The following is a 54,426-nucleotide window of genomic DNA, read 5'->3' on the forward strand; positions in this document are numbered from 1 at the left end:
AGGCTGAACGTTACCGACGACGGCAAGAGCGAATGCGCGAGATCAACCTGCGTCAGGGGCAGCTGTTAATAGCATGAGGCGTGCCGGACAGCAGTGCGCGAACGCGGGAACCCAGCTGCCTTCTTGCTCGGTGTAGCGCGCCGCACCGAGTCTGCGGAGATTTTTTGTTTCGCCCCCTCGGGCGAGTCCCTTTTGTCAAACGCCACAAAAGGAACCAAAAAGGCTTGCCCCGCATACGGGCCCGATGGAGCCGGGCTACCCTCACGAATTCCCCCGCCACGGAGGCCCGCCCCGAGGGTACGTCCCTGTAGCCCATCGGGGCTCCCGCGACATCCATGTCGCATGACCTCCTGAGCGCCGGTTTCGCTCGGCCTTCTGAAGGGGCGTTTCGGTGCGCTCGGGTGTTTCTCTGGAAGTCCAAGAGCAAACGCGCTTTTTGCTTTTCGTAGGAGCGAGCTTGCTCGCGAACCCTGAGTTCGCGTTCTCGGGAATGACGAGAGGAGGCAGGCGTTCCGGGATGACTCCGAACTCCCCGCACGCTCCGAACAGCCCCCTCTCCCTTCAGGGAGAGGGCTGGGGAGAGGGCGCTCTTGAACCCAACACCTACGTCACCGGTAACTACTGTTCGCGAGCAAGCTCGCTCCTACGAAAAGCCGCGCCCACCCAGCTACCGCCCGAACGAACGACACCACGCGCCGAACACCTGGTTTTCCGTTAGAATCGCCGCCACCCGGAGCCGCGGAGCGGTTTCAGCTCGGCTGATGTCTGCCCGCCCGGGAATTCCCGAACGCCTGGCGTTCGTTCGATTACACCGCAACGGAGGCGGATGGCCTGTGTCGCCGTCACGCCCGTGGCTGATATGCAACAGACCCTGCGAATCACCGAGATCTTCTACTCGCTGCAGGGGGAAGCGCGCACCGTCGGATTGCCGACCGTGTTCGTGCGCCTGACCGGCTGCCCCCTGCGTTGCCAGTACTGCGACTCCGCCTACGCCTTCAGTGGCGGCGAGATCCGCAGCCTGGACAGCATCCTCGAAACCGTCGCCGGCTACCGGCCGCGCTATGTCTGCGTCACCGGCGGCGAGCCGCTGGCGCAACCCAACTGCCTGCCGCTGCTGCAGCGCCTGTGCGACGCCGGTTACTCGGTATCCCTGGAAACCAGCGGCGCGCTGGACATCTCCGCCACCGACCGCCGCGTCAGCCGGGTGCTCGACCTGAAGACCCCGGGCTCCGGCGAGGTGTGCCGCAACCGCTACGAGAACATCGCCGAGCTCACCGGCAACGACCAGGTCAAGTTCGTCCTCTGCTCCCGCGAGGACTACGACTGGGCGGTGTCCAAGCTGATCGAATACCGCCTCGACGAGCGTGCCGGCGAAGTGCTGTTCTCGCCGAGCCATCACCAGCTGGCGCCGCGCGAGCTGGCCGACTGGATAGTCGCCGACAACCTGCCGGTGCGCTTCCAGATGCAACTGCACAAGATTCTCTGGAACGACGAACCGGGCCGCTGAGACGCGGACGGGAAGGGTAACCACATGACTCAGAAGAAAGCCGTCATCCTGCTCTCCGGCGGGCTCGACTCCGCCACCGTGGTAGCCATGGCCAAGGCCGAGGGCTACGCCTGCTACAGCATGAGCTTCGACTATGGCCAGCGCCACCGCGCCGAACTCCAGGCCGCCGAGCGCGTGGCCCGCCAGTTGGGCGTGGTCGAGCACAAGGTCATCGGTCTGAACCTCGACGGCATCGGCGGCTCGGCGCTGACCGACAGCAGCATCGCCGTGCCCGAGGCGCCCAGCGAGGGCATCCCGGTGACCTACGTGCCGGCGCGCAACACCGTGTTCCTTTCCCTGGCCCTGGGCTGGGCCGAGGTGCTCGGTGCGCGGGACATCTTCATCGGCGTCAACGCCGTGGACTATTCCGGCTACCCGGACTGCCGCCCCGAGTTCGTCGAGGCCTTCGAGCGCATGGCCAACCTGGCCACCAAGGCGGGAGTGGAAGGCGATGGTTTCCGCATCCAGGCGCCGCTGCAGTTCCTCTCCAAGGCGCAGATCATCCAGGCCGGCGTGGCCCGCGGCGTAGACTATGCGCTCACCGTGAGCTGCTACCAGGCGGACGACGCAGGCCGCGCCTGCGGCAAGTGCGACAGTTGCCGCCTGCGCGCCGAAGGCTTCGCCGCGGCGGGAATTTCAGACCCTACGCGATATTTCTGAAAAATTTTTCGTAAAGGTGTTGTTTTTGCGTTAGAAATCAGTATTATACGCCTCGCGTTGGGTCGTTAGCTCAGTCGGTAGAGCAGTTGGCTTTTAACCAATTGGTCGTAGGTTCGAATCCTACACGACCCACCACTTCGCAAAGCCCCTGGCCATCGGCCAGGGGCTTTTTCTTTGCCCGCGGGAAACTCAGAACGGCCGGCTGCCGCCCAGGCTGATGCGCTTCAGGCGGCGCCGCTCGCTGGCCGGGAAGGCGTTGCGGCCGTGCAGAGTGGCCTGGTTGTCCCACCAGACGATGTCGCCGACCTGCCATTTGTGGCTGTAGATCAGCTCCGGCTTCTGCAGGTGGGCGCGCAGGCGCTCGACCAGGGCCTTGCCCTGCTGCGGCTCGTGGCCGGGGATTTCCACTTCGGTGTGGACGCTGAGGTAGAGCACGCGCTTGCCGCTTTCCGGATGGGTGCGCACCAGCGGGTGTTCGGTGCCCTGGATCGGCTCGATGTCCGGGGTGCGGTAGGTGACGAAGCCGCCCGAATAGCCGTTCTTCAGACGCACGAAGGGGTTGTAGCTGATCAGCCGCAGGTCGTCGATTTCCTTGCGCGTGGCTGCGTCCAGGCTCTGGTAGGCGAGCGCCAGGTTGGTGAACAGGGTTTCGCCGCCCTGGCTCGGCACTTCCAGCGCGTAGAGGAAGGAGCCGGAGGAGGGCAGCGGCGTCCACTGGTGGTCGATGTGCGCGGGCAGGGCGAAGTTGCCCAGTTCGCCATCGCCGGTATTGGCCACCTTGACGATGTCCGGAGCCTTGCCGTCGGTGCCGGAAGACAGCACCGGCACGTCCGCCGGCGGCTGGAACACCGCGCCGAACAGGGTGGCGAAATTCAGGTACTGCCGATCGTCCAGTTGCTGGTTCCTGAAGATCAGGATGTGGTGGTCGCGGTGGGCCTGCTTGATCGCCAGGATCTGCTCGGGCGTCAGCGGCTGGCGGGCGTCCAGGCCGCGCACCTCGGCGCCCAGCGGGGCGTCGAGGGGGATGATGGTGAAGGGGGCGGGGGCGATCTTCAGGGCGGCGGATTGGCTCATGGTCTGGTGCTCCGTATGGGCTTGGGTTGCCCTCTCCCCAGCCCTCTCCCTTCAGGGAGAGGGTTAGGGAGAGGGGCTCTTGAAAGCAGGACTCAAACTTTCCTGACAGTCCGGCTCCGCTGCCCATCCACCCCCACCGGCACCTCGCCGGCCAAGGTCACGCGCCGCACGATGCGCGGCTGGGTGCCGTAGTCGTCCACCGCGTAGTGCTGGGTGGCGCGGTTGTCCCAGATGGCCACGTCGCCGGCCTGCCAGCGCCAGCGCACGGTGTTCTCCAGGCGGGTGACGTGGCTCTGCAGCACCGCGAACAGGTGCTGCGAATCGTGCTGCGACAGGCCTTTCAGGCGCTTCACGAAGTGCCCCAGCAACAGGTTGCGTTCGCCGCTGACGGGGTGCACGCGCACCACCGGGTGCTCGGTCTCGTAGACGGTGGAGGTGAAGACCTTGCGGTACTGCTCCAGGCGCGCCGGGTCGGCGTTGGGTTTGATGGCGGCGTAGTCGTATTCGTTGCTGTGCACCGCCCAGAGCTTGTCGGCCAGGGCCTTGAGTTCGTCGCTGAGGTCGTCGTAGGCGCTCGCGGTGTTGGCCCAGACGGTGTCGCCGCCGGCCTGCGGGGCCACCACGTTGCGCAGGATCGAGGCCTTCGGGTAAGCCTCGACGAAGGTCACGTCGGTGTGCCAGGAGTTGGCCCGGCGGCCTTCGGCGCCGTCCAGTTCGAGCAGGTATTCGGTGCCGTCGCGCACCGGCACCGTCGGGTGCGCCACCGGCTCGCCGAGCAGCTTGGCGAAGGCTTCCTGGCCCTGGTCGTCGAGCTGGCTCTGGCCGCGGAAGAAGATCACCTTGTGCTTCACCAGGGCGGCCTGGATGGCCTCGACCGTGGCTGCGTCCAACTGGCCGGAAAGCGTCACCCCGCGGATCTCGGCGCCGATGCGCCCGGCCACCGGGTGGATGTCGAGTTGTACGGCGGGTCGAATGGCTTGTGCTGCGTTGCTCATCTCGTGTTCCTCATTGCTGTAGGTGGTACTGCAAGGAGCCGCGCGGGGCGGCGAGTGGGATCAGAAGTCGTAGCGGACCGAGGCGCCCAGGGTGCGCGGCTGGCCCACCGAGGCGGTGTAGGAGCCGTTGATGCTGGCGAAGGCGGCCAGGTAGTAGTCCTTGTCGAAGGCGTTCTTCAGCCACACCGAGGCGTCCAGCTGGCCGTCGCCCAGGTCGTGGCGCACGCCCACGGAGAAGTTCGCCAGGCCGTAGCCGGGGATCTTCGAGAGGTCGGAATCGTCCAGCGTGCCCTCGGCCTCGGAGCGATACGAATAGCTGGCGTTGACGTAGGGCTCGAAGCGGTTGGCCAGCTGCCACTTGTATTCGCCGTTGAGGTTGGCGATCCATTTCGAGGCGCCGACCACGCGCTTGCCGGTGAGGTCGCAGCTGGCCGGGGCGCCGGACTGGGTGCTGATCTCGGCCGGGCACGGGGCGTCCTTGAACGACAGGTAGCTGACGTCGTTGTAGGAGCCGTTGAAGTTCAGCGTCAGGCCGCGCAGCGGCAGGGCGGTGGCCTCCAGCTCCAGGCCGCGGGAGCGCACGCTGCCGGCGTTGGACAGCACCTGCACCAGTTGGGTGGAGCCGGCCGGCTGGTACAGGGTGGTGGCTTGGTAGCCGTGGATGCCGGTCCAGAAGATGTTGGCGTTGAGCTGCAGGCGGCGGTCGAGCAGCGTCGACTTGATCCCCAGTTCGGCATCGTTGGCGCGTTCCGGGCCGACCAGCAGCGAGTCGGCGCCGGCGCTCGGCGCGCTGGCCACCGCCAGGTTCACCCCGCCGGACTTCTCGCCGTGGGACAGCGAGGCATAGCCCAGCAGCTCGTCGCTGAACTGGTAGCTCAGGCTGAGCAGCGCCGAGGGGGCGAAGCTGTAGACGCTGAGGTCGCCGGAATCGTAGGCGCCCAGTTGGCCGTTGCGCACCACCGCGCTGGCGCCGCTCACGGGCGCGCCGCCCACCGGCGCGTAGCGCTTCACCTTGGCGTCCTTCTCCTCGTAGGTGCCGCGCAGGCCGGCGGTGAAGTCGAGCTTGTCGGTGAGGTGCCAGGTGCCCTGGGAGAAGAGCGCGAAGCTGTCGGTCTCGATCTTGCCGTTGGCCTTGCTGGAGGTGTCGTTCAGGGCGTTGAGGTTGCTCCCCAGCAGGTAGCTGTCGGCGAAGGGGCCGTAGTCGGTGAAGGTCTTGTTGCCCAGGTTCTGGTTGAACGCGTAGGCGCCGACCACATAGTCGAAGGCGCCGCCGGTGGGCGAGGCCAGGCGGATTTCCTGGGAGAACTGGCGGTCGCGCACCGCCACCCCGGTATTGCGGATCGCCGAGACGTTCAACTGTTCGTCGTTGGCCGGGGTGAAGTTCCAGAAGCGGTAGGCGCTGATGGAGGTCAGGGTGAAGTCGTTGGCCAGCTTCCAATTGGCCTCCACCGAGCTGCCGCCCTGGTGCACGCTGACGTGCTGGCGGCTGTCGATGTTGACCTTGTGCCGGTCCGGATCGGCGATCGGCGAGGCGCCGACCAGCGCGGCGCGCTGCCAGAAGCGCGGGGCGGCGCCGTAGACCACCATGCTGCCGTTGCTGGAGTCCTCCTCGTTGTACTCGCTGATCCAGCGCAGGCTGAAGTCCTCGCTGGGCTTGTACAGCAGCTGGCCGCGGATGCCCTGGCGCTCGCCGCCGTTGAGCTTGTTGTCGTCGTGGATGTTGGTGATGTAGCCGTCGCTGCGCGTGCGGTAGGCGGAAACGCGCCCGGCCAGTTCGTCGGTGAGTGGCCCGGAGACGGTGCCGCGGCCCTGGAAGTAGCCTTCCTGGCCGCCGGAGACCTCCACCGTGCGCTCGGGGGTGAAGGTCGGCGCGCGGGTGCTGATGTTCAGCACGCCGGCGGTGGTGTTCTTGCCGAACAGCGTGCCCTGCGGGCCGCGCAGCAGCTCCAGCTGCTCGATGTCCAGCAGGTCGAACACCGCCATGCCCGGGCGGCCCAGGTAGACGTTGTCCAGGTAGACCCCGGCGGAGCCCTCCAGGCCGTCGCTGGCCGGGTTGTTGCCGATGCCGCGCACGGCGATGCTCGACTGGCGGGCGTGGATGTAGGCGACGTTGACGCTGGGCAGCACCTGCTGCAGGTCCTGCACCTTGGTGATGCGCTGGTTCTCCAGGGTGGCGCCGTCGAGCACGGTGATCGGCGTGGGCACCTTCTGCGAGTCTTCCTCGCGGCGCCGGGCGGTGACCGTGACCTTGCCCAGGGCAGTGGCCTGGGTGCTGGTGCCCTTGTCGGCGCCGCTGGCGGCCTCGGGCGTGGTGCTGGCCTCGTCCTGCTCGGCGGCCTGCAGCGGCAGCGCGCCCAGGGCCAGCAGCAGGGCCAGGGCGTAGTCGGGGGCGCCGGGTCGGGTTCGGCCGGGGCGCAGCGTGAACGGGGTTTGCAGCGAAGCACTCTGGCTCATCGTCTTTTCCTTGCATCAGGCACTGCCCGGCGGATCGCGGGCAACAGGGGGCCGCGCCATGCGGGGCATGGCGAAAACGGCTCTCTTCTAATCGGTGGGCGTCGTCCGGCGACGCCGGGACTCAGCGGCTACAGCCGCGAGAGGGAAGCATTCGTGCTGGCAACAGGCGTGGGGCGAAAGGGTGCAAGGCCATTGGGGGCTCCTGGTCGAGGGGCATATTCTTATTTCTTAAAAGAATAAATTTAAGTTTTATTCTTCGTTGACGGAATAAGAGCTTGCATTTAAAACCAGCGCATCCCCGAGGGCAAATGCCTTTGTCCAATATTTTCAATGCCGGTAAAGCATCATGGATCTGCGCCAACTGCGTTACTTCATCGCCCTCACCGAACACCGCAGTTTCGTCCGCGCGGCCGATGCCATGGGCATCACCCAGCCGGCCTTCAGCCGCAGCATCCAGGGCCTGGAGCAGGAGCTGGGCTGCCAACTGGTGGACCGCGGCAGCAAGGAGCTGCGCCCCACGCCGGAAGGCCAGGTGGTGCTGCAGCACGCGCTGCGCCTGGTGCAGGGGGCGGCCAACCTGACCCAGGAAATCACCCAGTTGAACAAGCTGGATGCCGGCGAGCTGCACTTCGGCTGCGGGCCGGCGCCGGCGCAGAAACTGGTGCCCGACGCGGTGGCGCGGCTGATCCGGCGCCACCCGCGGCTGCAGATCGATTTCCAGGTGGACAACTGGGAGCGTCTGTCGCGCAGCCTGCTGCGCGACGAGATCGAGTTCTTCATCGCCGACATCCGCCACTTCGAGGCCGACCCCGGCTTCCAGACACGGCCGCTGAGCCCGCGCCGGGGCTTCTTCTTCTGCCGCACCGGGCACCCGCTGCTGGCCAAGGAGAGCCTGTCCACCAACGACCTGTTCGCCTACCCGCTGGCCTCGGCGCGGATGCCGCCGGGCATCCGCAAGTTGCTGGCCAACCTCAGCGGCAAGAGCGACCTGCAGGCGAACATCCAGTGCGAGCACCTGGGCTCGCTGGTGCGCATCGTCAGCCAGACCGACGCCATTGGCGTGGGCAGCGAGGATGGTTTACGGCATGCGCTGGCCAATGGCGAGGTGGCGCGCCTGCATCTGCGTAACCTGCCGCACAACATCGACAGCCTGCAGGCGCGCTGTGGGATCGTCAGCCGTACCGGCTACCGCCTTTCGGCGGCGGCGCGGGCGTTGATCGAGATGTTGGTGGAGTTGGATGAGGAAGAGCGGAGTGCGGTGGCGTGAAGGTTTGCGGGGAGGGGGCGGCGGATAACCGCGAACGGTTATACGCCCTACGGTGGGCTTGGCGTAGGGCGAATAACGCTCCGCGTTATCCGCCGTTTGGCCTTGGTGCCCGGCGGCGCCGGGGTTGACCTGGGCGTTATCCGCGATTGAGCTCGCAGGCTGCTGCGAGCTCAATCACCGCACCTGCGCCACCGGCTGCGCCGCAGCCAGCTTGGCGGCGGCCGCCAGGTAGTCCGGCCTGGCCCAGTCGGCGGCCTTGAAGTCGCGGCGGATCAGGCCGTACTGCCTGGCCGCCTGGATCGAGGCGTCGAGCTGGCCGAGGAAGCCGGCGTCCAGTTGCGGCGACAGGGCCTCGGCCAGCGGGCGGTCCTTGTATTCGGTCTGCAGGATGATCGGCGGGTAGCCGGCCTGGTTCGACACCAGGTCGATGAAGGCCGCGTGGTTTTCCTCGGCGCCGGCCCAGGCCAGGGCCTGCAGTTCCACCTTGAGCAGGCGCTGGGTGATTTCCGGGTGGGCGTCGACGAAGGCGCCGTTGCCTACCAGCACGGCTTGCAGGGTGCCGGCGCCGCCGAGGTCGCGGGTACTCAGGGGGATTTCCGCCAGGCCCTTCTCGCGCAGGGCGAAGAGGCCGGCCAGGCCCCAGGTGGCGTCGATCTGCTTGGCCGCCAGAGCCGCCAGGGCGGCGTTGAAGTCCAGGCTGATGACTTTCAGGTCCTTCTCGCTCAGGCCCACGCTGGCCAGGGCGTTGTCGAACGACAGTTGGCTGGCGGTGCCGCGAAAGATGCCCACGCGCTTGCCCTTGAGGTCGGTCAGGGTCTTGATCCCCGAGCCCGGCTGCACGCCCAGGTAGTGATTGACGCCGCGCCCGGTGGCGGCCAGCAGGCGGGTGTCCAGGCCGCTGGCCTTGCCGATGATGGCCGCCAGGTCGCCGAGGTAGGCGAAGTCCACCTGGCCGTTGGCGAAGGCCTCGTTGATCACCGGGCCGGCGCCCTTGAAGTAGGTCCACTTGATCTGGATGCCGTCGTTGGCGAACTCCTTCTCCAGCAGCTTGCGGGTGTAGAGCACGTCGACGAGGCCGCCGCCGGAATGGTTCTGCCCGGCGCCCACGTCGGGCACGGCGATGCGGATTTCCTTCGGCGCTTCGGCGGCGCTGGTGAACGGGGCGTAAGCGCCGAGCAGCCCGGCGAGCACCGGGGCGGCGAAGAGCGACAGCAACGGGTGGGTGAGGGCCTTCATGGCGCCTGCCTCCTGCGGGGGAATGGGAAAGGCACTAAGGCAGGTCATGGATGATTAATAAAATAATAAAAATTTATTTTTTAATAATTTGTGGAGATAAGTCAGTCCGCATCCCCGCTGCCGGGCGAATGCACGAAAGGCATAAAAAATATTCGTCGAATGCATTGGCCGCGCTGGGGAGGCTTCCCTTAAATGGGGACTCTTAGCTCATAAATGCATTGATAGATTTTTTCATATTCCAATGAAGAATATTTCTAAGGCACTCGCCTTGCCTGTGTACCCCACCGCAAGCGCTGCCGCCTCGCAGCGGCTGGCGCTGATCGCCCCGCGCTTGCTGCCCTGGCTGTTGCCGGTGGCCCTGTTCGTTCTCTGGTGGCTGGCCGCCACCCAGCACTGGATGTCCGCGCAGATACTGCCGGCGCCGTCGCTGGTCTGGCAGAGCGCCCGCGAGCTGTTCGCCGGCGAACTCTGGCAGCAGCTGTGGATCAGCCTGCAGCGGCTGTGCTGGGGCCTGCTCGCCGGCATCGCCAGCGGCGCGGCGCTGGGCGCCTGGCTGGGCTTCAGCCGCCGCGCCGAGCGCTTCGTGCTGCCGACCTTCCTGGCCCTGGCGCAGGTCCCCACGCTGGCCTGGATCCCGCTGTTCATGCTGTTCTTCGGCATCGGCGAACTGCTCAAGCTGGTGGTGCTGGTCAAGGCGGTGATAGTCCCGGTGGCGCTGCATACCCTGGTCGGCGTGCGCGATGCCCAGCCCAGGCTGCGCGAGGCCGCCGCCGTGCTGCGCCTGCCGCCGCCGCTGCTGGTGCGTCGGTTGCTGTTGCCGGCGGCGCTGCCGGCCTTCCTCACCGGCGTGCGCCTGGCCCTGGCCCAGGGTTGGACCTCGCTGCTGGCGGTGGAGCTGCTGGCCTCCAGCGAGGGCATCGGCTACCTGATGGTGCAGAGCCGCCAACTGTTCATGCTCGACGTGGTGTTCGTCTGCATCCTCGTCATCGGCCTGGTGGGCGCGGCCATGGACCAGGGCATCCAGGCTTTGGAGCGGCGCCTGGTGCACTGGCCGCAGCAGGCCGCCGGCGAGTTCCGCCGTGGCGTCCGTGGCCAGGGCTGGCAGCGCCTGCAGCCCTGGCTGCTGCCGCTGGCGCTGGTCGGCCTGTGGCAGGCGGCGAGCGTCGGCCAGTGGGTCGATCCGGCTATCCTCGCCAGCCCCGCCGCGGTGGTCGAGGCCACCTGGCGCGGCCTGCTCGATGGCAGCCTGCCGACGGCCTTGCTGGCCAGCCTGCAGCGCTCCCTGCTGGGCCTGCTGCTGGGCGGCGGCGCCGGTTTCCTGCTGGGCCTGGCGCTGGGGCTGTGGCGCCCGGCGGAGCGCCTGCTCGGCCCGTCGTTCTCGGCCCTGCGCCAGGTGGCGATCTTCGCCTGGGTGCCGCTGCTCACCGCCTGGTTCGGCCTGGGCGAGGCGGCCAAGGTGGTGTTCGTCGCCCTGGCCAGTTTCTTCCCGCTGCTGCTGGCCACCCAGCGCGGCATCGCCAGCCTGCCGGCGCAACTGGGCGAGGCCGCCCGCGTGCTGCGCCTGTCGCCCTGGCAGCGCCTGCGCCGCCTGGTCCTGCCGGGCGCGGCGCCGTCGATCTTCGCCGGCCTGCGCCTGGGCCTGATCTACGCCTGGCTGGGCACCATCGGCGCCGAGTACTTCATGCCCTCGGACGGCGGCATCGGCAGCCTGATGATCGGCGCCCAGCAGCTGTTCCGCATGGACCTGGTCAGCGCCGGGATGCTCCTGGTCGGCCTCACCGGCGCCCTGCTCGGCGCCCTCGGACAACGCATCGAAGCGCGCGCCACGCGCTGGAGACACGCATGAACGCTTTTACTTCCGCGCCGCTGGTGAGCTTCCGCCAGGTCGGCAAGAGCTTCCCGGTGGACGGCCGGCAACTGGAGGCCATCCAGCGCTTCGACCTGGACATCGCCGTGGGCGAGTTCATCGCCATCGTCGGCGCCAGCGGCTGCGGCAAGTCCACCCTGCTGCGCCTGCTGGTGGGCCTGGACCGCGAGTACCGCGGCGAGATCCGCATCGGCGACAAGGCCATCGACGGCATCGGCGGCGAGCGTGGCATCGTGTTCCAGGAGCACCGCCTGTTCCCCTGGCTGACGGTGGAGCAGAACGTCGCCCTGGGCCTGGTCAACGAGCCGCTGAGCGAGGAGGGCAGGGCGCGCAAGGTCGCCGACTACCTCGAACTGGTCGGCCTGTCCGCGTTCAACCGCGCCTACCCGCACCAGCTCTCCGGCGGCATGGCCCAGCGCGTGGCCATCGCCCGCGGTCTGGTGGCCAGCCCGCGCATCCTGCTGCTGGACGAACCCTTCGGCGCCCTCGACGCGCTGACCCGCCAGCAGTTGCAGGAAGAACTGCTGCGCATCCGCGAGCGCGAGCGCATCACCACCCTGCTGGTGACCCACGACGTGGAGGAGGCGCTGTTCCTGGCCGACCGCGTGGTGGTGATGGCGCCGCGCCCGGGGCGCATCAAGCGCATCGTCGAGGTGCCCCTGGCGCACCCGCGCGAGCGCGGCGGCTTCGACTTCCTGCGCCTGCGCGAGGAGCTGCTGCACGAGCTGACCGGCGATGGCGACTACCTCGCGCCGCAGCCCAGGCGGGTGGAGAACCTGCCGTTCGAGTTCATCGCCTGCTGAGGCGCCTCTTCTTTTTTTGTAGGAGCAAGCTCGCTCCTACAAGACCTACCCCAAACACCAACCGAGCTTCGACATGAGCAAACGCCCCAACTTCCTGGTGATAGTCGCCGACGACCTCGGCTTCTCCGACATCGGCGCCTTCGGCGGCGAGATCGCCACGCCCAACCTCGACGCCCTGGCCCACGCCGGCCTGCGCCTGACCGACTTCCACACCGCGCCGACCTGCTCGCCGACGCGCTCGATGCTGCTCACCGGCACCGACCACCATATCGCCGGCATCGGCACCATGGCCGAGGCGCTGACCCCGGAGCTGGAAGGCAAGCCCGGCTACGAGGGTTACCTCAACGACCGCGTGGTGGCGCTGCCCGAACTGCTGCGCGAGGCCGGCTACCAGACGCTGATGGCCGGCAAGTGGCACCTGGGCCTGAAGGCCGAGCAGGCGCCCCACGCGCGCGGCTTCGAGCGTTCCTTCTCGCTGCTGCCCGGCGCCGCCAACCACTACGGCTACGAACCGCCCTACGACGAAAGCACGCCGCGCATCCTCAAGGGCACGCCGGCGCTCTACATCGAGGATGACCAGTTCGTCGAGCAGTTGCCCGAGGGCTTCTATTCCTCCGACGCCTTCGGCGACAAGCTGCTGCAGTACCTCAAGGAACGCGACCAGGCGCGGCCGTTCTTCGCCTACCTGCCGTTCTCCGCGCCGCACTGGCCGTTGCAGGCGCCCAAGGAGGTGGTGGACAAGTACCGCGGCCGCTACGACGCCGGCCCCGAGGCGCTGCGCCAGGAGCGCCTGGCCCGGCTCAAGGCGCTGGGCCTGGTGGCGCACGACGTCGAGGCGCACCCGGTGCTCGCCATCAGCCGCGAGTGGGAAGCGCTGAGCGACGAGGAGCGGGCCAAGTCGGCGCGGGCCATGGAGGTCTACGCGGCCATGATCGAGCGCATGGACTGGAACATCGGCCGGGTGGTCGACTACCTGCGCCGGCAGGGCGAGCTGGACAACACCTTCGTCCTGTTCATGTCCGACAACGGCGCCGAGGGCGCGCTGCTGGAGGCCTTCCCGAAGTTCGGCCCGGACCTGCTGGGCTTCCTCGACCAGCACTACGACAACAGCCTGGAGAACATCGGCCGCGCCAACTCCTACGTCTGGTACGGCCCGCGCTGGGCCCAGGCGGCCACCGCGCCGTCGCGGCTGTTCAAGGCCTTCACCACCGAGGGCGGCATCCGCGTGCCGGCTTTCGTGCGCTATCCGCAGCTGGCGCGCCAGGGCGTGATCAGCGAGCAGTTCGCCACCGTCATGGACATCACCCCGACCCTCCTCGACCTGGCCGGCGTGCGCCACCCGGGCAAGCGCTGGCGCGGCCGCGAGGTCGCCGAGCCGCGTGGCAAGTCCTGGCTGGGCTGGCTCTCCGGCGAGACCGAACGCGCCCACGACGAGAAGACCGTGACCGGCTGGGAGCTGTTCGGCATGCGCGCCATCCGCCAGGGCGACTGGAAGGCGGTATACATCCCCGCGCCGGTGGGGCCGGCCAGTTGGCAACTGTACGACCTGGGCAAGGACCCGGGCGAGATCCACGACCTGGCCGAGGCCCAGCCGGGCAAGCTGGCGGAGTTGATCGAGCATTGGAAGCAGTACGTCAACGAGACCGGCGTGGTGGAAGGGGCTTCGCCGTTCCTGGTGAAGTGATGCGCTGAGCGACGAAAAAGCCCCGGGCAGCGATGCCCGGGGCTTTTTGTTTTTTGCAGGAAGCCCTTACCAAGGAAGCACGATCGTGTCTTGCAGGCCGCGCCGAGGTGCTCTTCGTAGGATGGGTTGAGCTTGCGATACCCATCGGGCCATGGTGATGGGTATCGCTTCGCTCAACGCCATCCTACGGGTCTTGTGTTTGCCGGGGGCGTAGGATCTTATCCGCGAATCGCGCCGGGATGCCCGGCTATCGCGGACAAGGTCCGCTACGGGGAAACGCGGCATACCCAAGGCTCTTTCGCGAAGATAAAAAAAGGCCGCTTTCCCCTGCCTGAGTTGAAGAAAGCGACCTGGAAGAACGGATGTTTCGATGGGGTATTACATGAAGATCCGCGCGGAACCTCTCAGCGCGCCGTAATCACCGATAGCTTGGTGATCCCGGCCTTTTCGATCGAGGCCATGGCCTTGGCCACCTGGCCGTAGTTCACACCCTCGTCGGCCTGCAACTGCACGCGCAGTTCAGGTTCCTTGGCCTTGGCCGCCTCCAGGCTGCCCTGCAGCAGCTCGGGCTGGATCTCGTCCTTGTTGATGAACCACTTGCCGGCGCCGTCGATGCTCACCACCAGCGGATCCTTCTGTTCCGGCGGGGCCACCGATTCGGTCTTGGGCAGGTTGATCGGGATGGCGTTGGTCAGCAGCGGCGCGGTGACGATGAACACCACCAGCAGCACCAGCATCACGTCCACCAGCGGGGTGACGTTGATCTCGGAAAGAACCTCGTCGCTGTCCTGGGTCGAGAAGGCCATGTCAGCTCGCCTCCTTCACGCTTTTGCCGCCGGCCACCGGCTTGCGGGCCGTGGCGGGGTGCACGATGACGCGGAAGGCGCTCTTCTGGGCGAGGCTGTAGAAGTCGTGGGCGAAGTCGTCGAGGTCGGCCGCGGTGAGCTTCAGGCGGCGCAGGAAGTAGTTGTAGACCAGCACCGCGGGCACGGCGACGGCGATGCCCACGCCGGTGGCGATCAGCGCCGAGCCGATCGGGCCGGCCACGGTTTCCAGGCTCGCCGAGCCTGCGGCGCTGATGCCCTTGAGCGCTTCCATGATGCCCCACACGGTGCCGAACAGGCCGATGAAGGGGGAGGTCGAGCCGATCGAGGCGAGCACCGCCAGGCCCGACTCCAGGGAACGCCGCTCGCGCTGGATCTGCTGGCGCAGGGCGCGCTCCAGGCGGTCCTGGTGGTTGATCGACTGGGCCAGGTCATGCGGGTTGCCGTCCGGCACCTGGATGGCTGCGAAGCCGGCCTGGGCCACGCGAGCGCCGGCGCCGGGTTGGCCGGCGGACTGCTCGCCGGCCGATTCGAGGCTGGTGGCGCCCCAGAACTGCTTCTGGAAGCGGCGGTCCTGGGATTTCTGCCGGCCGAACTGGATGCCCTTGACCAGGGCCAGGCTCCAGGTGAGGACGGAGAAGCCGGCCAGCAGCCAGATCACCGCGCCTTCGACGGATTCCACGGGGTTGAGGGGCAGACTCATGGGGGTTCTCTCCTGTGCGAACGGGTCGCAGATCAATTCAGTTTGAAGTCGATGGGCACGCTGACCCAGCCGTCCTGGGCCACGTCGCCGCGTTTGGCGGGTACGAACTTCCAGCGTTGCACGGCCTTGATCGCCGCCTGGTCGAGAGCCTCGCGGCCGCTGGAGGTCTGCACCTGGATTTCGCTCGGGCCGCCGCTGGCCAGCACGTGGACGCGCAGCAGCACCGTGCCTTCCCAGCCGCGGCGCTGCGCCAGGGCCGGGTATTCCGGCGCCGGGTTGTGCAGGTAGCCGGCGTGGGCCGAGGGCGGCGTGACCGGGGCCGGCGCTGGTGGAGCCGGGGGCGCGGGCGGTGCCGGCGGGGTTTCCGCCTTGGGCGGCGCGGGCGGCTGTTCCACCGGCTTGGGTTTGGTCTTGGCCACCGGTTTCGGCTTGGGCTTGGGGATCGGCTTGGGCGGCGGCGGTTTCACCGCGTTCTCGTCCACCACGGGCGGCGGCGGTTCCTCCACCACCGGCGGCGTCGGCTCGGGTGGCGGCGGTTCCACCACCGGCGGGGTGGGAGCGCTGAATTCGATGGTCATGGGCGGTACCTGCGGCGGCACCTCGGGCAGCCTGGGCGTGGGCTGCTGGCTCAGCCAGTAGGCCACGGAGCCATGCAGGGTCAGGACCAGCAGGCCGAGCAGCAGCGCTTCGCGGCGGCCCAGCACACTGTGTTTCGCCGGCACGTGGCGCACCAGCTGCAGGGGCGGGCGCAGCGGCCGGCCCAGCTCGACCATATCGCCACCGGGCGCGTGGCGCAGGAGCGGGTCCTGCGCGACGGCGGGCTGGGGGTTGGCCATGGACGATCTCCTCGGGTTTCTAGCGAAAGCGCGGCACCGTGGAGGCACCGGGTACGGGCTGGATGATTGAGGGAGCGACTTAGCTATTAAAGTAATTGTTTGCCTTATTTAAATTTCCTTAAGGAATAAGTGATTCGTGCGGATCGCTCCAGGCGGCGTGGCACTAGGGCTTGGTCGATCCGCTGGAAGCCTTCATGCCTTTGCGGCATGAAAAATATGCCCGCAGGGCTGGGCGCCGAAGCCCGTTCCAGAGCCTTCGCGACAGGGCGTCGCCAGGTGCCCCGAAACCATCGCCGTTGCCGAGTCCCACACCCAGGCCCGCGCCAGCCCGCGGCCGCCTGGCGCTTGCCTCCCGGCGGCTTTCCCCGCAAGATCGCGCGCTCGCTTTCGCGGCGATGTAAAATCGCCCCCACAGCTGGTCGTACCCCCGCAGGTGCAGTGAAGACATGACGCAGATATCCGAACGCCTCCTGGTCCAGGCCCACCTCGCCGCCAAGCAGCCCCGTGTGCTGAGCGCGCAGGAAGAGGCCGAGTACCGCGCGGTCATCGCCGCCGAGCTGAAGGCGCAGAACGCCGTGCTGGTGGCGCACTACTATTGCGACCCGGTGATCCAGGCCCTGGCCGAGGAGACCGGCGGTTGCGTCTCCGACTCCCTGGAGATGGCCCGCTTCGGCAACCAGCACCCGGCGCAGACCGTGGTGGTGGCCGGGGTGCGCTTCATGGGCGAGACGGCGAAGATCCTCAACCCCGAGAAGCGCGTGCTGATGCCGACCCTCGAGGCCACCTGCTCGCTGGACCTGGGCTGCCCGGTGGAGGAGTTTTCGGCCTTCTGCGACCAGCACCCGGAACGTACCGTGGTGGTCTACGCGAACACCTCGGCGGCAGTGAAGGCGCGCGCCGACTGGGTGGTGACCTCCAGCTGCGCGGTGGAGATCGTCGAGCACCTGATGGACAACGGCGAGCCGATCCTCTGGGCCCCCGACCAGCACCTGGGCCGCTACATCCAGCGCGAGACCGGCGCCGATATGCTGCTCTGGGACGGCGCCTGCATCGTCCACGAGGAGTTCAAGGCCAAGCAGCTGGAAGACCTCAAGGCGCTGTACCCGGACGCGGCCATCCTGGTCCACCCGGAATCGCCTGAGGCGGTGGTAGAGCTGGCTGACGCGGTGGGTTCCACCAGCCAGTTGATCAAGGCCGCGCAGACCCTGCCGAACAAGCGCTTCATCGTCGCCACCGACCGCGGCATCTTCTACAAGATGCAGCAGCTGTGCCCGGACAAGGAATTCATCGAGGCCCCCACCGCCGGCAACGGCGCGGCCTGCCGCAGCTGCGCGCACTGCCCGTGGATGGCCATGAACACCCTGGAGCGCACCCTGGCCTGCCTGAAGGAAGGCAGCGGCGAGATCTTCGTCGACCCGGCGCTGATCCCGCGGGCCATCCGCCCGCTCAAGCGCATGCTGGAGTTCACCCAGGCGGCGAGGCTGAAGGTGGCGGGCAACGCCTGAGCCTTCGCGCAGACATGGAAAAGCCCGGTATTGCAGGCTGTGTGAAAACCTCCGGATCGGTCCAGCTGGTTAAAAAACAACCTGGATTTCGCGTTTCTACGCGGATTCTGGGTTGGCTGAATAGCCAAGCCTTTTCAGATTTCACGTAGGAACGCACTCTTCGAAGAGCCGCTCGGGTTTTCACACAGCCTGATTGGCCGGGCTTTTTCGTTTGCCGGTAGGAGCGGGCCCTGCCCGCGATTCGCGCGCAGGGCGCGCTCCTACAGGGGAATGGCGCGGGTGGGGCGGCGTAGGAGCGGATCTCATCCGCGAATCGCGCCGGGACGTCCGGTTATCGCGGACAAGGTCCGCTCCTACGGGGGACGCCATGCCTCATGGTGAGTTGTAGGAGCGGGCCCTGCCCGCGATTCGCGCGCAGGGCGCGCTCCTACAGGGGAATGGCGCGGGTGGGGCGGCGTAGGAGCGGATCTTATCCGCGAATCGCGCCGGAACGTCCGGCTATCGCGGACAAGGTCCGCTCCTACGAAGAGCCCGCAATCGCTTCTACGACCGCGATCCGGTTAACCGCGCATCATCTCCTTGAGGATCTTCTCCTGCTCGCGGAACGCCTGTTGGCGCGCGTCCAGCTTGGCGGCCAGGGTGAAGTTGCCGCCGGCGCGGCGCTTGGCGAAGTCCAGTTGCTCGATGGCCGAGGGGTAGTCGCCGGTCAGCGCCAGGTACTCGGCGCGGGCCTGGTGCACGCCGATGGCGTTGCCGTCGATGGTGCGGGCGTCGGCCAGGCGGCTCCAGACGTCCGGGTCCAGCGGGCGGTCCTGGGTCAGCTTGATCAGGATCTTCTCGGCGTCGGCGGCCTTGTTCTGCTTGAGCAGGATGTCGGCCTGGGCCTGGACCAGCGGGTAGTTGCCGGGGTACTGGCCGAGCAGGCGCTGGACCCGGGCGAGAGCGTCGCCGAGCTTGTTCGAGGTGATGTCCAGGTCGACCTGGGCCAGGTTGTAGGCCACGTCGTTGGGCGCCTTGGCCAGCAGCGGCTGGAGGGTGGCGCGGGCGTCGTTGAGCTGGCCGACGCGGATCTGCGACAGCGCCAGGCCGTAGCGCGCGGCGTCGAGCTTGGGATTGTCGTCGAGCATGGCGCGGAAGCGCTTGCCGGCGATGCCCGGGGTTTCCTCGAAGAGCAGCTGTACGCGGGCGCGCATCTGCTGGTAGCGCAGCGAGTCTTCCTTGCCGCCCTGCGGGTACTGCTCGGCGCGGTTGCGGGTGTCGGCGATACGCGAGTCGGTCACCGGGTGGGTGAGCAGGAATTCCGGCGGTCTGGCGTCGTAGCGGTACTGCCGCGCCAGGCGCTCGAACATGGTCGGCATGGAGCGCGGGTCGTAGCCGGCGCGGACCATGTTGGTCACCCCGACGCGGTCGGCTTCCTGTTCGTTCTGCCGGGAGAAGCGCAACTGGTTCTGGATCGCCGCCGCCTGGGTCGAGGCGATGGCGGCGATGCCGGCATCCCCGGCGCCCGCCGCCGCGGCCACGATGCCGGCGAGCATCGCCGCCATCACCGGCAGCTGCATCTGCTTCTGCGCTTCCAGGCCGCGGGCGAAGTGGCGCTGGATCAGGTGGCCGAGTTCGTGGGCCAGCACCGCGGCGTACTCGCCTTCGGTCTGGGCGTAGAGGAACAGGCCGCCGTTGACGCCGATGACGCCGCCGGGGGCGGCGAAGGCGTTGATCTGCGGGTCCTTGATCAGGATGAAGGCCAGGCGGTGGTCCTGCAGGTCGCTGGTTTCCGCCAGACGGTAGACGCTGCTTTCGACGAAGTCCTTGAGCTGGGTGTCGTTGATCGAGTCGACCTGGTTGCGCAGCATGCTCAGCCAGGCGCGGCCGAGCTGGAACTCCTGTTCCGGCGAGACGATGGACGAGCTGGCGTCGCCCAGGGCGGGCAGGTCGTCGGCCAGGGTGGGCATGGCCAACAGGCAGGCAAGCGACAGCAGGGCGGGGCGCAGTACTTTCATGTACAGGGAGCTCGTTCCGGGAAAGGCTCTACTTTAGCCGCAGGTCGTCGCCCATGCCTAGGTCGGCGCGGCGCCCGGCGGCCGGCTGTGCGAAGGCCGTCCAACCCTTGTAGGCCGCGCGCCTGAAGGATCGCTTAAGGCCGCGTGCGCGCCGGCCCCTGGCGGCTTTTCCAACGGATTCGGTATTCTTGGGCGCCCATCTCGGAGTGCTTCGCCATGCCACCTGTCTCGTCCGCCGAAATTCCTTGTGACGCGGAACTGGACGCCAGCGGTCTCAATTGTCCCTTGCCCCTGCTCAAGGCCAAGCTGGAGCTCAACCGCCTGGCCAGTGGCCAGGTGCTCAAGGTGACGGCCACCGATGCCGGCTCGCAGCGCGATTTCCGCGCCTTCGCCCAGCTGGCCGGGCACCAGTTGCTGCATGAAGAGGTCGAAGACGGCCTGTACCGCTACTGGTTGCGCAAGAAGTAACCCGCCCCCGGACGCCCGGGACGGCGTCCTCATCGATCGCAGGAACCCCGATGCTCAAAGTTCTGCAAGGCTGGATGCAGCGCTACTTCTCCGACGAGGAAGCAGTGGTGCTGGCGGTCATCCTGGCCCTTGGCTTCACCGTCATCCTGGCCTTCGGCAGCATGCTCGCGCCGGTGCTCGCGGCCATGGTCATCGCCTTCCTGATCAAGGGCCTGCAGGGCCACCTGGAGCGCCTGCGGGTGCCGCGCCTGTTCGCCCTGTGGCTGGTCTACGCGCTGTTCCTGGGCATGCTCGCGCTGTTCCTGCTGGTGCTGGTGCCGCTGATCTGGAAGCAGCTGTTCACCCTGCTCAACGAGTTGCCGCGGATGTTCGGCGAATGGCAGTCGGTGCTGCTGATGCTGCCCGAGCGCTACCCGGCGATGGTCACCGAGGAGCAGGTGCTGCGCCTGATCGAGACCGCGCGCAACGAACTCGGCCAGCTCGGCCAGTGGGCGCTGACCTTCTCCCTGTCGGGCCTGCCGGTGCTGGTCAACGTGATGATCTACCTGGTGCTGGTGCCGATCCTGGTGTTCTTCTTCCTCAAGGACCGCCGGCGCTTCTACAACTGGTTCCGCAGCTACCTGCCGCGCGAGCGCGGGCTGATGAAGCAGGTGTGGGCGGAGATGGACAAGCAGATCGCCAACTACATCCGCGGCAAGGTGATCGAGATCATCATCACCGGCGGCGTCACCTACGTGGCCTTCGTCGCCCTGGGGCTGAACTACGCGGCGCTGCTGGCCCTGCTGGTCGGCCTGTCGGTGGTGGTGCCCTACATAGGCGCGGTGGTGGTGACCGTGCCGGTAGCGCTGATCGCGCTGTTCCAGTGGGGCTGGAGCGATCAGTTCATCTACTTGATGGCTGCCCACGCGATCATCCAGGCGCTGGATGGCAACGTGCTGGTGCCGTTGCTGTTCTCCGAGGCGGTGAACCTGCATCCGGTGGCGATCATCTGTGCGGTGCTGCTGTTCGGCGGGCTGTGGGGATTCTGGGGGGTGTTCTTCGCCATTCCCCTGGCCACCCTGGTCAAGGCGGTGCTCGATGCCTGGCCGCGGCAGCCGGAGGCGCAGCCTCAGGTTAGTCCGATGATGTGAGCGTTTGGCTGAGCGGGGGAGCCCAGGCCGCTCCCTCCCACATCGCGGACGGAGTCCGCTCCTACGGTTACAGGGAAGCGCGGGCGTAGGAGCGGACTCCGTCCGCGATTGGATTCTCCGGCCGTGCCGGCCGCCCCGGTGGCACGAACAGCTTGTGAGAGGGATTTCCTGGCAACGGGCTCAGGCCTCGGCCAGCTCCTGCGCAGCGGCAAGCACCTCGTCGACATGGCCAGGCACCTTGACACCCCGCCACTCGCGACGCAGCACGCCCTTGGCGTCGATCAGGAAGGTGCTGCGGTCCACGCCCATGTATTCCTTGCCGTAGAGCTTCTTCAGCTTGATCACGTCGAACAGCTGGCACAGCGCCTCGTCCTTGTCGCTGATCAGCTCGAAGGGGAAGCACTGCTTGGCCTTGAAGTTCTCATGGGACTTCAGGCCGTCGCGGGAGACGCCGAAGATCACGGTGTTGGCCTTGGCGAAGGCCTCGATCTTGTCGCGGAAGCCCTGGCCTTCGGTGGTGCAGCCCGGGGTGCTGTCCTTGGGGTAGAAGTACAGCACCACCTGCTGGCCCTTCAGGGCCGAGAGTTGCACCTGCTGGCCGCTGGTGGCCGGGGCCTGGAAATCGGCGACGGGTTTGTCGAGTTCGACGGCCATGGAGCTCTCCTTGGAAATATCGGCCTTGGAAATACTGGCGACTTACGGGTGCTGCGGGCGCCAGGGTTCGATCAGCGCGTCCAGGTTCAGGGCGTCGGCGAAGTCGAGGAACTGGTCGCGCAGCCAACTGATCTGGGTACCGGCCGGCAGCGTCACGGTGATGGTGGCGTTGAGCATGCTGGTGTTGGTGTGCGGCGCCTGGTAGGTGTCGCAGGTCAGGTTCTCCAGTTCGATGTTGTGGTCGATGAAGAACTGGCACAGCTCGTTGAGGATGTCCGGGCGGTACACCGCGCTGACGTAGGCCACGTAGGGCAGGGCCTGGGCTCGGGTGACATGGGCGTTGCTGCGGGTCAGGCTGAGGGTGAAGGCATGGCGCTTGGCCAGCGCCGGCAGGCCGCCCTCGAGGCGGGCCAGGGCGTCCCAGCTGCCGGACACCTGGAGCACCAGCGCGCTGAACTCGCCGTGGCGGGTCAGGCGGCTGCTGACGACCGAGCAGCGGTTGTCCACGCAGGTGCGGCAGAGCACGCTGGTCAGCTCCATGGGGTTGGGCCCCAGGGCACTGATCAGCAGGAATTGTTCACGGGGGTGTGAGGCGGACATGCAGCTTTCCTGGGATGGGCGGCCAAGAGGGCCGCGTCGACAAAGGGGGAAGGGTAGCGAAAAGCGGCCGCCAGGGGAATGTCCGGCGTGCGTCGGGCGCCGCGCTCAGCTTGTGCAAGGCAGGTGGCACCAGTACCATTACGGCTTTCTTTTTCCGGCAGGAGCGGTTGCATGATTGCGGGCAGTATGGTGGCGCTGGTCACCCCCTTCGATGCTCAGGGTCGACTGGACTGGGACAGCCTCGCCAAGCTGGTGGACTTCCACCTGCAGGAAGGCACCAACGCCATAGTCGCCGTCGGCACCACCGGTGAATCGGCGACCCTCGACGTCGCCGAGCACCTGGAAGTCATCCGCCGCGTGGTCGACCAGGTCAAGGGCCGCATCCCGGTGATCGCCGGTACCGGCGCCAACTCCACCCGCGAGGCGGTCGAACTGACCGAAGCGGCCAAGAGCGGCGGCGCCGACGCCTGCCTGCTGGTCACCCCGTACTACAACAAGCCGACCCAGGAAGGCCTGTACCAGCACTTCCGCCACATCGCCGAAGCCGTGGCCATCCCGCAGATCCTCTACAACGTCCCCGGCCGCACCGCCTGCGACATGCTGCCGGAGACCATCGAGCGCCTGTCCAAGGTGCCGAACATCATCGGCATCAAGGAAGCCACCGGCGACCTGCAGCGCGGCAAGGAAGTGCTCGAGCGCGTCGGCAAGGACTTCCTGGTCTACTCCGGCGACGACGCCACCGCCGTCGAGCTGATGCTGATGGGCGGCAAGGGCAACATCTCGGTGACCGCCAACGTCGCCCCGCGCGCCATGAGCGAGCTGTGCGCCGCCGCCATGCGCGGTGACGCCGCCGCCGCGCGCGCCATCAATGACCGCCTGATGCCGCTGCACAAGGCGCTGTTCATCGAATCCAACCCCATTCCGGTGAAATGGGCCCTGCACGAGATGGGCCTGATCCCCGAGGGCATCCGCCTGCCCCTGACCTGGCTCAGCCCGCGTTGCCACGAGCCGCTGCGTCAGGCCATGCGCCAGACCGGCGTGCTGGCCTGAGGAGCATCGCGCATGAAGCGACTGGCAGGACTGACCGCGCTCGCCCTGGTCATCGGCAACACCTCCGGCTGCGGCTGGCTGTGGGGCAAGGACGGCTACTTCCGTGACCGCGGCACCGACTATCTGGATTCCCGGCAGACCGGGCCGATGAAGGTGCCCGAAGGGCTGCAGAGCAAGCAGCTCGACCCGCTGCTGCCGATCCCCATGAACATCGCCGACAGCCACGAGAAGGCCGGCGAGTTCGAAGTACCGCGCCCGCTGCCCCTGGCCAATGCCGGCAGCTCCAGCGACTACAGCCTGCAGAAGAGCGGCGACTCGCGCTGGCTGATCGCCCAGCGTCCGCCGGCGGAAGTCTGGCCGGTGGCCCACCAGTTCTTCCAGGACAACGGCTTCTCCTTCGCCGACGAGCGTCCGCAGACCGGCGAGTTCTCCACCAACTGGCAGCCGCTGACGCAGCTCTCCGCGCCCCTGGCCCGCCGCCTGGGCAGCCGCGTCGCCGGCGTCGACCCCGGCAGCGAGGCGCGCGTGCGCGTGCGCATCGAGCCGGGCGTGCAGACCAACACCAGCGAAGTCTACGTCCTCAGCGAAACCCGTCCGGCCGGCAGCAGCGCCAGCGCCGACTGGCCGGGCAAGCCGGTGGTCCCGGCGCTGGACGCCGCGCTGCTCGACGAAATGCTCGCCAACATGTCCACCAGCGCCGAGAAGGGCGGTTCGGTGTCCCTGCTGGCCGCGCACTCCACCTACGACACCCCCGGCAGCGTGACCCTGGAGAAGGACGGCAACGGCAACCCGATGCTGACCCTCGACTCCGACTTCGACCGCGCCTGGGTCAGCGTCGGCCGCGCCCTGGAACGCGCCGACATCCGCGTCGACGACCTCAACCGCAGCCTGGGCGTTTACTACGTGAACGTCGCCGAGGGCGCGAAGAAGCTCGAGGAAGCGAAGAAGCCCGGCTTCTTCAGCCGCCTGTTCGGCGCCAGCGAAGAGAAGGCCAAGGCCGAGGAAGACGCCAAGGCGCAGCGCTACCAGGTGCGCCTGACCACCGTGAGCAACACGGTGCAGGTCACCCTCGACAAGGACATCAACACCTCCGCGCCGACCGACGTCGCGCAGAGCGTCCTGGAAAAACTTCAAGAGAGCATGCGCAATGCGTTTCGCGGTACTGGGGAGCGGAAGCCGGGGCAATTCGGCCTTGGTGAGCAGTTCTGACACCCGGGTACTGATCGATTGCGGCTTTGCGCTGCGTGAAACCATCAAGCGTCTGGCTCGCCTGGGTGTGCACCCCGGCGAGCTGGACGCCGTCCTGGTGACCCACGAGCATGCCGATCATGTCCATGGCGTCGAACTGCTGGCCCGGCACTACGGCATTCCCGTGTACCTCAGCGACGGCACCCTGCGCGGGCTGCGCAAGCCGCTGCAGCCGGCGGGCCTGCTCAAGGCCGGCCAGCGCCTGGAGCTGAAGGGCCTGGAAGTGACCGCGGTGGGCGTCGCCCACGATGCCCGCGAGCCCCTGCAATACGTGATTTCCGATGGCCGGCGGCGTTTCGGCCAGCTCACCGACCTGGGCAGCGTCACCGCCGAGGTGCTGGAATGCTATCGTGGCCTGGACGCCCTGGTAGTGGAGGCCAACCACGACAGCGAGATGCTGGCGCGCGGCCCCTATCCCTACCCGCTGAAGGTCCGCGTGGGCGGCCAGTGGGGACACCTGAACAACCGCCAGTCCGCGCAATTCGTCGCGGAACTGGGCTGGGAAGGGCTGCAGCACCTGGTGCTGGCCCACCTCAGCGAAAAGAACAACACGCCGCAGCTGGCCCGGCAATGTTTCGTCGACACCCTCGGGTGCGACCCGGACTGGCTGCAGGTAGCCGATCAGCATTCGGGGCTGGACTGGCGCGAAATCGCCTGACCCCCTACCAACCTAGCAAGCGGAGCCCATCATGGAAAAACGCGAAGAACTCTATCGCGGCAAGGCCAAATCGGTTTACACCACCGACGACCCCGACCGCCTCGTCCTGCTGTTCCGCAACGACACCTCGGCGTTCGACGGCAAGCGCATCGAACAGCTGGACCGCAAGGGCATGGTGAACAACAAGTTCAACGCCTTCATCATGCAGAAGCTGGAAGCGGCGGGCATCCCGACCCAGTTCGACAAGCTGCTGGCCGACAACGAAGTGCTGGTGAAGAAACTGGCGATGATCCCGGTCGAGTGCGTGGTGCGCAACTACGCCGCCGGCAGCCTGGTGCGCCGCCTGGGCGTGGAAGAGGGCCTGCAGCTCAACCCGCCGACCTTCGAACTGTTCCTGAAGAACGACGCCCTGGGCGACCCCTTTATCAACGAATCCCACGTCCAGGCCTTCGGCTGGGCGACCCTGGAACAACTGGCGCAGATGAAGGCCTACTCCTTCAAGGTCAACGAAGTGCTGAGCAAGCTGTTCGACGACGCCGGCCTGCTGCTGGTGGACTTCAAGCTGGAGTTCGGCGTGTTCCACGGCCAGATCGTCCTCGGCGACGAATTCAGCCCCGACGGCTGCCGCCTGTGGGACAAGGAAACCCGCAAGAAGATGGACAAGGACCGCTTCCGCCAGGGCCTGGGCGGCGTGATCGAGGCCTACGAGGAAGTGGCGCAGCGCCTGGGCGTACCGCTCTGACCTGTTCCAGGCGCGCAAGCATCTGATAGCACGCGAAAATTTCTCAAAAGAAGGCTTCGCGTTCGCCGATCAAGCTGATATGATGCGCGCCGCACGGAGAGATGCCGGAGTGGTCGAACGGGACGGATTCGAAATCCGTTGAGTCAGCAATGGCTCCTAGGGTTCAAATCCCTATCTCTCCGCCATTACAAATGGCCAAAGCCCCTGAAATGCCTAGCGTTTCGGGGGCTTTGTCTTTTCCGGTCCTGTGAATTAGGGCGGCTTCTCCCCTGAATCCCATTACCTGCGAAATCCTATCGCCCCATGGCATAGCTGCGAGCACGACAAAGCGATTTAGATGTTGTGTGACTGCGAATCCATATCGGATCTTAACGCCTTGAGCTTCCGCTGCAGCCGAACGTTCTGGCAACCCAGGGTTACGATGAGTGTGGCCGAAAAGAGAAACCACGCGTCCTGTCCGAGGTAATGGAAGAATGCCCAGGCAAGCCCGGCCGCCAGCAGGCTCGCAAGAATCAACAGGATGCGGTCCTTCACACGCAGGCTCTCCACGTCATGGCTCGGCGGACGTTCGCAGGCATGGCTCGATCGTACAGGCCGGGGTTGTTCCTGAGTACCAGGTGCACGTCGAATCTGTACACCTCGTTTCGGCTCGCCAGGGCAAGCGCATCGGCCAGGCTCGTTCCTCCAGATAGCGTCCTGCCCAATGCCACGGCCAGGCTGCCGATGACGGCGCCAATGTAGAAGCTCGCCAGCATCGAGCCCATGGTCAGCAGGCGCTCACCCCTGAGTCCGGCCCTAGCCAGCTCAGTCACCGTTACGTTTCGGCCGAACTTCTCGAACAAGGTATTCAGGGTCGAGAGTGTGGCGAGCGCGGTAGCGGCTGTGCCGTAAAGCGATTCGGGCGCGGCAGGCCCAGTGCTTCCATGTTTTCCTTGAAATAGCTGTAGAACGATGACATTCCTGCGCCTCCTCCATGAATCAACTCATGGAGGGTTCCCTTCAGCGCATGGGCGGTATGCAGGTTCCTTCCTGTTGATTTGTAGGAAAGGCATGGCTTCGATCGGTATGCGGAAGGGGTGAGCCCTGAGGCGCGCTCGCGTACTCAGGAGCTCGCTCTCAGGCAGCCCTCAATCCTGCCCCTTCCACGCCCCCGAAGTCGCCGCGGCGCGGAACTTGGCGCGGTTGGCCGGGGTGTCGGCCGGTTCCGATTCGCCGAAGATCGCTTTCATCCAGTGGCCGTCGGTGGGGTTGGGGAAGAGGATGAAGCGCTCGCCGAACTGGGCGCGGTCCTCGTCGAGCAGGGCGGCGCGTTGCCTGGCGTCGTTGACGTAGTAGCGGCGTTTGAAGTCGTTGAGGTTGTCGCCCAGCATCAGCAGCACGTCGTAGCGTTCGGCGATGGCTTTCTGCGCGGGTTCCTTGTTGGAGCTTTCGCGCAGGATGGTGACGTGTTCCTTGTCGGCGAAAGGCACTTTCAGGCTGCGCAGGTTGTTCAGGGCGTATTCGTCGGTCCTGTCGCCCTGGTCGCGGCTGGAGACGTAGAAGATTTCCACACCCCGGGACTTGGCGTAGTCGAGGAAGTCCAGCGCGCCGGGCGTCAGGGTGGGGCCGTTGGCGGCTACCCAGCGGTCCCAGAGGGCGTCGTCGAAGAAGTCCTTGCCCTGGCTGAGCAGGGCGCCCCAATAGCTGTTGCTGCTGAGGAGGGTGTCGTCGAGGTCGCTGATGATCGCCGGTGGCCTGGCGCCGGGCTTGCGTTCGGCCAGGGCCTGGTCCAGGCGCAGCTTGGCCAGGTTGAAGCCCTGGTAGTAGAGGGCGCGGTATTCGGCGGCCGTCTGCCGCCAGGCGACGGCGGCGGTCAGCAGGTTGGGCGAGGCGGTGTCGGTTTTCGCAGTGTCGGCCAGTGCTAGCTGGAGGGGCGTGGCGAGGACGAGCAGGGCGGCAGCGATTGTCGTTCCTGGATTGGGCATGGGTGACGATCCTTGTGGCTTGTGTGCCATGGCGGCGGGGGTGGAGTTCTCATACCCCAGGCGGGGGCGGGCCTCAATCGGGGCGACGCATATCCGTAAGGAGTTGGCGTGCTTGCGGAAGGATCGGACCCGGTCGCGGGGGATGGCCTACAGACTCGTTCCGCCATGGGATTGGCGCTGTGGCCGGGCGATGGCGTGGACGGGAGGTAATGTCAAATTGCCGCCAATCCGCGTAGGCGCTTTCCTGCCGATCTGCTAGCTTGCTCTATCGGATGCCTGGATCAGGATGATGTATGGGGGCTGTGGTCGGTAAGGGGTTGTCTTTCGCCAGGCGCATCTACGTGCCGCGCATGGTCGGGTTGGGCATCGGCTTCTTCTGCGTGGCGGCGGCGCTGGAGCCGTTGCAGCGGCCGGGTTGGGCCTGGGCTCTGCTGGTGGCCAACGGCTTTCTCTGGCCGCACCTGGCCTACCAGTTGGCACGCCTGTCGCGGGCGCCGTACCAGGCGGAGCGGCGCAACCTGTTGCTGGATTCGCTGTTCGGCGGCTTCTGGGCCGGGGCCATGCAGCTCAACCCGCTGCCGAGCGTGACCATCCTGTCGATGATGGCGATGGACAACATCGCCGCCGGCGGCCTGCGCTTCTTCCTGCTGGGCAGCGTGGCGCAGCTGCTGGGTGTGCTGCTGGCCTGGCTGTGCTTCGGTATCGCCTTCACCGCCGTGGCCACGCCGCTGCAGGTATATGCCTGCCTGCCGATGCTGGTGGTCTACCCGCTGGCGGTGGGCGGCGTGAGCTACAGCCTGGCCAGGCGCCTGTCCGAGCACAAGCAGGCGTTGCGCGCGGTCAGCCGCACCGACAGCCTCACCGGGCTGCTCAACCACGGTTCCTGGATGGACCAGCTGGAGAACGAATTCCAGAAGTGCCGCCAGCAGCACACCCGGGCCAGCGTGGCGCTGATCGACATCGACCACTTCAAGGGCATCAACGACCGCTTCGGCCATGTGCTGGGCGACATGGTCATCACCGAGCTCAGCCACCTGCTCACCCATTCGCTGCGTGAAACCGACACCCCGGGGCGCTATGGCGGCGACGAGTTCTGCGTGATCCTGCCCGGCACCACCCAGACGCTGGCGGTGGAGATCATGGAGCGCCTGCGCCAGAGCTTCGCGGAAAAGCACTACCAGTTGGCGACGGACCTGTCCGTCGGCCTGAGCATCGGCGTGGCGTCCTACAGCCCCTACCAGGTGGATGCCAGCGCCTGGCTGAGCGACGCGGACAAGGCGCTGTACCGGGCCAAGCACCAGGGCCGCAACCAGGTGGTGGGCGCCGGGCCTCAGCCGCAGTAGCCGTCCATCTTCAGCCGGTTCTTCTCGCTGGGGTCGGCCTGGTACTGCTGGCGCCAGAACTGGCAGGGCGCGCTGTTGAAGCGCCGCTCCTGCTCGCTCTGCTCGACCTGCCGGCTCTGCTCGGCCTGGGCCTTGCGCTGGTTCTCCAGGTACTGCTGGAACATCGCCGCGTTGGCATCCGGGGTGGGCGCCGGAGCGCTGGCCGGCGCCGGCGACAGGCCGGCGGGCAACGGCAGGGGCGCGCCGGGCCACAAGCGCAGGAGCAGGACGCAGCTCAGGGCCACGGCGACGAAGCCCAGCCAGATGCCGGCGGCGATGCCGAGGGCGAGTTTGCAGAGACTGATGCTGGGCGAGGACATGGCGGCTCATCGTCGGGCGAAAACGCAATGGATAACCCAATTCTGCCGCCGGAGAAAGCCTGGGCGCGGCGCCCGGCGCCGCGCCTGAACCTCAGCCCTGCGGCTGTTCGAAGGCCTCCAGCGCGCGCAGCGAGTAGACGTAGGCGGCGCCGGCGTTCATGGCGATCGCCGTGGCCAGCGCCTGGGCTACTTCGGCCTCGCTGGCGCCGGCCTTGCGCGCGGCCTCGGCGTGCACGCCGATGCAGCCGTCGCAGCGGGTGGTGATGGCCACCGCCAGGGAGATCAGCTCGCGGGTCTTGGCGTCCAGCGCATCGCCATCCGCGGCGGCGGCATCCAGCGCCTGGTAGGCGGCGATCATCTTCGGATGTTTCTTACCCAATGAGCCGAAGGCCTTCTTCACCGCGGGAACGTATTCGGACCAGTTGAACAGCATGGCGGCATCTCCTTTTCGGGTTGACGGCCATGCAGCTTAGTCCGGGATTCGCCGGTCTGCGGGCGGGGTGCTCAGAGCGTCGCGACGATCTCGTAGGCCTGGCGCGCCGAGCCCAGGCCGACCTCGATCTCGTCGCCGGGGTGGCGGCCGAGCAGGGCGCCGCCCAGCGGCGAGCGCGGGGTGATGACCAGGACCTCGTGGCCGTCCAGTTCGATCTTCAGGCCGGCGGCGTCCGGACCCAGGAACAGCCAGCGGCGGCGGTCCTCATGGTCTGCCAGTTCGACCAGGGCGCTGGTCTGGATGCCCAGCTCGGCGTCGAAGTCGCGCAGCGCCAGGCCCTGGAACGAGGCGAGCGCCTGGCGGATCTCCTCCACCCGGCGCGATTGCCCGGCGGCCAGGTAGGCCGCTTCCAGGCCGAGGGTGTCGTACTTGTTCTCGGCGACGTTTTCCTCGTGGGTGGCTGCCTCGTGGGCGGTGCGCGCGGCGCGGACGGCGACATCGAGGTCGGCGTCGAGGCGCTGGAGGATCAACTGGTGGGCGCGTTGCTTGTCCATGGTGACGGCTGCCTGGGCATGAAGGGGCCTATCCTAGGGCCTTTGCCTGGCATCGGCGAATGGTCTTTCAAGTTTTTCCTACGGCAGTCGATAGAGCGGCAGAACACCCGGAAAAAGGAACCTCGGGCATGAACCTTTCCCTGACGCCTTCCAGCCAGGCCCTCGCCGGTCAATTGCGGATAGCTGCCAATGGCGATGGCGGCACGGCGGCCGATGCCGCCCAGGATGACGGCGCCGTGACCACCCGTGGCGCGAAGGCCGGAAGCCAGGGCGCGGCTGGCGCCGGCGCCGAAAGCGGCGGCAGCTCCAGCGTTGCCGTCGAGCAGTTGCAGAAGCGCCTGCAGCAGCTGCAGAAGCAGTTGCAGCAGGAGCAGCAGGAACTGGCGGCCGCGCAGGAGCGGCAATATTCCTCGGAAAACGAGCGCACCGCGATCATCATGGCCCTGCAAAGCCGCATCGCCAGCACCAGCGCCGCCATGCAGGCCACGGCGGCGGCGCTGGCCGAGGCGATCCGCAATGGCGGCGGTGGCGCCGGTGCCTTGCTCAGCACCAGCGCCTGAGGCGCCTCAATAGCCGGCCAGGATGTTGACGATCACCCCGGTGGCGATGGCCACCAGCACGTAGTCGCCGTTGACGTACAGCCAGCGATGGTCGCGCGGCGGCGCGTAGAGGTGACGGGCGCGCCAGTCGGTGACCCAATAGCGGTCGCTGCGGTAGACCGGCTGCACCACCACGCCGCGGCGCCATTCGCGATGCGGCACCGGCATGCCGGCCTGCGGGCGGAAGTGCGGGTCGCGGTAGTAGCGCGGGTCGGCGTGGCCCTGGCGACCCTGGTAGTGGCCGCCCTGGGAGCCTTTCTGCTGTTGGTATTGCTGGTGCTGCTGCGGGCGATTGTCCGGGCGGTTCGGGCCGTGGTCCGGGCCGGGGCCCTGCTGGGCGAAACTCGCCAGCGGGCTGCCGAGCATCAGGGCGGCACAGAGCAGGGCGACGGTCTTCTTCATGGTGTTCTCCTGGCGCGGCCGGCGGTTGCGGCGCGCGCTGCTATCGGTCGATCCCGCCACCGGGCGCAGCCGGTTCGGGTACTTCATGAGACCGTGCGTCCAGGTCAAGAAACGCCAATGTGGAGTAAAGGTCCGGTAAAGAATTCGTCGCTTTCGTCAGGGCGCTGATACATGGCCGCCCGAACCGCGTCCGGCACTCTGCCGGAAAAGGGGAAGTGCTTTGTGCGGTTTTCACATTTAATGGTATGTTTGCATAAAATGCACGAAAGAGGTACGGCATGAGCGCACTGATCCGGGAAACCCCGTCGGCCGATCTGGTCCTGGCCAAGGCGGTACTGGCTGCCCGTGAGCAACTGGGCATGACGCAGCAGGAGCTGGCCGCCATCGTCGGCGTCGACCGCAGCGCGGTGAGCCGCTGGAAGAGCGGCGGCCTGCGGGTGGGCAGCAAGACCGGCGAGCTGGCGCTGCTGCTGGTGCGGGTATACCGCGCGCTCTTCGCCCTGTTCGGCGGCAACCTGGAGGACATGCGTCACTTCCTGCGCACCCCCAACCGCCACCTGAGCGGGGTGCCGTTGCAGCGGATGGAGCAGGTGCAGGGCCTGGTGCAGGTGGTCGAGTACCTCGACGCCATCCGGGGCAAGATCTGAATGGCCCTCGACGCCGGCGCCGAACTGTGGCGCGAATGCCGGGGCGAGCAGGCCATCGCCCCGCTGCGGGGCAAGCTGGTGCGCCTGGTGGAGAGCCAGGAGCAGGTCGCGACCCTGCAACTGGTGGATACCCTGGAGGAGCAGGCCCTGCTGGAAGAGCTGATCGAGACCAGCAAGCCGCAACTGCCGCCGTCCACCGAAACCCTGCACTACCTGCTCAAGACGCCGTTCCGCTACCCGCCGCTGCGCTGGGGCTCGCGCTTCGGCCGCCGCCACGAACCCAGCCTGTTCTACGCCGCGTTGCGCCTGGAGACGGCCATGGCCGAGGCGGCCTATTACCGCTTCGTGCTCTGGGAGGGCATGGCCAGTCCGCCGCCCAGCGGGCGCATCCTTTCCGAGCACGCTTCTTTCGAGGCGCGTTTCCAGGTGCAACGGGGCATACGCCTGCAGGCGCCGCCCTTCGACAGCTATGCCGAGCGCCTGCAGGACCCGCGGGACTACCGCCTGACCCAGGCGCTGGGCAGCGCGATGCGCGCTGCCGCGGTGGAGGCCTTCGAATACCGCTCGGCGCGCTGCCCGGAAGGTGGGCTGAATGCCGCGCTCTTCGTGCCTTCGGCCTTCGTCGACAAGCGCCCGCGCAACCTCATGCCCTGGCTGTGCGAGACCACCGCCGACTACGTGGCCTTCAAGCATGCCCAGGTGCCGGGGGCGCCGCGGCTGTTCCCGCGCGCGGGATTCCTGGTCGAGGGCGACCTGCCGCACCCGGCGTGACCGTCCGTCGTCCTGCCCGCGCGGGGTGGGGCGAACGCGCTAGCTTATTGCGCTGGCCAAGCAACGGAGTGCGCCATGGACATTCGCCTGGAAGCCCATCCCCATGACCGCCGCCAGTGGCGCGTCTACCTCAACCAGTACTTCTTCCAGTACCCCGACAAGCCCACCGCGCAACGCATGTACGAGCGCGTGCTGGAGTCGTTGGGTCAAGCCGCGCCTGTTGCCGGGGCGGGCAATATTCCTAGCCAGGAACGTCGGCGCAGAGCCCGCGAATGCGTCTGATTCGCTGCTGAAGCTTGCCTGAAAATCCCTTCGGATTGCCCTGAAATGAGGCGGTCCGCCCCTGTCCGGCGCGGACTTGTGCACAATGTTAGTGACTGTTGTCAAGCACCGGAAACATTCCTCCGTAAGCGCTTGATTTTTCGTTGAGCGTTTGTAAATTATTGATTTTTAATGGCTTTATTTATTGGTGAAAAAAGCACCAATCTAAGCGGCAGCCCCAGCGGGCAAGGCGTATAAGACGTTTTCATCACCTTATCCACGCAGTTATCCACAGCTTCTGTGGATTGTCCCAAGCGCTTGCTTTCCTTCCGCGTTGTCAAGAGCCCTGACGGCAAAAGCCGCACTGAATTCCTATTCGCGGCTGCTACCATGGCGCGAATTTTCCTGCGACCACCCGCCCTGGAGCGCCCATGCCCGTCGACTTGCCCAACCTGCTGATCGGACTGCTGGCCGCCACGCTGCCGCTGGGCTGGTTGGCCTGGCACCTGCGCGAGCGCGCGGCGCGGCAGGAGAGCGAACTGGTGCTGTTGCGCGAACGCCTGACCACCGCGCAACTTGCCCAGGATGGCCTGGGCGCGCAGCTGGAGGCCGAGCGCGAAGCCTTCCAGCGCCTGAGCGGCCGCCACGGCGAGCTGGCCGGCGAGGCCGCGGCCTTGCGCCGCGAGGTGGACCTGGGCCGCGCCGAGCGCGAGCGCCAGCAGCAGGCCGAGCGCAGTTGGCAGGCCGAGCGCGAGAGCCGCGAGGAGGAACTGCGCCGGCTGTCCGCCGAGCGCGCCGCGCTGGCTGCCGAACTGCGCGAGCAGCAGGAAGGCCACCAGCAGCGCCTGGGCGACCTGCAGGCGGCGCGGGACGAGCTGCGCGCGCAGTTCGCCGAGCTGGCCGGGAAGATCTTCGAGGAGCGCGAGCAGCGCTTCGCCGAGGCCAGCCAGCAGCGCCTGGGGCAGTTGCTCGACCCGCTGAAGGAGCGCATCCAGGCCTTCGAGAAACGCGTGGAAGAGAGTTATCAACAAGAGGCCCGCGAGCGCTTCTCCCTGGGCAAGGAGCTGGAGCGCCTGCAGCAGCTCAACCTGCGCCTGGGCGAGGAGGCGACCAACCTGACCCGCGCGCTCAAGGGCCAGAAGACCCAGGGCAACTGGGGCGAACTGGTGCTGGAGCGGGTGCTGGAGCACGCCGGCCTGGAGAAGGGCCGCGAGTACGAGACCCAGGTCAGCCTGCGCGCGGCGGACGGCGAGCGCTTCCAGCCCGACGTGCTGATCCGCCTGCCCGGCGACAAGCAGGTCGTGGTGGATGCGAAGGTCAGCCTCACCGCCTACCAGCAGTTCGTCGCCAGTGACGACGAGGTGATCCGCCAGCAGGCGCTGAAGCAGCACGTGCTGTCGCTGCGCAACCACGTGAAGGGTCTTTCCGGCAAGGACTACCGGCGCCTGGAAGGCCTGCACAGCCTGGACTTCGTGCTGCTGTTCATGCCGGTGGAGGCGGCTTTCTCGGTGGCCCTGCAGGCCGAGCCGAACCTGTTCCAGGAGGCCTTCGAGCGCAATATCGTGATCGTCAGCCCGACCACCCTGCTGGCCACCCTGCGGGTGATCGACAGCCTCTGGCGCCAGGAGCGGCAGACGCAGAACGCCCGCGAGATCGCCGAGCGCGCCGGCGCGCTGTACGACAAGTTCGTGCTCTTCGTCCAGGACCTGGACGAGATGGGCTCGCGCCTGCAGCAGCTGGACAAGGCCTACGCGGCGGCGCGCAACAAGCTCTGCGAGGGGCGCGGCAACCTGATCAGCCGAGCGGAACAGATCAAGCTGCTCGGCGCGCGGGCCAGCAAGAGCTTGCCGGGGGATTGGCTGGAGCGGGCGTTGGGTGATGAGCCGCAGGTTCTGGAAGAGGACAAATAGTCCTACGTTGCTGCGCTTTTCGTAGGAGCGAGCTTGCTCGCGAACCCTAGGCTGTGGCGCGGGGATTGAGTCCGCTCCCTCTCCCCAGCCCTCTCCCTGAAGGGAGAGGGGGCTAGTCCGTGCCGAGAGAAGGAATGGCTCCAGCCGGTAACCCTCGGTGTTGACGGCTAACTCCAGAACACCCAACTCTGCCCGACGGTCCCCTCTCCCTTCAGGGAGAGGGTTAGGGAGAGGGTGCTCTTGCTCTTACCCGGAACTCCCCTCAACCCCGCGCCGCCCGACTCGCCGCCGGCGAGCGCGCCAGGTAGTCCAGGGCCTCCTGGGTGTTGGCCTCGTGGTCCGGGTGGTACCAGGGCTTGAAATAGCGCAGGAAGCTGCCGGCCAGCGAGGCTCGCCGCGGCAGCAGGCCGCGCTTTTCGCTGTCGCGCCAGATGCGCCAGAAGGGCCGCGGCCTGCCCAGGCTCGGGTCCTGGCGGGCTAGGGTGCGGGTGCCGAAGGCGAACAGCCAGATGATCAGCGGCCAGACCACGAACATCCACAACTGGCGGCTGACGAAGCTGCCGCCCAGGTGCACGTGCAGGTCGTGGGCGACGTTGCGGTGCTCCACTTCCTCGGCGCCGTGCCAGCGGAACAGGTCCAGCAGCACCGGATCGGAGCCGGCGCGGTCCAGCGCCTCGGCTTCCAGCACCCATTTGCCCAGCACACAGGTGAAGTGCTCGACCGCTGCGACTATGGCGCAGCGCTGGCCGATCCACCAGCGGCGCAGCCAGGGCGTTCTGTTGAACAACTGCAGCCCCAGCGGGGTGTCGCTGAGCAACTGCTCGAACAGGTAGTCCATGGCCTTCAGGTAGCGGCTGGAGTCGATGCCGTGCACCGTCAGGTAGCGCTCCACGGCGCCGGAGTGGGCGCGGGCGTGCATCGCTTCCTGGCGGATGAAGCCCTGCACGTCGTCGCGCATGCGCGCGTCCTTCACGAAGGGCAGGGCCTTGTTGTACAGGCGGCAGAACCACAGCTCGCCGGCCGGCAGCATCATGTGGATGACATTGATGACGTGGGAGGCCTCGGCCTGCCCGGGGATCCAGTGCAGTGGCGAGGCGCTGTAGTCGAACTGCACCTTGCGCTGCACCAGGCGGTGATGATGGTCGGTCATGGTTGGCCTCGGGAAGTCAGGTCGAAACGGGCGAACAGGCGCGACAGGCCGGGCAGCAGGCGCCACTGCCAGCGCGCCAGGTGCACCTCGGCGCCGGCGGCGACCACCGGCTGGTTGCGCTGCACGGCCTGGACGATCTTCTCGCCCACCCTGTCCGGGCTCAGCCGGCGCCGGCGGTAGAAGCGCTGCACCTTGGCGCGGCGGCGGGCCTGCTGCTCCTCGCTGAGGCCGGCGAAGCGGGTGGCCTGGACGATGCCGGTGTCGACGAAGCCGGGGCAGGCCGCGCTGACGCCGATGCCGTGCCCGGCCAGTTCGGCGCGCAGGCATTCGCTGAGCATCAGCACCGCCGCCTTGCTGGTGGCGTAGGCCGGGTAGTTGCGCGAGGGCGCGAAGGCCACGCCGGAGGCGACGTTGACCAGGTGCCCGGGCTTGCCGGCCTCGACCATCTGCCGGCCGAACAGGCGGCAGCCGTCGATGACGCTCCACAGGTTGACGCGCAGCAGGCGCTCCCAGTCCTGGGCGCTGGTGTCGAGCATGGCTCCGGCCAGGCCGATGCCGGCGTTGCTGACTACCACGTCGGGCACGCCCAGGCTGCCCTTCACCCAGGTGGCGAAGCGTTCCATGGCGATGCTGTCGCCGACGTCCACGCAATAGCTGAAGGCCGTGGCGCCAAGGCTGCGGGCCTGGGCGGCGCTGGCTTCGGCGGCGGCCGGGTCGATGTCCGCGGCGAGCACGCTGGCGCCCTGTTCGGCGAAGCGCAGCAGGGTGGCGCGGCCGATGCCGCCGCCGGCGCCGGTGACCACCACCAGCTTGCCGGCGAAGGGCCCGGCGCCGGGTTTCTGCTGGGCGCGCTGCAGCGGCTGGCTGGCCTCGCCGCCGTCGATGTGGCGGGCGAATTCGTCGATCCAGCCGGCCAGTTGTTCCGGCTCGGCGAGCAGTTGCCAGTGCCCGGCGGCCACCTCGCGGCGCCACAGCCGCGGCGCCCACAGCGAAAGCTGCTGGAACAGCTGCTGGCCGACGTAGCGGTCGCGGGTCGGCACCACCAGTTGCACCGGCACCTCGGTATGGCGCTTGCGCGGCTTGAAGATCGAACCGATGAAGTTGGCCCGGTACAGCTTCACGCCGTGCTCGCCGTCGCTGGCCTGGTGCGGGTTGCGCCCGGGGTTGCGGATGCCCTCGACCTTGCGCAGGTACTGCGGCCACAGGCGCGCGGCGCCCAGGCGCCAGGACAGCGCCGGCAGTAGCGGCAGGTGGAAGTAGTAGATGTACCAGGAGTGCAGCAGCTGGCTGAGCATCTGCAGCAGCGCGGCCGGGCGCCTGCGCCGCAATCGGTCGCGCATCCAGTGGCCGACGTGGTCCAGGCAGGGCCCGGAAATGCTGGTGTAGGAGGCGATGCGCTGGCGCAGCGCCGGGTCGGTGACGCTCTCCCAGGTCTGGATCGAGCCCCAGTCGTGGGCCACCAGGTGCACCGCGCGTTCGGGGCTGACGGCGTCGAGCACGGCTTTCAGGTCCTGGCTGAGCAGCTCCAGGCGGTAGTCGCGGGTGCGCCGTGGTTTGTCCGAGGCGCCGGCGCCGCGCACGTCGTAGGCCACCACCTGGTAGCGGCCGAGCAGGCGGGCGATCAGCGGCAGCCAGACTTCGTGGTTGTCCGGGTAGCCGTGGACGAACAGCAGCATCGGCTTGTTCGCATCGCCCCAGCGGTACACCGCCAGGCGCACCGCGCCGGATTGCACGTCGAGGCGTTCGGCCGGCGGCAGGCCGGGGTTCTCGAGCATTGCGTTCATGCGGCCTCCCGTGGCGGCGGCGGGAGCGGATGGGCGGACGGGGTGCCTCGGGGCATGACGTTCTCCAGGCCATTGTTGTTGTACGGAGCGACCATGACATTGGTCGATGTCACAGTGGATGCTGACCCATTCGCCCCGCCCGCGCCATGCCCGGCGGCGCTGTTACCAATGCGGGCAGCGGCGCGCAGCCCAGTGGCCATGCGGGTTTGGCGAAAAGGGCAGGGTGCGCGGGGCGATGAAGTCCCGCCTTTGGTTGGGCGTTGTGACGGGCTTCGCAAGCGCTTGCGTATCGATGCCTTGCGGTTGTGGCCGGCGCCGGGCGCTGGCTATGATCGCCGCCATGAGCACACCCCTGAGCCTTCTGCAGCGCCTGCTCCAGCGCCCCGAGCAAAGCCCGGCGGAGATGGAGGACGAGCGCGAATTCAGCGTCGACGAGCTGGCCCGCGAGGCCGGCAGCACGGTGCGCAACATCCGCGCCTACCAGGACCGCGGCCTGTTGCCGCCGCCGGAGCGGCGCGGCCGCAGTGGCGTGTACTTCGCCAGTCACCTGCGCCGCCTGCGCCTGATCGGCGGCCTGCTGGAGCGCGGCTACGGCCTGTCGAACATCAAGGAGCTGCTGGAAAGCTGGGAGCGCGGCCACGACCTCGACCACGTGCTGGGGCTGGACCAGGCCATCCTCGGCGCCTGGAACCTGGAGACGCCGGGGCAGATCGGCTTCGACGAACTGCAGGCGATCTTCGGCGACGAACTCAACGACGAGGTCATCGACCGCGCCCTGCAGCAGGGCCTGCTGCAATTCGACGGCGAGCGCATCAGCATTCCCAGCCCGCGGCTGTTCAACGCCGGCGTCGAGCTGTACCGCTCGGGCATTCCCCTGGCCGCGCTGCTGGAGCACCTGGCGGTGCTGCGCGGCGACACCGAGCACCTGGCAGCCGGCATCGTGCGCCTGGTGGTCACCCACCTGGTGGACAAGCGCGGCGCCGAGCTGCTGCCTGGCGCGGCCGACCTGGAGCAACTGGCCGAGGTGTTCATGCGCCTGCGCCCGCTGGCCGAGCAGGTGGTGCTGGTGGAACTGGCGCGGGGCCTGAAGCGGTCGGCCAACGAGATGCTCGGCGAGCGGGTGGGGGAGATCCTCCGCCAGTTCGAGCAGCCGCGCTGACGCCGCTTCTGCAAGGTGCTTTTCGTAGGATGGGTTGAGCTTGCGAAACCCATGCGGTCATGGCGATGGGTATCGCTTCGCTCCACCCATCCTACGGGCGTTGCATTGGCTCGCCTGATCTACACGAAGAGCAGCGTCAGCGCCCCCGCGGCGAGGCCGGCGACCATCACCGGTACGCAGCGCAGGGCCAGCCGGGCGCCGCCGACCAGGGCGATCAGGACGGCCTTGACCAGGCTGTTGCTGACCACGGCGAGGACGATGCCGTGCCCGGCCACTTCGGCGTCCAGCCCGCCCAGGGCGTTGCTGGCCAGGGACAGGGTGATGGCGTCGACGTCGGCCAGGCCCGAGAGCAGCGCCACCAGGTACACGCCGACGTCGCCCAGGTAGCGGTGCCCGGCCTCGACCAGGAACAGGATCAGCGCCAGCAGGGCAGCGAAGCGCAGGGCCGGGCCCAGTTCGAAGGGGTTCTTCAGCGGCGGTTCGCTGGTGGCGGGCGTCTCGTCCCGGCTGGCGCGCTGCCAATACAGCAGCGCGCCGCCGGCATAGACCAGGGTGGCGACGATCAGCGGCGGCAGCAGGTCCGGCAGCAGCTCGACGTTGACCAGGCCGACCTCCAGGGCCACCCGCGGGAACATCAGCGCCGAGGTGGCCAGCAGGCCGGCGGCCAGCAGCGGTTGCAGGCGGCGTTGCCCGTGCATGCCGGCGAGGGTGAGAGTCATTGCCGTGGAGGACACCAGGCCGCCGAGCAGCGCGGTGATCAGCAGGCCGTGACGGGTGCCGGTGAGGCGCACGGCGACGTAGGCGGCGAAGCCCAGGCCGGCGATCAGCACCACCATCCACCAGCTGGCGTAGGGGTTGAACACCTGCCAGGGACCGTAGCCCTGGTTGGGCAGCACCGGCAGCATCACCACCGAGATGAACAGCAGCTTGAAGGCCGCCGAGAGTTCGCGGGCGTCCAGGTGCTTCAGCGCGGCATGCAGGGATTCCTTCAGGCTCAGCAGCAGCGCCACCACCACGCCGCCGCCGGCGGCCAGCAGGCGGCTGTCGGCCACCGCCAGGCTGCCCAGCAGGAAGGTGGCGAGCAGGGCGACCTCGCTGGTCATGCCCTGGTCGCCGCTGCGGCCCACGTCGGCCAGGTAGCCGGCCACCGCCAGCAGGCCCACCAGCAGCGCCATCACCGCCCAGGCCCAGACGCCGAAGTGCCCGGCCAGCAGCGCGCTCAAGCCGCCCAGCAGGCCGGCCAGGGTGAAGGTGCGGATGCCGGCGACCTGGCGGATGTCCTCGAAGTCGCGCTCGCGCCAGCCGCGCTCGGTGCCGACCAGCAGGCCGATGGCCAGGGCGGTGGTGAGGTCGAGGACGAGTTCCATGTGGTCCAGCATCGTGGGACGGCTCCGTGCGGGGATGCTGGGAGTCTAGAAGCTGACGGCGTGGAGGGGATGTTCCAGGTCAAGGCGGGGGATTTCATTCGTGATTCGCGGCGGGACGTCCGGCTATCGCGGACAAGGTTCCGGTGGGCATGGCTCCTACGAAGAGCTTCGCGGTGTAGCCGGCAAGACAGTTGCTCCTACGTCATGCCCACCTCCGGACCCATTTGTAGGAGCGGGCCCTGCCCGCGATTCGCGCGCAGGGCGCGCTCCTACAAGGGCGTGGCGCGGCTGGGGTGGCGTAGGCGGATCTTATCCGCGAATCGCGCCGGTGGTTCCGGCTATCGCGGACAAGGTCCTACCCCCTCCGGCAGGCACAAGACCCGTAGGATGGTGTTGAGCGAAGCGATACCCATCAGCGCAACCGCATGGGTTTCGCAAGCTCAACCCATCCTACGAAAAGCACTCTGGTGCGGCTTGCAAGACAGTTGCTCCTACGGGGGAGAATACCGTGCCTCCCGGAACCGTAGGGCGGATAACCGTTCGCGGTTATCCGCCGATACACCGGGGCCACAGCCAACGCCAAGGTCAACCCCGGGGCCGCCGGCAAGCAAGGCCAGGCGGCGGATAACGCCGTAGGCGTTATGCGCCCTACGACGTCCGCTCAGCGCAGGCTCAGGTGCCGGCTCAGCAGCGCCCGCAGCGCCGCCGGCTTCACCGGCTTGGCGAGGAACTCCAGGCCGGCGGCGTGGATCTGCGCCACCAGTTCGGGGCGGGCGTCGGCGCTGATCACCACGCCGGGCACCGGTTCGCCCAGGCGGGTGCGCAGCCAGGCCATCAGCTCGGCGCCGGTCTCGCCGTTGTCCAGGTGGTAGTCGATCAGCGCCAGTTCCGGGCGCGCGTCGCTGTCCAGCAGTCGCTCGCACTCGGCCTTGCTGCGCGCGGTGAGCACGCGGCAGCCCCAGCGGCTGAGCAGGCTGTTCATGCCGACCAGGATGCTGTCCTCGTTGTCCACGCACAGCACCTGGGCGCCGTTCAGCTCGGTGGGCACCTCGGCCTTGTGGCCGTTGAGCTCGGCCGGCGCCGGCTGCCGCGCCAGCGGCACGCTGACGCTGAACACGCTGCCCTTGCCCGGCCAGGAGCGCACCTGCAGGCGGTGGCCGAGCACCTTGCACAGCCGGTCGGCGATCGCAAGACCCAGGCCCAGGCCCTTCTCGGCGCGGGTCTGGTGGCTGTCCAGGCGCTTGAATTCCTCGAAGATCACGCTGAGCTTGTCCTCGGGGATGCCCGGGCCGCGGTCCCACACCTCCAGGCGCAGGTGCCCGTCCTCGCGGCGCACGCCCAGCAGCACGCGGCCCTTGGCGTAGCGGAAGGCGTTGGTCAGGAAGTTCTGCAGCACCCGGCGCAGCAGCTTGATGTCGCTGTCCACCCGCAGCTTGCTGCCGCGCAGGTGGAAGTCGATACCCTGTTCCTGGGCCAGGGCGCGGAACTCGGCGCCCAGCGGGTCGAGCAGGGCGCTGAGCGGGAAGGCCGCGCGCTCGGCGCTGACGCGGCCGCTTTCCAGGCGCGAGATGTCCAGCAGGTCGGTGATCAGGTCCTCGGCCGAACGCAGCGAGGAGTCCAGGTGGCGCACCAGGTCGCTGGCCTCGCCGGGCAGTTCGCTCTGGGCCAGCGCCGCGGAGAACAGCCGCGCGGCGTTCAGCGGCTGCATCAGGTCGTGGCTGACCGCGGCGAGGAAGCGCGTCTTCGACTGGTTGGCGGCCTCGGCGGTGCCCTTGGCCTCGGTCAGCGCCTGGTTCAGCTGGGAGAGTTCCTGGGTGCGTTCCTCGACGCGCTGCTCCAGGCTCTCGTTGGCCTCCTTGAGACCGTGCTCGGCGTCGCGGAACGCGGTGATGTCGGTGAAGCTCATGACGAAGCCGCCGCCGGGCATGGGGTTGCCGATCAGCTCGATGACGCGGCCGTTGGGGAACAGCCGCTCGGAGGTGTGCGGGGTGCCCTGGCGCATCCAGTACAGGCGCTTGGCCACGTGCAGGTCGGGGTCGCCGGGCCCGCACAGGCCGCGCTCGGCGTTGTAGCGGATGATGTCGGCGATCGGCCGGCCGACGTGGATCAGCCCCTCGGGGTAGTCGAACAGCTCGATGTAGCGGTGGTTCCAGGCCACCAGGCGCAGCGACTGGTCGACCACGCTGATGCCCTGGGTGATGTTCTCGATGGCGCCCTGCAGCAGCGCGCGGTTGAACTGCAGCACCTCGGAGGCTTCGTCGGCGATCTTCACCACGTCCTCCACCTGCATCTCGCGGCCCTCGATGGCGGCCTTCACCACCGCGCGCGCCGAGGAGGCGCCGAGCACGCCGGCGAGCAGGCGCTCGGTGTGGGCGATCCACTCGTCGTTGGCGTTCTGGCTGGGCACGAAGCCCTTGCCCTGGCGGTAGGCGAAGCGGATGAAGCTCTGCCGCGCGCGCTCCTCGCCGACGAAGCGCGCGGCGAGCATCAGCAGGTCTTCCAGCTGCACCGCCAGCATCGAGCGCGAGCTGAGCCGCTGGGAGATTTCCTGGCCGATGAAGCGGCTGGCCTGCCAGTGCTCGGAGACGCGGGTGCGGGAGAACACCGAGACCAGGCCGAACAGGGCGAAGTTGCCGATCAGCGAGAGCAGCACGCCGAGGGTCAGCGGCTCGATGTTGATGCCGAAGGGGTGGGCGGCCAGCCAGGTCAGCCCGGGGAAGTGTTCCAGCGGCCAGCCCAGGCTGCGGGCGATCACCGGCAGCACCAGGGTGTAGGCCCAGAGCGCGGCGCCGGCGGCCAGGCCGGCGAACACGCCGCGGCGGTTGGCCTGCTTCCAGTACAGCGCGCCGATCATCGCCGGGCCCAGCTGGGCGATGGCGGCGAAGGCGATCTGGCCGATGGTCGCCAGGCTCGCGGTGGAGCCCAGCAGGCGGTAGCTGACGTAGGCCAGCAGGAGGATCAGCGCGATGCTCACCCGGCGCACGGTCAGCAGCCAGTGGCGGAATACCTCGAACGGCTGCTCGGCGTCGGTGCCCTTGCGGCGCAGCAGCCAGGGCAGCAGCATGTCGTTGGAGACCATGGTGGACAGCGCCACGCTGGCCACGATGACCATGCCGGTGGCCGCCGAGGCGCCGCCGATGAAGGCCAGCAGCGCCAGCGCCGGGTGCGCCTCGGCCAGCGGCAGGCTGATCACGAAGGAATCGGGGATGACCCCCGCCGGCAGCTGCATCTGCCCGGCCAGGGCGATGGGCACCACGAACAGCGCGGCCAGCACCAGGTAGGCGGGGAACACCCAGCGCGCCAGGTTGAGGTCGCGCGGCTCGATGTTCTCCACCACCAGCACGTGGAACTGCCGCGGCAGGCACATGATGGCGGTCATGGCCACGCCGGTCTGCAGCAGCATGGCCGGCCAGTGCACGGTCTCCTGCCAGTACTCGGCCAGTTGCGGGGCGTCGCGGGCCCTGTCGAACAGGTCGCCGAAGCCGTCGTAGAGGCCGAAGGTGACGAAGATGCCCACGGCGAGGAAGGCGGTGAGCTTGACCAGCGACTCGAAGGCGATGGCCAGCACCATGCCGCGGTGGTGCTCGGTGACGTCCAGGCTGCGGGTGCCGAAGACGATGGTGAACAGCGCCAGCACCAGCGAGACGATCAGCGCCGTGTCCTGGGCGCGGCTGCCGCCGGAGTCGGCGCCGGCGCCGATCAACAGGTTCACGCCCAGGACGATGCCCTTGAGCTGCAGGGCGATGTAGGGCAGCACGCAGACCACGCAGATCAGCGCCACCACCACCGCCAGGGCCTGGGACTTGCCGTAGCGCGCGGCGATGAAGTCGGCGATGGAGGTGATGTTCTCCTGCTTGCTGATCATGATCATCTTCTGCAGCACCCAGGGCGCGAAGAGCATCAGCAACACCGGGCCGAGGTAGATCGGCAGGAATGACCAGAGCTGGCCGGCGGCCTGGCCGACGGCGCCGAAGAAGGTCCAGCTAGTGCAGTACACCGCCAGCGACAGGCTGTAGACCCAGGCGCGCAGGCGCGGCGACAGGGGCGCGCGGCGGCGGTCGCCATAGAAGGCGATGGCGAACAGGATGGCCATGTAGAGAAGGGCGACCGTGGCGATCAGCCCACTGGACAACGACATGCGAACTCCGACAAATCGACTCGCTCCCCCGCAGGAGCTGCTGGGATGCAGTTTCGCACCAAAGTCCGATGCTGTCAGAACCCCTGCGACCAAGGTCTCAGAGGCCGCTTGCCGCAGTGGGAAAGCGCTGGTAGCTTTGCCGGCCTTTTCGCCCGGGGCCCGTCCGTCGCGCCCTGGCGCCGCTGTGGCACTATTGCCGGGCACCGGGTTCCGATAGGAGCCGGCGGAAAGTCGAGGTACGAGGAGGGGCCATGTTCAGACCGTCACCCATCACCCTGCAGCGCGGCGCGCTGCGCCTGGAGCCCATGGTCGAGGCCGACGTGCCGGACCTGGTGGCGCTGGCCGAGGCCAATCGCGAGGCGCTGAAGTTCATGAGCGCGCCGCAGCGCCCGGACTGGTACCGCAACAGCCTCGCCGAGCAGCGCGAGGGGCGCGCCCTGCCGCTGGTGGTGCGCCTGGGCAACCAGCTGGTGGGCACCACCCGTTTCATGGATTTCCTTCCGGCGCTGCCGGCCTGCGAGATCGGCGGCACCTGGCTGGATGCGGCGCAGCACGGCACCGGGCTGAACGCCAGCATCAAGTACCTGATGCTGCGCCAGGCCTTCGACAACTGGAAGATGGTCCGCGTGCAGCTGAAGACCGCCGCCAGCAACCTGCGCTCGCAGCGCGCCATCGAGAAGCTCGGCGCGGTGCGCGAGGGCGTGCTGCGCAACCACCGGCGCCTGGCCGGCGGGCGCCTGGACGACAGCGTCCTCTACAGCATCACCGACCTGGAGTGGCCGCAGGTGAAGGCCGCCCTGGAAGCCGGCTTCATCGGCTGAGGCCGCGGCATGCCCCTCGACAGCGCCCAGGGTGAGCAGACGCGCTTCTGGCGGGCCCAGGAACTGGGCGGGCTGGAGTTGCTGCACGCGCGCTTCATCGAGCAGCGCTTCGCCCCCCACGTCCACGAAGGCTTCGCCCTGGTGCTGATCGAGCAGGGCGCCCAGCGCTTCCGCCACCGTGGCGCCGAGCACCTGGCGCCCAGCGGCAGCCTGGTGCTGATCAATCCCGACGAGGTCCACACCGGCTCCAAGGCCCACGAGGCGGGCTGGTTGTACCGGGGGTTCTATCCGGAGATCGGGCAGGTCGGCAGCGTGCTCGACGAGCTGGAACTGGGTGGCCGCGGCCTGCCCACCTTCGATGCCAGCGTGCTGCACGATCCCGAGTTGGGGCGCGCCTTCCTGCACGTGCACCGCCTGCTGGAGTCCAGCGCCAGCGACCTGGAGCGCCAGACCTGCTGGCGCGAGGCGCTGCTGTTGCTGTTCCAGCGCCACGCGCGGGTGCCCGAGGCGCGCCCGGCCGGCCAGGAACCCCTGGCGGTGGCCCGCGCCCGCGAGCTGCTGGCGGCCCGGCTGGTCGAGCCGCCGTCGCTGGAGGAACTGGCGGCGGCGGTGAACCTGTCGCCCTTCCACTTCGCCCGGGTGTTCCGCAAGGCCACCGGCCTGCCGCCCCACGCCTGGATCAAGCAACGCCGCCTGGAACAGGCCCGCGCCCTGCTCAAGGGCGGCTGCGCGCCGGCCTTGGTGGCGGCGCAACTGGGCTACGCCGACCAGAGCCACCTGAGCCGCCAGTTCAAGCAGGCCTACGGCGTGGCGCCGGGGGAATACCGCCAGGCCTGCGGACGCTCCGGCCTGCCACCCGGCAACCTGTAAGCGGGCCCTGCCCGCGATTCGCGCGCAGGGCGCGCTCCTACAGGGAAATGGTGTGGGCGGGGCGGCGTAGGAGCGGATCTTATCCGCGAATCGCGCCGGGATGTCCGGCTATCGCGGACAAGGTCCGCTCCTACGGGGGAGGAATACCGTGCAACCTGTAGGAGCGGGCCCTGCCCGCGATTTCGCGCGCAGGGCGCGCTCCTACATGGGATGGTGTGGGTGGGGGGCGTAGGAGCGGATCTTATCCGCGAATCGCGCCGGTGGTTCCGGCTATCGCGGACAAGGTCCGCTCCTACGGGGAGAGGAATACCGTGCAACCTGTAGGAGCGGGCCCTGCCCGCGATTCGCGCGCAGGGCGCGCTCCTACATGGAATGGTGCGGGTGGGGCAGCGTAGCGGATCTCATCCGCGAATCGAGCCGGTGGTTCCGGCTATCGCGGACAAGGTCCGCTACGGGGGAGGAATACCGTACAACCTGTAAGCGGGTCCTGCCCGCGATTTCGCGCGCAGGGCGCGCTCCTACATGGAATGGTGCGGGTGGGGCGGCGTAGCGGATCTTATCCGCGAATCGCGCCGGTGGTTCCGGCTATCGCGGACAAGGTCCGCTCCTACGGGGGAGGAATACCGTGCAACCTGTAGGCGGGCCCTGCCCGCGATTCGCGCGCAGGGCGCGCTCCTACATGGGGCCGGTGTGGGTGGGGCAGCCCCGTAGGATGGGTTGAGCGAAGCGATACCCATCGCCATGACCGCATGGGTTTCGCAAGCTCAACCCATCCTACGAAGCGCACCTTGGTGCAGTCGGAAACAACGAGCGCACTCTGTCCGCGATTTCGCCCCGGCCTGTCCGGTCATGCGAGAGGCAATTCGGAATTTTTGCCCGTGGATGTGGCCAGAGGCATCGCAGTTGCAGTCAAATCTGCGACGGACGCCGCGGCGTTCTCCCGGCCCGCTTTCGGGGTCGCCTGACCAGGTACACACGGACGATGAGCCAACACTCGCAATTCGCCCTGCTGGGCTCCCGGCGCTTTTTGCCGTTCTTCATCACCCAGCTGCTCGGCGCCTTCAACGACAACATCTTCAAGCAGTCGCTGATCCTGGCGATCCTCTACCACCTGAGCGTCGGCGGTGACCGCAACCTGCTGGTCAACCTCTGCGCCCTGCTGTTCATCCTGCCGTTCTTCCTGTTCTCCGCCCTGGGCGGGCAGTTCGGCGAGAAGTTCAACAAGGACGCGCTGATGCGCGCCCTGAAGCTGGCCGAGGTGGTCATCATGCTGGTCGGCGCCGCGGGCTTCCTGCTCGGCAGCCTGCCGCTGCTGTTCCTCGCTCTGTTCGCCATGGGCACCCACTCGGCGCTGTTCGGCCCGGTGAAGTACTCGATCCTGCCGCAGCACCTGCGCGACGACGAGCTGGTCGGCGGCAACGCCCTGGTGGAGATGGGTACCTTCCTGGCCATCCTCGCCGGCACCATCGGCGCCGGGGTGCTGATGTCGCGCGCGGCCTACGCACCGGCGGTGGGCATCGCCGTGGTGCTGGTGGCCGCCTGCGGCTACCTGGCCAGCCGCGGCATTCCCCGCGCCGCCGCCGCGCTGCCGCAGCTGCAGCTGGACTGGAACATCTTCAAGCAGTCCTGGGCCATCCTGCGCCTGGGCCTCGGCCAGCGCCCGGCGGTGTCGCGCTCGCTGGTGGGCAACTCCTGGTTCTGGTTCCTCGGCGCGGTCTACCTGACGCAGATCCCGACCTACGCCAAGGAGCTGCTGCACGGCGACGAGAGCGTGGTGACGCTGATCCTCACCGTGTTCTCGGTGGGCATCGCCCTGGGCTCGATGCTTTGCGAGAAGCTCTCGGGCAAGAAGGTGGAGATCGGCCTGGTGCCCTTCGGCTCCATCGGCCTGAGCCTGTTCGGCATCCTGCTGTGGTGGCACAGCGGCGGCTTCCCCGTCGGCGCCGCGCCATTCACCTGGCTGGAAGTGCTGGAGCACCCGCAGAGCTGGGCGGTGCTCGGCGACATCCTCGGCATCGGCATCTTCGGCGGCTTCTACATAGTGCCGCTGTACGCCCTGATCCAGGCGCGCACCGAGGAGGACAAGCGGGCCCGGGTGATCGCCGCGAACAACATCCTCAACGCGCTGTTCATGGTGGTCGCCGCCGTCGTCTCGATCCTGCTGCTGTCGGTGGCCAAGCTGAGCATCCCGCAGCTGTTCCTGGTGCTGTCGCTGATGAACGTCGCGGTGAACGTGTACATCTTCAAGATCGTGCCCGAGTTCACCATGCGCTTCCTGGTCTGGCTGCTCAGCCACTCCATGTACCGCGTCGACCACCAGAACCTCGAGGCCATCCCCGACGAGGGGCCGGTGGTGCTGGTGTGCAACCACGTGTCCTTCGTCGACGCGCTGCTCATCGCCGGCTCCATCCGCCGCCCGGTGCGCTTCGTGATGTACTACAAGATCTTCCGCCTGCCGGTGCTCAACTTTATCTTCCGCACCGCCGGCGCCGTGCCCATCGCCGCGCGCCACGAGGACGAGCGCATCTACGAGGAGGCCTTCCGCCGCGTGGCGCAGTACCTGAAGGACGGCGAGGTGGTGTGCATCTTCCCCGAGGGCAAGCTGACCGCCGACGGCGAGATGAACGAGTTCCGCGGCGGGGTGGAGCGGATCATCGAGGAAACCCCGGTGCCGGTGATCCCCATGGCGCTGCAGGGCCTGTGGGGCAGCTTCTTCAGCCGCGACCCGGACAAGGGCTTCTTCCGCCGCTTCTGGTCGCGCGTGCGCCTGGTGGCGGGGCAGCCGCTGCCGCCGCAGGAGGCTGGGCGCCTGCACCTGCAGGCGCAGGTGGCTGGCCTGCGCGGCAACGCCCGCTGAAACGAAAAAGCCCCGGCAGAGCCGGGGCTTTTTCACAGGGGCGCGAGGTTCAGATGACCTGAACTTCGTCCGCCTGCAGGCCTTTCTGGCCTTCTACAACGATGAAGGAGACCTTCTGGCCTTCCTGCAGCGACTTGAAGCCATTGCCCTGGATGGAACGGAAGTGAACGAACAGGTCGCCACCGTTTTCCTGGGTGATGAAGCCAAAGCCCTTGGCATCGTTGAACCATTTGACGGTGCCGGTCTGACGATTCGACATGGAGTTACACCTTGAACGTTGTGGTTTGCTGCACGGCGTTACCGCCGCCTGTTCTGAGTTGCAAGGTGTGGGCCGGGCCGAACGAAGAGCGTCGCCGCCTTCAGGTCATCAGCCGTGACGATCCTGGCAAGCACAGTTGCCGCAGCATACCGGGACTTTTCCGGGAAAGCGACAGGACGGACGTGCCGATTTCAATGGCTTAACTTCAGCCCGACCAGGCCGCAGAGGATCAGCGCGATGCTGAGCAGGCGCAGCGGGGCGACGGATTCGCCGAACAGCAGGATGCCGAGGGTCACCGTGCCCAGCGCGCCGATGCCGGTCCAGATGGCGTAGGCGGTGCCCAGCGGCAGGTGTTTCATGGCCAGGCCCAGCAGGCCGATGCTGGCGGCCATGGCCAGCGCGGTCAGCACGCTGGGCCACAGGCGGGTGAAACCTTCGGTGTATTTCAGACCGACGGCCCAGGCTACTTCGAACAGGCCGGCGAGGAAAAGGACGAACCAGGACATGGGGACCTCCGAGGGTAGTCGATGGCAGGGCCGTCCCCGTCGGTGCACCAGGCGGTGGTGAGGTCGTCCTCACAATGTGCAGTATTTTGCACAATCTGGCCCGGACGGCAACCTGTGCAGGCGCCGCCCGGGCCAGCAGGTTTCAGGAGGTCTGTTCGGGCTTGTCCGTCAGGCGGCGGAACCAGCTCGACAGGGTGGCCCCGGAGATGTTGTGCCAGACGCTGAACAACGCGCTGGGCACCGCCGCCAGCGGCGAGAAGTGCGCGCTGGCCAGGGCCGCGCCGAGCCCGGAGTTCTGCATGCCGACTTCCAGGGCCAGCGACTTGCGCTGCGCCAGGGGCAGGCCGAAGACGCGCCCGGCGAGGTAGCCGAGGAGGAAGCCGAAGCCGTTGTGCAGGATCACCACGGCCATGATCAGCAGGCCGGACTCGGCGATCTTCGCCTGGCTGGCCGCCACCACCGCCGCGACTATCACCACGATGCACACCACCGAGACCAGCGGCAGCACTTCCACCACCTTGCCCACCCGCGCGCCGAACAGGCGCTGGGCGACCACGCCGAGGGCGATGGGCAGCAGCACCACCTGCAGGATCGACCAGAACAGCTCGGCGAAGGACACCGGCAGCCAGGCCGAGGCCAGCAGCCAGATCAGCGCCGGCGTCAGCAGCGGGGCGAGCAGGGTGGTCACCGCGGCGATGGCCACCGACAGCGCCAGGTCGCCGCGGGCGAGCCAGGTCATGACGTTGGAGGCGGTGCCGCTGGGGCAGCAGCCGACCAGGATCACGCCCACGGCGATCTCCGGCGGCAGCTGCAGCAACTGGCACAGCAGCCAGGCCACGCCGGGCATGATGACGAAGTGGGCGACCACGCCCAGGCACACGCGCCAGGGGTGCCGCGCCACTTCGGCGAAGTCTTCCAGCTTCAGCGTCAGGCCCATGCCGAACATGACGATGCCGAGCATCGGCACTATCGCCGGCGCCAGCGGGCGGAACCACTGCGGCGCGAGGAAGGCCAGCACGGCGAACAGCAGTACCCAGAGGGCGAAGGTGTTGCCGACGAAGCGGCTCAGCAAGGCGATGGCGCGCATGGACGGTGATCCTTGTCGTTATTGTCGGGCCGGCGCCATATAGGGCGCCGGCCGGGATGGGCTTAAATGCCCTGGGGGATTTCCTCGCCACCGAGCGCTTCGAACAGCGCCGGCAGGAACTGGCCGAAGGTCAGCATCATCAGGATGAAGCTGGCGTCGAGCTGGCCGAGGGCGTCGTCGCCGCCGTCCTTCTCGGCCTGCTCCTGCAGCAGTTCCTCGAAGCGCAGGCGCTTGATCGCCAGCTTGTCGTCGAGCACGAAGCTGAGCTTGTCCGACCAGGCTAGCGCCAGCTGGGTGACCAGCTTGCCGGAGGACAGGTGCAGCTGGATCTCGTCGCTGGTCAGGTCCTGGCGCTTGCAGCGCACCACGCCGCCGTCCTCGTGGGTGTCGCGCAGTTCGCACTCGTCGAGCACGAAGAAGTCGCCGGCGGCCTCCTGGGTCTTCACCCAGTCGGTGAGGGTGGCGCTGGGCGCGACCTTGACGCTGAGCGGGCGCACCGGCAGCGAGCCGAGGGCCTCGCGCAGGGTGGAGAGCAGGTCCTCGGCCTTCTTCGCGCTGGCGGTATCGACCAGGATCAGGCCCAGCTCCGGGGCGATCGCGGCGAAGGTCGAGGAACGGCGGATGAAGGCGCGCGGCAACAGGCTCTGGACGATCTCGTCCTTGAGCTGGTCGCGTTCCTTCTTGTAGACCTTGCGCATCTGCGCGGTCTCGATCTCGTCCACCTTGTCCTTCAGCGCGTCGCGCACCACGCTGCCGGGGAGGATGCGTTCCTCCTTGCGCGCGCTGATCAGGTAGAAGCCCTGGCTGACGTGGGCCAGGGGCGCGTCGGGGCCTTTGCCGAAGGGCGCGGTGAAGCCGTAGGTGGTCAGTTCCTGGCTGGCGCAGGGGCGCGCCGGCTTGCTGGCCAGGGCTTTCTCGAGGGCATCGGCATCGATCTGCAGATCCTGGGTGAGGCGGTAGACGAGCAGGTTACGGAACCACATGAGGGTCAAACTCCCGGACACAAAGGACTGCATTATTCCCACAGCGGCGGTCCAGGCCAAGCCCATGGCGTTTCGCCGGCGTTTTCCTAAGCCTTTGGAACGGCAGAAAAAATTTTTCACGCGGGGGCTTGCCAGGGTGCGAATGCCTCCGTAGAATGCGCCCCACTTCGAGAGTGAAGGGTGATTAGCTCAGCTGGGAGAGCATCTGCCTTACAAGCAGAGGGTCGGCGGTTCGATCCCGTCATCACCCACCAAACTCGAGGTCCGACGCAGCGGTAGTTCAGTCGGTTAGAATACCGGCCTGTCACGCCGGGGGTCGCGGGTTCGAGTCCCGTCCGCTGCGCCATATTCCAAGCCCTCAGGCAGAAATGCCTGGGGGTTTTGTCTTTTCCGGCTCCGGAAAAGGCCCGCGTGCGACGCCGTTCGCAACGCCTATCCCGTTAATTTTTCTATAAGTTTGCCGTGGGAACTTATCCCCCGGCAGCGGTTCCTATTGCCCATAGCCATTGGCCGCGGCGCCCTGATAAGCTCGCGGTTTCATCGAAATGCCAGCATGGCAATCAGACAAGGAATCAGCATGAAACAACATCGGTTGGCGGCAGCGATCGCACTGGTCGGCCTGGTTCTCGCGGGCTGCGATCAGCAGGCTGCCAATGTGGAGCTCAAGACGTCGGCGCAGAAGGCCTCCTACGGCATCGGCCTGAACATGGGCAAGAGCCTGGCCCAGGAAGGCATGAACGATCTGGACTCCAAGGCCGTCGCCCAGGGCATCGAAGATGCCATCGGCAAGAAGCCGCAGCGCGTCACCGATGAAGAGCTGACCCAGGCGTTCACCGACCTGCAGAAGCGCTCCGAGGAGCGCATGGCCAAGCTGAGCGAGGAAACCCTCAAGGCCGGCAAGAAGTTCCTCGAGGACAACGGCAAGCGCGAAGGCGTGGTCACCACCAAGTCCGGCCTGCAGTACGAAGTGGTGAAGAAGGCCGACGGCCCGCAGCCCAAGGCCACCGACGTGGTCACCGTGCACTACGAGGGCAAGCTGACCGACGGCACCGTGTTCGACAGCTCCATCCAGCGCGGCAGCCCCATCGACCTGCCGGTCAACGGCGTGATCCCGGGCTGGGTCGAAGCCCTGCAGCTGATGCACGTGGGCGAGAAGATCAAGCTGTTCATCCCCAGCGAACTGGCCTACGGCTCGCAGAGCCCGAGCCCGACCATCCCGGCCAACTCGGTGCTGGTGTTCGACCTGGAACTGCTGGGCATCAAGGATGCCAACCAGGCCGGCGGCGAGCAGCCGCAAGCCCCGGCGCAGAACTGAGTACATTCGTACCAAGAGGACGCCCCGCCCGTGCGGGGCGTTCCTGTTTCTGCAGGAAGATGGCGCTGCTCCGCGGCTGACCAGTCGGTCGGAAAGGGCGTAGTCTGGTGCGGGATGTTACCCTTATGCACATATATGTCGCAGCCGTGGTTACGGCCGGTGCTTGACAGCGAAGGGTGATATCGAATAGCCGCAACTGTATGATTTTTATAAGGTTTCCCGAGCTGAACAAAAAATCGCCGATCTGTCTGTAGGCCGCTGGCGACGGGCTTTCCGGCGTGGAGACCGGATACTTTCAACAGAGTTATCCACAGGAAAGGTGGATAACCCAAACGTCCCCCGGCGACACCGCCGGGACGAGGTGCCCGATGAAGAAACCCGCCGGTTTCGACCGTTATCTGGCCCTGGCCGAACGCTTTCTCGCCCGGGGCCGGGTACCGGCGCTGCTGTTCGCCGTGGCGCGCAAGAGCGCGCGCCTGAAGCTGGTCAAGGCCGACCTGCGCCTGCTGCAGGAACTCGCCCTGGCCACCGTGCGCGGGCAGTATCGCCAGCTCAACCCCAGGGCGCTGCTGGCCGTGGTGGCGGCGCTGCTGTATTTCCTCTCGCCGCTGGACATGATTCCCGACTGGCTGCCCGGCGTGGGCCTGCTGGACGACCTGGCGGTGCTGGCCTGGGTGGTGCGCCACTGGCAGGCCGAGCTGGATGCCTTCAAGCTCTGGCGCGACGCGCAGAGCCGCGAGACGCGCCAGTCCCTGGCGCTGCTGCCGGGGCCGGAGCGGCCGGCGCGCGGCTGAGTTGCCGTCCACGCGAACCGTGCGCGGCGTTGCGATGCCGTGCGCGATGATGCGCCCGATGAGGCCGAGCGGCGTTTCATGGGCGATACTGT

The 54,426-nt window shown here is 67.6% G+C and carries 50 protein-coding genes and 4 tRNA genes; 29 read left to right on the forward strand and 25 right to left on the reverse strand.

Translation table 11 applies throughout. The features are described 5' to 3' along the window. The first annotated feature begins 859 nt into the window (after positions 1-859). The 3 genes from queE (at position 860) to RN02_RS17720 (ending at position 2,341) form a co-directional block, all read left to right on the forward strand. A complete protein-coding gene (gene queE / locus RN02_RS17710) occupies positions 860-1,507 on the forward strand; it encodes a 7-carboxy-7-deazaguanine synthase QueE (protein ID WP_043315561.1) in 648 nt (215 codons plus the stop codon). 24 nt (positions 1,508-1,531) lie between these two features. Then, on the forward strand, positions 1,532-2,206 hold the full coding sequence (gene queC / locus RN02_RS17715; RefSeq protein WP_009616946.1) for a 7-cyano-7-deazaguanine synthase QueC: 675 nt from the start codon (positions 1,532-1,534) through the stop codon (positions 2,204-2,206). Positions 2,207-2,265: 59 nt separating this feature from the next. Continuing rightward, a tRNA-Lys gene (locus RN02_RS17720) sits at positions 2,266-2,341 on the forward strand. A gap of 54 nt (positions 2,342-2,395) precedes the next feature. On the opposite strand, the gene RN02_RS17725 is transcribed toward RN02_RS17720, so the two are convergent. The 3 genes from RN02_RS17725 to RN02_RS17735 form a co-directional block, all read right to left on the reverse strand. After that, entirely contained in the window at positions 2,396-3,280 is an 885-nt protein-coding gene (locus RN02_RS17725) for a TauD/TfdA dioxygenase family protein (protein WP_043315563.1), read from the reverse strand. A gap of 92 nt (positions 3,281-3,372) precedes the next feature. Beyond that, the gene (locus RN02_RS17730; RefSeq protein ID WP_043315565.1) at positions 3,373-4,275 is read right to left on the reverse strand and encodes a TauD/TfdA dioxygenase family protein; all 903 of its coding nucleotides are present in this window, start codon (positions 4,273-4,275) and stop codon (positions 3,373-3,375) included. Between the two features lie 60 nt (positions 4,276-4,335). Next, positions 4,336-6,729, reverse strand: coding sequence for a TonB-dependent receptor (locus RN02_RS17735; protein ID WP_152623777.1), 2,394 nt, complete (start codon positions 6,727-6,729; stop codon positions 4,336-4,338). 346 nt (positions 6,730-7,075) lie between these two features. Between RN02_RS17735 and RN02_RS17740 the strand changes: the two genes are divergently transcribed. Further along, positions 7,076-7,996, forward strand: a complete 921-nt coding sequence (locus RN02_RS17740; protein ID WP_009616950.1) for a LysR family transcriptional regulator — start codon at positions 7,076-7,078, stop codon at positions 7,994-7,996. Positions 7,997-8,170: 174 nt separating this feature from the next. Here RN02_RS17740 and RN02_RS17745 read toward each other — a convergent pair whose 3' ends face one another. Next, positions 8,171-9,232, reverse strand: coding sequence for an ABC transporter substrate-binding protein (locus RN02_RS17745; protein ID WP_043315567.1), 1,062 nt, complete (start codon positions 9,230-9,232; stop codon positions 8,171-8,173). Positions 9,233-9,473: 241 nt separating this feature from the next. Between RN02_RS17745 and RN02_RS17750 the strand changes: the two genes are divergently transcribed. The 3 genes from RN02_RS17750 to RN02_RS17760 all read left to right on the forward strand — a co-directional run bounded on the left by RN02_RS17750 (position 9,474) and on the right by RN02_RS17760 (position 13,586). Further along, complete coding sequence (locus RN02_RS17750; protein ID WP_043315570.1) at positions 9,474-11,078, forward strand: ABC transporter permease; 1,605 nt, start codon at positions 9,474-9,476, stop codon at positions 11,076-11,078. Next, a complete protein-coding gene (locus RN02_RS17755) occupies positions 11,075-11,902 on the forward strand; it encodes an ABC transporter ATP-binding protein (RefSeq protein WP_043315572.1) in 828 nt (275 codons plus the stop codon). Before RN02_RS17750 ends, RN02_RS17755 begins: the two co-directional genes overlap by 4 nt. Positions 11,903-11,975: 73 nt before the next feature. Continuing rightward, entirely contained in the window at positions 11,976-13,586 is a 1,611-nt protein-coding gene (locus tag RN02_RS17760) for an arylsulfatase (protein WP_043315575.1), read from the forward strand. Positions 13,587-13,990: 404 nt separating this feature from the next. Here RN02_RS17760 and RN02_RS17765 read toward each other — a convergent pair whose 3' ends face one another. Genes RN02_RS17765 through RN02_RS17775 form a run of 3 tightly spaced genes read right to left on the reverse strand, consistent with a single transcriptional unit; the run spans position 13,991 to position 15,949 of the window. Beyond that, entirely contained in the window at positions 13,991-14,392 is a 402-nt protein-coding gene (locus tag RN02_RS17765; RefSeq protein WP_009616955.1) for an ExbD/TolR family protein, read from the reverse strand. A gap of 1 nt (position 14,393) precedes the next feature. Continuing rightward, positions 14,394-15,113 carry a MotA/TolQ/ExbB proton channel family protein gene (locus RN02_RS17770; protein ID WP_043315577.1) on the reverse strand — a complete coding sequence of 240 codons (720 nt, stop codon included), beginning with the start codon at positions 15,111-15,113 and terminating at the stop codon, positions 14,394-14,396. 32 nt (positions 15,114-15,145) lie between these two features. After that, on the reverse strand, positions 15,146-15,949 hold the full coding sequence (locus RN02_RS17775; RefSeq protein WP_043315579.1) for an energy transducer TonB: 804 nt from the start codon (positions 15,947-15,949) through the stop codon (positions 15,146-15,148). 446 nt (positions 15,950-16,395) lie between these two features. On the opposite strand from RN02_RS17775, the gene nadA reads away from it, so the two are divergent. After that, on the forward strand, positions 16,396-17,454 hold the full coding sequence (gene nadA, locus RN02_RS17780) for a quinolinate synthase NadA (protein WP_043315580.1): 1,059 nt from the start codon (positions 16,396-16,398) through the stop codon (positions 17,452-17,454). Between the two features lie 560 nt (positions 17,455-18,014). Here nadA and RN02_RS17785 read toward each other — a convergent pair. Continuing rightward, on the reverse strand, positions 18,015-19,451 hold the full coding sequence (locus tag RN02_RS17785) for a M48 family metalloprotease (RefSeq protein ID WP_009620617.1): 1,437 nt from the start codon (positions 19,449-19,451) through the stop codon (positions 18,015-18,017). 216 nt (positions 19,452-19,667) lie between these two features. Here RN02_RS17785 and RN02_RS17790 point away from each other — a divergent pair, with 216 nt between their 5' ends. Further along, positions 19,668-19,919 carry a sulfurtransferase TusA family protein gene (locus RN02_RS17790; protein ID WP_009620615.1) on the forward strand — a complete coding sequence of 84 codons (252 nt, stop codon included), beginning with the start codon at positions 19,668-19,670 and terminating at the stop codon, positions 19,917-19,919. Positions 19,920-19,969: 50 nt separating this feature from the next. Continuing rightward, on the forward strand, positions 19,970-21,049 hold the full coding sequence (locus RN02_RS17795; RefSeq protein WP_009620612.1) for an AI-2E family transporter: 1,080 nt from the start codon (positions 19,970-19,972) through the stop codon (positions 21,047-21,049). Positions 21,050-21,229: 180 nt separating this feature from the next. On the opposite strand, the gene RN02_RS17800 is transcribed toward RN02_RS17795, so the two are convergent. Both RN02_RS17800 and RN02_RS17805 read right to left on the reverse strand, forming a co-directional pair. Next, positions 21,230-21,703, reverse strand: a complete 474-nt coding sequence (locus tag RN02_RS17800; RefSeq protein WP_043315582.1) for a peroxiredoxin — start codon at positions 21,701-21,703, stop codon at positions 21,230-21,232. 42 nt (positions 21,704-21,745) lie between these two features. After that, positions 21,746-22,303, reverse strand: coding sequence for a glycine cleavage system protein R (locus RN02_RS17805; protein ID WP_043271112.1), 558 nt, complete (start codon positions 22,301-22,303; stop codon positions 21,746-21,748). Between the two features lie 171 nt (positions 22,304-22,474). On the opposite strand from RN02_RS17805, the gene dapA reads away from it, so the two are divergent. From dapA to RN02_RS17830, 5 genes are all read left to right on the forward strand, one after another. Then, complete coding sequence (gene dapA, locus RN02_RS17810; RefSeq protein ID WP_043271110.1) at positions 22,475-23,353, forward strand: 4-hydroxy-tetrahydrodipicolinate synthase; 879 nt, start codon at positions 22,475-22,477, stop codon at positions 23,351-23,353. A gap of 12 nt (positions 23,354-23,365) precedes the next feature. Continuing rightward, the gene (gene bamC, locus RN02_RS17815) at positions 23,366-24,562 is read left to right on the forward strand and encodes an outer membrane protein assembly factor BamC (RefSeq protein WP_043315584.1); all 1,197 of its coding nucleotides are present in this window, start codon (positions 23,366-23,368) and stop codon (positions 24,560-24,562) included. After that, positions 24,501-25,259: an MBL fold metallo-hydrolase gene (locus tag RN02_RS17820; RefSeq protein ID WP_043315586.1), complete on the forward strand. Its 759-nt coding sequence runs from the start codon at positions 24,501-24,503 to the stop codon at positions 25,257-25,259. The genes bamC and RN02_RS17820 overlap by 62 nt, the downstream gene beginning before the upstream one ends. Before the next feature lie 31 nt (positions 25,260-25,290). Next, positions 25,291-26,001, forward strand: coding sequence for a phosphoribosylaminoimidazolesuccinocarboxamide synthase (gene purC, locus RN02_RS17825; RefSeq protein WP_009620599.1), 711 nt, complete (start codon positions 25,291-25,293; stop codon positions 25,999-26,001). A 95-nt stretch (positions 26,002-26,096) separates the two neighbouring features. Next, a tRNA-Ser gene (locus tag RN02_RS17830) sits at positions 26,097-26,186 on the forward strand. Between the two features lie 148 nt (positions 26,187-26,334). On the opposite strand, the gene RN02_RS17835 is transcribed toward RN02_RS17830, so the two are convergent. The 3 genes from RN02_RS17835 to RN02_RS17845 all read right to left on the reverse strand — a co-directional run bounded on the left by RN02_RS17835 (position 26,335) and on the right by RN02_RS17845 (position 27,965). Next, a complete protein-coding gene (locus RN02_RS17835) occupies positions 26,335-26,535 on the reverse strand; it encodes a hypothetical protein (protein ID WP_043315588.1) in 201 nt (66 codons plus the stop codon). After that, positions 26,532-26,843, reverse strand: coding sequence for a hypothetical protein (locus tag RN02_RS17840; RefSeq protein WP_052267762.1), 312 nt, complete (start codon positions 26,841-26,843; stop codon positions 26,532-26,534). Before RN02_RS17840 ends, RN02_RS17835 begins: the two co-directional genes overlap by 4 nt. Positions 26,844-27,128: 285 nt before the next feature. Next, complete coding sequence (locus RN02_RS17845; protein ID WP_043315590.1) at positions 27,129-27,965, reverse strand: 5'-nucleotidase, lipoprotein e(P4) family; 837 nt, start codon at positions 27,963-27,965, stop codon at positions 27,129-27,131. A gap of 293 nt (positions 27,966-28,258) precedes the next feature. Here RN02_RS17845 and RN02_RS17850 point away from each other — a divergent pair, with 293 nt between their 5' ends. Then, positions 28,259-29,308, forward strand: a complete 1,050-nt coding sequence (locus RN02_RS17850; protein WP_043315592.1) for a diguanylate cyclase — start codon at positions 28,259-28,261, stop codon at positions 29,306-29,308. On the opposite strand, the gene RN02_RS17855 is transcribed toward RN02_RS17850, so the two are convergent. The 3 genes from RN02_RS17855 to RN02_RS17865 form a co-directional block, all read right to left on the reverse strand. Next, entirely contained in the window at positions 29,296-29,667 is a 372-nt protein-coding gene (locus RN02_RS17855; RefSeq protein WP_043315594.1) for a hypothetical protein, read from the reverse strand. The genes RN02_RS17850 and RN02_RS17855 overlap by 13 nt on opposite strands. A gap of 91 nt (positions 29,668-29,758) precedes the next feature. Further along, positions 29,759-30,100, reverse strand: coding sequence for a carboxymuconolactone decarboxylase family protein (locus RN02_RS17860; RefSeq protein ID WP_009620588.1), 342 nt, complete (start codon positions 30,098-30,100; stop codon positions 29,759-29,761). A 71-nt stretch (positions 30,101-30,171) separates the two neighbouring features. After that, positions 30,172-30,654, reverse strand: coding sequence for a GreA/GreB family elongation factor (locus tag RN02_RS17865; protein ID WP_043315595.1), 483 nt, complete (start codon positions 30,652-30,654; stop codon positions 30,172-30,174). Positions 30,655-30,782: 128 nt separating this feature from the next. On the opposite strand from RN02_RS17865, the gene RN02_RS17870 reads away from it, so the two are divergent. Next, complete coding sequence (locus tag RN02_RS17870; protein ID WP_052267763.1) at positions 30,783-31,214, forward strand: hypothetical protein; 432 nt, start codon at positions 30,783-30,785, stop codon at positions 31,212-31,214. Positions 31,215-31,220: 6 nt separating this feature from the next. Here RN02_RS17870 and RN02_RS17875 read toward each other — a convergent pair whose 3' ends face one another. Further along, the gene (locus tag RN02_RS17875) at positions 31,221-31,655 is read right to left on the reverse strand and encodes an RcnB family protein (RefSeq protein WP_043315712.1); all 435 of its coding nucleotides are present in this window, start codon (positions 31,653-31,655) and stop codon (positions 31,221-31,223) included. Between the two features lie 278 nt (positions 31,656-31,933). Here RN02_RS17875 and RN02_RS17880 point away from each other — a divergent pair, with 278 nt between their 5' ends. The 4 genes from RN02_RS17880 to rmuC all read left to right on the forward strand — a co-directional run bounded on the left by RN02_RS17880 (position 31,934) and on the right by rmuC (position 35,244). After that, positions 31,934-32,302, forward strand: a complete 369-nt coding sequence (locus tag RN02_RS17880) for an antitoxin Xre/MbcA/ParS toxin-binding domain-containing protein (protein WP_043271094.1) — start codon at positions 31,934-31,936, stop codon at positions 32,300-32,302. Beyond that, positions 32,303-33,073, forward strand: a complete 771-nt coding sequence (locus RN02_RS17885) for an RES family NAD+ phosphorylase (RefSeq protein ID WP_043315597.1) — start codon at positions 32,303-32,305, stop codon at positions 33,071-33,073. Positions 33,074-33,148: 75 nt separating this feature from the next. Beyond that, complete coding sequence (locus tag RN02_RS17890; RefSeq protein ID WP_043271090.1) at positions 33,149-33,355, forward strand: hypothetical protein; 207 nt, start codon at positions 33,149-33,151, stop codon at positions 33,353-33,355. Between the two features lie 524 nt (positions 33,356-33,879). Next, positions 33,880-35,244 (forward strand): DNA recombination protein RmuC, encoded by a 1,365-nt coding sequence (gene rmuC / locus RN02_RS17895; protein ID WP_152623779.1) that lies wholly within the window; start codon positions 33,880-33,882, stop codon positions 35,242-35,244. Between the two features lie 262 nt (positions 35,245-35,506). On the opposite strand, the gene RN02_RS17900 is transcribed toward rmuC, so the two are convergent. Together RN02_RS17900 and RN02_RS17905 are read right to left on the reverse strand one after the other, a co-directional pair. Continuing rightward, positions 35,507-36,394, reverse strand: a complete 888-nt coding sequence (locus tag RN02_RS17900; protein ID WP_009620572.1) for a metal-dependent hydrolase — start codon at positions 36,392-36,394, stop codon at positions 35,507-35,509. After that, positions 36,391-38,178: an SDR family oxidoreductase gene (locus RN02_RS17905; protein ID WP_043315602.1), complete on the reverse strand. Its 1,788-nt coding sequence runs from the start codon at positions 38,176-38,178 to the stop codon at positions 36,391-36,393. The genes RN02_RS17900 and RN02_RS17905 overlap by 4 nt, the downstream gene beginning before the upstream one ends. Before the next feature lie 403 nt (positions 38,179-38,581). Between RN02_RS17905 and RN02_RS17910 the strand changes: the two genes are divergently transcribed. Then, positions 38,582-39,337 (forward strand): MerR family transcriptional regulator, encoded by a 756-nt coding sequence (locus RN02_RS17910; protein WP_152623780.1) that lies wholly within the window; start codon positions 38,582-38,584, stop codon positions 39,335-39,337. A gap of 119 nt (positions 39,338-39,456) precedes the next feature. Here the strand turns inward: RN02_RS17910 and RN02_RS17915 are convergent, their stop codons facing one another. After that, positions 39,457-40,716 (reverse strand): MgtC/SapB family protein, encoded by a 1,260-nt coding sequence (locus tag RN02_RS17915; protein WP_009620567.1) that lies wholly within the window; start codon positions 40,714-40,716, stop codon positions 39,457-39,459. 649 nt (positions 40,717-41,365) lie between these two features. Continuing rightward, positions 41,366-44,842 (reverse strand): PAS domain-containing hybrid sensor histidine kinase/response regulator, encoded by a 3,477-nt coding sequence (locus tag RN02_RS17920; RefSeq protein ID WP_043315605.1) that lies wholly within the window; start codon positions 44,840-44,842, stop codon positions 41,366-41,368. Positions 44,843-45,093: 251 nt separating this feature from the next. Between RN02_RS17920 and RN02_RS17925 the strand changes: the two genes are divergently transcribed. From RN02_RS17925 to RN02_RS17935, 3 genes are all read left to right on the forward strand, one after another. Beyond that, complete coding sequence (locus RN02_RS17925) at positions 45,094-45,663, forward strand: GNAT family N-acetyltransferase (RefSeq protein ID WP_009620564.1); 570 nt, start codon at positions 45,094-45,096, stop codon at positions 45,661-45,663. 9 nt (positions 45,664-45,672) lie between these two features. Then, positions 45,673-46,533: an AraC family transcriptional regulator gene (locus RN02_RS17930; protein ID WP_043315607.1), complete on the forward strand. Its 861-nt coding sequence runs from the start codon at positions 45,673-45,675 to the stop codon at positions 46,531-46,533. 982 nt (positions 46,534-47,515) lie between these two features. Then, complete coding sequence (locus RN02_RS17935; RefSeq protein WP_043315609.1) at positions 47,516-49,390, forward strand: MFS transporter; 1,875 nt, start codon at positions 47,516-47,518, stop codon at positions 49,388-49,390. A 49-nt stretch (positions 49,391-49,439) separates the two neighbouring features. On the opposite strand, the gene RN02_RS17940 is transcribed toward RN02_RS17935, so the two are convergent. The 4 genes from RN02_RS17940 to rdgC all read right to left on the reverse strand — a co-directional run bounded on the left by RN02_RS17940 (position 49,440) and on the right by rdgC (position 52,225). After that, entirely contained in the window at positions 49,440-49,649 is a 210-nt protein-coding gene (locus RN02_RS17940; protein ID WP_009620558.1) for a cold-shock protein, read from the reverse strand. Positions 49,650-49,840: 191 nt separating this feature from the next. Further along, on the reverse strand, positions 49,841-50,155 hold the full coding sequence (gene sugE / locus RN02_RS17945; RefSeq protein WP_043315611.1) for a quaternary ammonium compound efflux SMR transporter SugE: 315 nt from the start codon (positions 50,153-50,155) through the stop codon (positions 49,841-49,843). Between the two features lie 142 nt (positions 50,156-50,297). After that, on the reverse strand, positions 50,298-51,242 hold the full coding sequence (locus RN02_RS17950; RefSeq protein ID WP_043315613.1) for a bile acid:sodium symporter family protein: 945 nt from the start codon (positions 51,240-51,242) through the stop codon (positions 50,298-50,300). 62 nt (positions 51,243-51,304) lie between these two features. Then, complete coding sequence (rdgC, locus tag RN02_RS17955) at positions 51,305-52,225, reverse strand: recombination-associated protein RdgC (protein WP_009620552.1); 921 nt, start codon at positions 52,223-52,225, stop codon at positions 51,305-51,307. Between the two features lie 178 nt (positions 52,226-52,403). On the opposite strand from rdgC, the gene RN02_RS17960 reads away from it, so the two are divergent. From RN02_RS17960 to RN02_RS17975, 4 genes are all read left to right on the forward strand, one after another. Further along, positions 52,404-52,479 (forward strand) — tRNA-Val (locus RN02_RS17960). Between the two features lie 15 nt (positions 52,480-52,494). Beyond that, positions 52,495-52,571, forward strand: a tRNA-Asp gene (locus tag RN02_RS17965). Between the two features lie 231 nt (positions 52,572-52,802). Further along, entirely contained in the window at positions 52,803-53,540 is a 738-nt protein-coding gene (locus RN02_RS17970) for an FKBP-type peptidyl-prolyl cis-trans isomerase (RefSeq protein WP_009620550.1), read from the forward strand. Between the two features lie 368 nt (positions 53,541-53,908). Further along, positions 53,909-54,334, forward strand: a complete 426-nt coding sequence (locus tag RN02_RS17975) for a YkvA family protein (protein ID WP_009620548.1) — start codon at positions 53,909-53,911, stop codon at positions 54,332-54,334. The last annotated feature ends 92 nt before the right edge of the window (positions 54,335-54,426 follow it).

The organism is Pseudomonas sp. PI1 (assembly GCF_000812405.1).
Taxonomy (GTDB): Bacteria; Pseudomonadota; Gammaproteobacteria; order Pseudomonadales; family Pseudomonadaceae; genus Pseudomonas; species Pseudomonas citronellolis.

What these genes read in the sequence shown, in the direction of transcription:
- RN02_RS17920 (WP_043315605.1), bottom strand. Translation starts at nt 44,842, where the DNA reads ATGTCGTTGTCCAGTGGGCTGATCGCCACGGTCGCCCTTCTCTACATG.
- RN02_RS17880 (WP_043271094.1), top strand. Translation starts at nt 31,934, where the DNA reads ATGAGCGCACTGATCCGGGAAACCCCGTCGGCCGATCTGGTCCTGGCC.
- RN02_RS17800 (WP_043315582.1), bottom strand. Translation starts at nt 21,703, where the DNA reads ATGGCCGTCGAACTCGACAAACCCGTCGCCGATTTCCAGGCCCCGGCC.
- queE (WP_043315561.1), top strand. Translation starts at nt 860, where the DNA reads ATGCAACAGACCCTGCGAATCACCGAGATCTTCTACTCGCTGCAGGGG.
- RN02_RS17975 (WP_009620548.1), top strand. Translation starts at nt 53,909, where the DNA reads ATGAAGAAACCCGCCGGTTTCGACCGTTATCTGGCCCTGGCCGAACGC.
- RN02_RS17735 (WP_152623777.1), bottom strand. Translation starts at nt 6,729, where the DNA reads ATGAGCCAGAGTGCTTCGCTGCAAACCCCGTTCACGCTGCGCCCCGGC.
- sugE (WP_043315611.1), bottom strand. Translation starts at nt 50,155, where the DNA reads ATGTCCTGGTTCGTCCTTTTCCTCGCCGGCCTGTTCGAAGTAGCCTGG.
- RN02_RS17935 (WP_043315609.1), top strand. Translation starts at nt 47,516, where the DNA reads ATGAGCCAACACTCGCAATTCGCCCTGCTGGGCTCCCGGCGCTTTTTG.
- nadA (WP_043315580.1), top strand. Translation starts at nt 16,396, where the DNA reads ATGACGCAGATATCCGAACGCCTCCTGGTCCAGGCCCACCTCGCCGCC.
- RN02_RS17765 (WP_009616955.1), bottom strand. Translation starts at nt 14,392, where the DNA reads ATGGCCTTCTCGACCCAGGACAGCGACGAGGTTCTTTCCGAGATCAAC.
- RN02_RS17775 (WP_043315579.1), bottom strand. Translation starts at nt 15,949, where the DNA reads ATGGCCAACCCCCAGCCCGCCGTCGCGCAGGACCCGCTCCTGCGCCAC.
- RN02_RS17850 (WP_043315592.1), top strand. Translation starts at nt 28,259, where the DNA reads ATGGGGGCTGTGGTCGGTAAGGGGTTGTCTTTCGCCAGGCGCATCTAC.
- RN02_RS17820 (WP_043315586.1), top strand. Translation starts at nt 24,501, where the DNA reads ATGCGTTTCGCGGTACTGGGGAGCGGAAGCCGGGGCAATTCGGCCTTG.
- RN02_RS17900 (WP_009620572.1), bottom strand. Translation starts at nt 36,394, where the DNA reads ATGACCGACCATCATCACCGCCTGGTGCAGCGCAAGGTGCAGTTCGAC.
- RN02_RS17725 (WP_043315563.1), bottom strand. Translation starts at nt 3,280, where the DNA reads ATGAGCCAATCCGCCGCCCTGAAGATCGCCCCCGCCCCCTTCACCATC.
- RN02_RS17970 (WP_009620550.1), top strand. Translation starts at nt 52,803, where the DNA reads ATGAAACAACATCGGTTGGCGGCAGCGATCGCACTGGTCGGCCTGGTT.
- RN02_RS17770 (WP_043315577.1), bottom strand. Translation starts at nt 15,113, where the DNA reads ATGAGTCTGCCCCTCAACCCCGTGGAATCCGTCGAAGGCGCGGTGATC.
- RN02_RS17885 (WP_043315597.1), top strand. Translation starts at nt 32,303, where the DNA reads ATGGCCCTCGACGCCGGCGCCGAACTGTGGCGCGAATGCCGGGGCGAG.
- RN02_RS17890 (WP_043271090.1), top strand. Translation starts at nt 33,149, where the DNA reads ATGGACATTCGCCTGGAAGCCCATCCCCATGACCGCCGCCAGTGGCGC.
- RN02_RS17805 (WP_043271112.1), bottom strand. Translation starts at nt 22,303, where the DNA reads ATGTCCGCCTCACACCCCCGTGAACAATTCCTGCTGATCAGTGCCCTG.
- RN02_RS17785 (WP_009620617.1), bottom strand. Translation starts at nt 19,451, where the DNA reads ATGAAAGTACTGCGCCCCGCCCTGCTGTCGCTTGCCTGCCTGTTGGCC.
- RN02_RS17795 (WP_009620612.1), top strand. Translation starts at nt 19,970, where the DNA reads ATGCTCAAAGTTCTGCAAGGCTGGATGCAGCGCTACTTCTCCGACGAG.
- RN02_RS17870 (WP_052267763.1), top strand. Translation starts at nt 30,783, where the DNA reads ATGAACCTTTCCCTGACGCCTTCCAGCCAGGCCCTCGCCGGTCAATTG.
- RN02_RS17950 (WP_043315613.1), bottom strand. Translation starts at nt 51,242, where the DNA reads ATGCGCGCCATCGCCTTGCTGAGCCGCTTCGTCGGCAACACCTTCGCC.
- RN02_RS17875 (WP_043315712.1), bottom strand. Translation starts at nt 31,655, where the DNA reads ATGAAGAAGACCGTCGCCCTGCTCTGTGCCGCCCTGATGCTCGGCAGC.
- RN02_RS17845 (WP_043315590.1), bottom strand. Translation starts at nt 27,965, where the DNA reads ATGCCCAATCCAGGAACGACAATCGCTGCCGCCCTGCTCGTCCTCGCC.
- RN02_RS17930 (WP_043315607.1), top strand. Translation starts at nt 45,673, where the DNA reads ATGCCCCTCGACAGCGCCCAGGGTGAGCAGACGCGCTTCTGGCGGGCC.
- RN02_RS17860 (WP_009620588.1), bottom strand. Translation starts at nt 30,100, where the DNA reads ATGCTGTTCAACTGGTCCGAATACGTTCCCGCGGTGAAGAAGGCCTTC.
- RN02_RS17915 (WP_009620567.1), bottom strand. Translation starts at nt 40,716, where the DNA reads ATGCTGGACCACATGGAACTCGTCCTCGACCTCACCACCGCCCTGGCC.
- RN02_RS17855 (WP_043315594.1), bottom strand. Translation starts at nt 29,667, where the DNA reads ATGTCCTCGCCCAGCATCAGTCTCTGCAAACTCGCCCTCGGCATCGCC.
- RN02_RS17925 (WP_009620564.1), top strand. Translation starts at nt 45,094, where the DNA reads ATGTTCAGACCGTCACCCATCACCCTGCAGCGCGGCGCGCTGCGCCTG.
- RN02_RS17905 (WP_043315602.1), bottom strand. Translation starts at nt 38,178, where the DNA reads ATGAACGCAATGCTCGAGAACCCCGGCCTGCCGCCGGCCGAACGCCTC.
- dapA (WP_043271110.1), top strand. Translation starts at nt 22,475, where the DNA reads ATGATTGCGGGCAGTATGGTGGCGCTGGTCACCCCCTTCGATGCTCAG.
- RN02_RS17755 (WP_043315572.1), top strand. Translation starts at nt 11,075, where the DNA reads ATGAACGCTTTTACTTCCGCGCCGCTGGTGAGCTTCCGCCAGGTCGGC.
- purC (WP_009620599.1), top strand. Translation starts at nt 25,291, where the DNA reads ATGGAAAAACGCGAAGAACTCTATCGCGGCAAGGCCAAATCGGTTTAC.
- queC (WP_009616946.1), top strand. Translation starts at nt 1,532, where the DNA reads ATGACTCAGAAGAAAGCCGTCATCCTGCTCTCCGGCGGGCTCGACTCC.
- rdgC (WP_009620552.1), bottom strand. Translation starts at nt 52,225, where the DNA reads ATGTGGTTCCGTAACCTGCTCGTCTACCGCCTCACCCAGGATCTGCAG.
- bamC (WP_043315584.1), top strand. Translation starts at nt 23,366, where the DNA reads ATGAAGCGACTGGCAGGACTGACCGCGCTCGCCCTGGTCATCGGCAAC.
- RN02_RS17940 (WP_009620558.1), bottom strand. Translation starts at nt 49,649, where the DNA reads ATGTCGAATCGTCAGACCGGCACCGTCAAATGGTTCAACGATGCCAAG.
- RN02_RS17740 (WP_009616950.1), top strand. Translation starts at nt 7,076, where the DNA reads ATGGATCTGCGCCAACTGCGTTACTTCATCGCCCTCACCGAACACCGC.
- RN02_RS17750 (WP_043315570.1), top strand. Translation starts at nt 9,474, where the DNA reads ATGAAGAATATTTCTAAGGCACTCGCCTTGCCTGTGTACCCCACCGCA.
- RN02_RS17910 (WP_152623780.1), top strand. Translation starts at nt 38,582, where the DNA reads ATGGAGGACGAGCGCGAATTCAGCGTCGACGAGCTGGCCCGCGAGGCC.
- RN02_RS17730 (WP_043315565.1), bottom strand. Translation starts at nt 4,275, where the DNA reads ATGAGCAACGCAGCACAAGCCATTCGACCCGCCGTACAACTCGACATC.
- RN02_RS17760 (WP_043315575.1), top strand. Translation starts at nt 11,976, where the DNA reads ATGAGCAAACGCCCCAACTTCCTGGTGATAGTCGCCGACGACCTCGGC.
- RN02_RS17865 (WP_043315595.1), bottom strand. Translation starts at nt 30,654, where the DNA reads ATGGACAAGCAACGCGCCCACCAGTTGATCCTCCAGCGCCTCGACGCC.
- RN02_RS17745 (WP_043315567.1), bottom strand. Translation starts at nt 9,232, where the DNA reads ATGAAGGCCCTCACCCACCCGTTGCTGTCGCTCTTCGCCGCCCCGGTG.
- RN02_RS17790 (WP_009620615.1), top strand. Translation starts at nt 19,668, where the DNA reads ATGCCACCTGTCTCGTCCGCCGAAATTCCTTGTGACGCGGAACTGGAC.